General features: G+C 62.2%; 54 protein-coding genes (2 of these 54 cut by a window edge). 23 read left to right on the top strand and 31 right to left on the bottom strand.

All coding sequences use genetic code 11. The features are described 5' to 3' along the window. The 5 genes from LMTR3_RS28300 to LMTR3_RS28280 all read right to left on the bottom strand — a co-directional run. A protein-coding gene (locus LMTR3_RS28300; protein ID WP_065748217.1) for a HEPN domain-containing protein crosses the window boundary here: on the bottom strand, positions 1-988 show its 5' portion. Its footprint begins 539 nt before the window's first position; only the first 988 of its 1,527 coding nucleotides appear in the window; it begins with the start codon at positions 986-988; its stop codon lies beyond the left edge, outside the window. Between the two features lie 206 nt (positions 989-1,194). After that, positions 1,195-2,589 (bottom strand): tyrosine-type recombinase/integrase, encoded by a 1,395-nt coding sequence (locus LMTR3_RS28295; RefSeq protein ID WP_065748216.1) that lies wholly within the window; start codon positions 2,587-2,589, stop codon positions 1,195-1,197. 492 nt (positions 2,590-3,081) lie between these two features. After that, positions 3,082-3,408 carry a GcrA family cell cycle regulator gene (locus tag LMTR3_RS28290; protein ID WP_065748215.1) on the bottom strand — a complete coding sequence of 109 codons (327 nt, stop codon included), beginning with the start codon at positions 3,406-3,408 and terminating at the stop codon, positions 3,082-3,084. A 261-nt stretch (positions 3,409-3,669) separates the two neighbouring features. Continuing rightward, positions 3,670-4,653, bottom strand: coding sequence for a CorA family divalent cation transporter (locus tag LMTR3_RS28285; RefSeq protein ID WP_065748214.1), 984 nt, complete (start codon positions 4,651-4,653; stop codon positions 3,670-3,672). Positions 4,654-4,952: 299 nt separating this feature from the next. After that, positions 4,953-8,444, bottom strand: a complete 3,492-nt coding sequence (locus tag LMTR3_RS28280) for an indolepyruvate ferredoxin oxidoreductase family protein (protein ID WP_065748213.1) — start codon at positions 8,442-8,444, stop codon at positions 4,953-4,955. A 718-nt stretch (positions 8,445-9,162) separates the two neighbouring features. Between LMTR3_RS28280 and LMTR3_RS28275 the strand changes: the two genes are divergently transcribed. Then, positions 9,163-9,576: a hypothetical protein gene (locus LMTR3_RS28275; protein ID WP_065748212.1), complete on the top strand. Its 414-nt coding sequence runs from the start codon at positions 9,163-9,165 to the stop codon at positions 9,574-9,576. Between the two features lie 201 nt (positions 9,577-9,777). Here the strand turns inward: LMTR3_RS28275 and LMTR3_RS28270 are convergent, their stop codons facing one another. Continuing rightward, entirely contained in the window at positions 9,778-10,590 is an 813-nt protein-coding gene (locus tag LMTR3_RS28270) for an isocitrate lyase/PEP mutase family protein (RefSeq protein ID WP_065748211.1), read from the bottom strand. 66 nt (positions 10,591-10,656) lie between these two features. Then, complete coding sequence (locus LMTR3_RS28265) at positions 10,657-10,965, bottom strand: NIPSNAP family protein (RefSeq protein ID WP_065748210.1); 309 nt, start codon at positions 10,963-10,965, stop codon at positions 10,657-10,659. A gap of 217 nt (positions 10,966-11,182) precedes the next feature. Between LMTR3_RS28265 and LMTR3_RS28260 the strand changes: the two genes are divergently transcribed. The 3 genes from LMTR3_RS28260 (at position 11,183) to LMTR3_RS39495 (ending at position 13,432) form a co-directional block, all read left to right on the top strand. Then, positions 11,183-11,887, top strand: coding sequence for an ArsR/SmtB family transcription factor (locus LMTR3_RS28260; RefSeq protein ID WP_065748209.1), 705 nt, complete (start codon positions 11,183-11,185; stop codon positions 11,885-11,887). A 149-nt stretch (positions 11,888-12,036) separates the two neighbouring features. After that, positions 12,037-13,062 carry an alpha/beta fold hydrolase gene (locus tag LMTR3_RS28255; protein ID WP_065748208.1) on the top strand — a complete coding sequence of 342 codons (1,026 nt, stop codon included), beginning with the start codon at positions 12,037-12,039 and terminating at the stop codon, positions 13,060-13,062. Between the two features lie 112 nt (positions 13,063-13,174). Beyond that, positions 13,175-13,432 (top strand): GCG_CRPN prefix-to-repeats domain-containing protein, encoded by a 258-nt coding sequence (locus tag LMTR3_RS39495; RefSeq protein ID WP_084029851.1) that lies wholly within the window; start codon positions 13,175-13,177, stop codon positions 13,430-13,432. Between the two features lie 77 nt (positions 13,433-13,509). On the opposite strand, the gene LMTR3_RS28250 is transcribed toward LMTR3_RS39495, so the two are convergent. Together LMTR3_RS28250 and LMTR3_RS28245 are read right to left on the bottom strand one after the other, a co-directional pair. Continuing rightward, a complete protein-coding gene (locus tag LMTR3_RS28250) occupies positions 13,510-13,830 on the bottom strand; it encodes a twin-arginine translocation signal domain-containing protein (protein ID WP_065748207.1) in 321 nt (106 codons plus the stop codon). A 214-nt stretch (positions 13,831-14,044) separates the two neighbouring features. Then, entirely contained in the window at positions 14,045-14,359 is a 315-nt protein-coding gene (locus tag LMTR3_RS28245) for a hypothetical protein (RefSeq protein ID WP_065748206.1), read from the bottom strand. A 192-nt stretch (positions 14,360-14,551) separates the two neighbouring features. Here LMTR3_RS28245 and LMTR3_RS28240 point away from each other — a divergent pair, with 192 nt between their 5' ends. Continuing rightward, the gene (locus tag LMTR3_RS28240) at positions 14,552-15,799 is read left to right on the top strand and encodes a glycerophosphodiester phosphodiesterase family protein (RefSeq protein ID WP_065748272.1); all 1,248 of its coding nucleotides are present in this window, start codon (positions 14,552-14,554) and stop codon (positions 15,797-15,799) included. A gap of 320 nt (positions 15,800-16,119) precedes the next feature. Here LMTR3_RS28240 and LMTR3_RS28235 read toward each other — a convergent pair whose 3' ends face one another. The 5 genes from LMTR3_RS28235 to LMTR3_RS28215 form a co-directional block, all read right to left on the bottom strand. Beyond that, entirely contained in the window at positions 16,120-17,109 is a 990-nt protein-coding gene (locus tag LMTR3_RS28235; protein WP_065748205.1) for a Bug family tripartite tricarboxylate transporter substrate binding protein, read from the bottom strand. Positions 17,110-17,348: 239 nt separating this feature from the next. After that, positions 17,349-17,936 carry a GNAT family N-acetyltransferase gene (locus tag LMTR3_RS28230; RefSeq protein ID WP_065748204.1) on the bottom strand — a complete coding sequence of 196 codons (588 nt, stop codon included), beginning with the start codon at positions 17,934-17,936 and terminating at the stop codon, positions 17,349-17,351. Between the two features lie 38 nt (positions 17,937-17,974). After that, positions 17,975-18,694, bottom strand: a complete 720-nt coding sequence (locus LMTR3_RS28225) for a DUF899 family protein (protein ID WP_065748203.1) — start codon at positions 18,692-18,694, stop codon at positions 17,975-17,977. A 145-nt stretch (positions 18,695-18,839) separates the two neighbouring features. Continuing rightward, positions 18,840-20,366: a sensor histidine kinase gene (locus LMTR3_RS28220; protein ID WP_065748202.1), complete on the bottom strand. Its 1,527-nt coding sequence runs from the start codon at positions 20,364-20,366 to the stop codon at positions 18,840-18,842. After that, the gene (locus LMTR3_RS28215) at positions 20,363-21,082 is read right to left on the bottom strand and encodes a response regulator (protein WP_065748201.1); all 720 of its coding nucleotides are present in this window, start codon (positions 21,080-21,082) and stop codon (positions 20,363-20,365) included. Before LMTR3_RS28215 ends, LMTR3_RS28220 begins: the two co-directional genes overlap by 4 nt. Before the next feature lie 513 nt (positions 21,083-21,595). Between LMTR3_RS28215 and LMTR3_RS28210 the strand changes: the two genes are divergently transcribed. The 3 genes from LMTR3_RS28210 to LMTR3_RS28200 all read left to right on the top strand — a co-directional run bounded on the left by LMTR3_RS28210 (position 21,596) and on the right by LMTR3_RS28200 (position 26,318). Beyond that, on the top strand, positions 21,596-21,997 hold the full coding sequence (locus LMTR3_RS28210; RefSeq protein WP_141686842.1) for a hypothetical protein: 402 nt from the start codon (positions 21,596-21,598) through the stop codon (positions 21,995-21,997). Between the two features lie 406 nt (positions 21,998-22,403). After that, positions 22,404-23,561, top strand: coding sequence for a mannosyltransferase family protein (locus LMTR3_RS28205; protein ID WP_176722007.1), 1,158 nt, complete (start codon positions 22,404-22,406; stop codon positions 23,559-23,561). A gap of 297 nt (positions 23,562-23,858) precedes the next feature. Then, a complete protein-coding gene (locus tag LMTR3_RS28200; RefSeq protein ID WP_245320016.1) occupies positions 23,859-26,318 on the top strand; it encodes a spermidine synthase family protein in 2,460 nt (819 codons plus the stop codon). 58 nt (positions 26,319-26,376) lie between these two features. Here LMTR3_RS28200 and LMTR3_RS28195 read toward each other — a convergent pair whose 3' ends face one another. The 4 genes from LMTR3_RS28195 to ftsZ all read right to left on the bottom strand — a co-directional run bounded on the left by LMTR3_RS28195 (position 26,377) and on the right by ftsZ (position 31,229). Continuing rightward, positions 26,377-27,924 carry an FAD-binding oxidoreductase gene (locus tag LMTR3_RS28195; RefSeq protein ID WP_176722010.1) on the bottom strand — a complete coding sequence of 516 codons (1,548 nt, stop codon included), beginning with the start codon at positions 27,922-27,924 and terminating at the stop codon, positions 26,377-26,379. Positions 27,925-28,018: 94 nt separating this feature from the next. Further along, a complete protein-coding gene (locus LMTR3_RS28190) occupies positions 28,019-28,759 on the bottom strand; it encodes a protein-L-isoaspartate(D-aspartate) O-methyltransferase (protein ID WP_245320015.1) in 741 nt (246 codons plus the stop codon). 182 nt (positions 28,760-28,941) lie between these two features. Then, positions 28,942-29,760, bottom strand: a complete 819-nt coding sequence (locus LMTR3_RS28185; RefSeq protein WP_065748197.1) for a hypothetical protein — start codon at positions 29,758-29,760, stop codon at positions 28,942-28,944. 221 nt (positions 29,761-29,981) lie between these two features. Then, positions 29,982-31,229 carry a cell division protein FtsZ gene (gene ftsZ, locus LMTR3_RS28180; protein ID WP_065748196.1) on the bottom strand — a complete coding sequence of 416 codons (1,248 nt, stop codon included), beginning with the start codon at positions 31,227-31,229 and terminating at the stop codon, positions 29,982-29,984. Between the two features lie 117 nt (positions 31,230-31,346). Between ftsZ and LMTR3_RS38695 the strand changes: the two genes are divergently transcribed. From LMTR3_RS38695 to LMTR3_RS28160, 4 genes are all read left to right on the top strand, one after another. Further along, positions 31,347-31,838 carry a hypothetical protein gene (locus tag LMTR3_RS38695; protein ID WP_176722006.1) on the top strand — a complete coding sequence of 164 codons (492 nt, stop codon included), beginning with the start codon at positions 31,347-31,349 and terminating at the stop codon, positions 31,836-31,838. A 186-nt stretch (positions 31,839-32,024) separates the two neighbouring features. Continuing rightward, positions 32,025-32,234 (top strand): hypothetical protein, encoded by a 210-nt coding sequence (locus LMTR3_RS28170; protein ID WP_065748194.1) that lies wholly within the window; start codon positions 32,025-32,027, stop codon positions 32,232-32,234. A 204-nt stretch (positions 32,235-32,438) separates the two neighbouring features. Further along, positions 32,439-32,789 (top strand): cupin domain-containing protein, encoded by a 351-nt coding sequence (locus LMTR3_RS28165; RefSeq protein ID WP_065748270.1) that lies wholly within the window; start codon positions 32,439-32,441, stop codon positions 32,787-32,789. Positions 32,790-32,960: 171 nt separating this feature from the next. Continuing rightward, complete coding sequence (locus LMTR3_RS28160; protein WP_065748193.1) at positions 32,961-33,422, top strand: VOC family protein; 462 nt, start codon at positions 32,961-32,963, stop codon at positions 33,420-33,422. Between the two features lie 106 nt (positions 33,423-33,528). Here LMTR3_RS28160 and LMTR3_RS28155 read toward each other — a convergent pair whose 3' ends face one another. Next, positions 33,529-35,061, bottom strand: a complete 1,533-nt coding sequence (locus LMTR3_RS28155; protein WP_065748192.1) for an acyl-CoA carboxylase subunit beta — start codon at positions 35,059-35,061, stop codon at positions 33,529-33,531. Positions 35,062-35,199: 138 nt separating this feature from the next. Here LMTR3_RS28155 and LMTR3_RS28150 point away from each other — a divergent pair, with 138 nt between their 5' ends. Further along, positions 35,200-35,607 (top strand): DUF4260 domain-containing protein, encoded by a 408-nt coding sequence (locus LMTR3_RS28150; protein WP_065748191.1) that lies wholly within the window; start codon positions 35,200-35,202, stop codon positions 35,605-35,607. A 22-nt stretch (positions 35,608-35,629) separates the two neighbouring features. Here LMTR3_RS28150 and LMTR3_RS28145 read toward each other — a convergent pair whose 3' ends face one another. Then, positions 35,630-36,931, bottom strand: coding sequence for a serine hydrolase (locus tag LMTR3_RS28145; RefSeq protein WP_065748190.1), 1,302 nt, complete (start codon positions 36,929-36,931; stop codon positions 35,630-35,632). A gap of 279 nt (positions 36,932-37,210) precedes the next feature. On the opposite strand from LMTR3_RS28145, the gene LMTR3_RS28140 reads away from it, so the two are divergent. Continuing rightward, positions 37,211-37,699: a hypothetical protein gene (locus LMTR3_RS28140; RefSeq protein ID WP_065748269.1), complete on the top strand. Its 489-nt coding sequence runs from the start codon at positions 37,211-37,213 to the stop codon at positions 37,697-37,699. Positions 37,700-37,823: 124 nt separating this feature from the next. Here LMTR3_RS28140 and LMTR3_RS28135 read toward each other — a convergent pair whose 3' ends face one another. The 6 genes from LMTR3_RS28135 to LMTR3_RS28110 all read right to left on the bottom strand — a co-directional run bounded on the left by LMTR3_RS28135 (position 37,824) and on the right by LMTR3_RS28110 (position 44,253). Continuing rightward, positions 37,824-38,642: a class D beta-lactamase gene (locus LMTR3_RS28135; protein ID WP_065748189.1), complete on the bottom strand. Its 819-nt coding sequence runs from the start codon at positions 38,640-38,642 to the stop codon at positions 37,824-37,826. A gap of 133 nt (positions 38,643-38,775) precedes the next feature. Continuing rightward, positions 38,776-39,042, bottom strand: a complete 267-nt coding sequence (locus LMTR3_RS28130; protein ID WP_065748188.1) for an EscU/YscU/HrcU family type III secretion system export apparatus switch protein — start codon at positions 39,040-39,042, stop codon at positions 38,776-38,778. Continuing rightward, entirely contained in the window at positions 39,039-40,622 is a 1,584-nt protein-coding gene (fliK, locus tag LMTR3_RS28125; protein WP_065748187.1) for a flagellar hook-length control protein FliK, read from the bottom strand. Before fliK ends, LMTR3_RS28130 begins: the two co-directional genes overlap by 4 nt. A 72-nt stretch (positions 40,623-40,694) precedes the next feature. Beyond that, positions 40,695-41,468: an ATP12 family chaperone protein gene (locus LMTR3_RS28120; RefSeq protein ID WP_065748186.1), complete on the bottom strand. Its 774-nt coding sequence runs from the start codon at positions 41,466-41,468 to the stop codon at positions 40,695-40,697. Positions 41,469-41,731: 263 nt separating this feature from the next. Next, a complete protein-coding gene (locus tag LMTR3_RS28115) occupies positions 41,732-42,952 on the bottom strand; it encodes an amidohydrolase family protein (protein ID WP_141686840.1) in 1,221 nt (406 codons plus the stop codon). Between the two features lie 98 nt (positions 42,953-43,050). Further along, positions 43,051-44,253 carry an RluA family pseudouridine synthase gene (locus tag LMTR3_RS28110; protein ID WP_065748185.1) on the bottom strand — a complete coding sequence of 401 codons (1,203 nt, stop codon included), beginning with the start codon at positions 44,251-44,253 and terminating at the stop codon, positions 43,051-43,053. Positions 44,254-44,456: 203 nt separating this feature from the next. On the opposite strand from LMTR3_RS28110, the gene LMTR3_RS28105 reads away from it, so the two are divergent. The 5 genes from LMTR3_RS28105 (at position 44,457) to LMTR3_RS28085 (ending at position 47,286) form a co-directional block, all read left to right on the top strand. Then, the gene (locus tag LMTR3_RS28105; protein WP_245320014.1) at positions 44,457-45,326 is read left to right on the top strand and encodes an alpha/beta hydrolase; all 870 of its coding nucleotides are present in this window, start codon (positions 44,457-44,459) and stop codon (positions 45,324-45,326) included. 130 nt (positions 45,327-45,456) lie between these two features. Next, a complete protein-coding gene (locus LMTR3_RS28100; protein ID WP_065748183.1) occupies positions 45,457-45,918 on the top strand; it encodes a hypothetical protein in 462 nt (153 codons plus the stop codon). After that, positions 45,915-46,595, top strand: coding sequence for a winged helix-turn-helix transcriptional regulator (locus tag LMTR3_RS28095; RefSeq protein ID WP_065748182.1), 681 nt, complete (start codon positions 45,915-45,917; stop codon positions 46,593-46,595). The genes LMTR3_RS28100 and LMTR3_RS28095 overlap by 4 nt, the downstream gene beginning before the upstream one ends. A gap of 11 nt (positions 46,596-46,606) precedes the next feature. Continuing rightward, positions 46,607-47,002 carry a TfoX/Sxy family protein gene (locus LMTR3_RS28090; protein ID WP_065748181.1) on the top strand — a complete coding sequence of 132 codons (396 nt, stop codon included), beginning with the start codon at positions 46,607-46,609 and terminating at the stop codon, positions 47,000-47,002. Next, positions 46,999-47,286 (top strand): YciI family protein, encoded by a 288-nt coding sequence (locus LMTR3_RS28085; RefSeq protein ID WP_065748180.1) that lies wholly within the window; start codon positions 46,999-47,001, stop codon positions 47,284-47,286. Before LMTR3_RS28090 ends, LMTR3_RS28085 begins: the two co-directional genes overlap by 4 nt. A 105-nt stretch (positions 47,287-47,391) precedes the next feature. Here the strand turns inward: LMTR3_RS28085 and LMTR3_RS28080 are convergent, their stop codons facing one another. Next, positions 47,392-47,769, bottom strand: coding sequence for a tautomerase family protein (locus tag LMTR3_RS28080; protein ID WP_065748179.1), 378 nt, complete (start codon positions 47,767-47,769; stop codon positions 47,392-47,394). A gap of 180 nt (positions 47,770-47,949) precedes the next feature. Between LMTR3_RS28080 and LMTR3_RS28075 the strand changes: the two genes are divergently transcribed. Then, positions 47,950-48,549, top strand: a complete 600-nt coding sequence (locus LMTR3_RS28075) for a TetR/AcrR family transcriptional regulator (protein WP_065748178.1) — start codon at positions 47,950-47,952, stop codon at positions 48,547-48,549. A 36-nt stretch (positions 48,550-48,585) separates the two neighbouring features. Here the strand turns inward: LMTR3_RS28075 and LMTR3_RS28070 are convergent, their stop codons facing one another. The 4 genes from LMTR3_RS28070 to LMTR3_RS28055 form a co-directional block, all read right to left on the bottom strand. Then, positions 48,586-49,299 carry a tetratricopeptide repeat protein gene (locus LMTR3_RS28070; protein WP_065748177.1) on the bottom strand — a complete coding sequence of 238 codons (714 nt, stop codon included), beginning with the start codon at positions 49,297-49,299 and terminating at the stop codon, positions 48,586-48,588. Then, positions 49,296-50,633, bottom strand: coding sequence for a replication-associated recombination protein A (locus tag LMTR3_RS28065; RefSeq protein WP_065748176.1), 1,338 nt, complete (start codon positions 50,631-50,633; stop codon positions 49,296-49,298). The genes LMTR3_RS28070 and LMTR3_RS28065 overlap by 4 nt, the downstream gene beginning before the upstream one ends. After that, positions 50,630-52,027, bottom strand: coding sequence for a DegQ family serine endoprotease (locus tag LMTR3_RS28060; protein ID WP_065748175.1), 1,398 nt, complete (start codon positions 52,025-52,027; stop codon positions 50,630-50,632). The genes LMTR3_RS28065 and LMTR3_RS28060 overlap by 4 nt, the downstream gene beginning before the upstream one ends. Positions 52,028-52,109: 82 nt before the next feature. Beyond that, positions 52,110-52,487: a winged helix-turn-helix transcriptional regulator gene (locus LMTR3_RS28055; RefSeq protein WP_065748174.1), complete on the bottom strand. Its 378-nt coding sequence runs from the start codon at positions 52,485-52,487 to the stop codon at positions 52,110-52,112. Between the two features lie 128 nt (positions 52,488-52,615). On the opposite strand from LMTR3_RS28055, the gene LMTR3_RS28050 reads away from it, so the two are divergent. The 3 genes from LMTR3_RS28050 to LMTR3_RS28040 form a co-directional block, all read left to right on the top strand. Continuing rightward, a complete protein-coding gene (locus tag LMTR3_RS28050) occupies positions 52,616-53,629 on the top strand; it encodes a zinc-binding alcohol dehydrogenase family protein (RefSeq protein WP_065748173.1) in 1,014 nt (337 codons plus the stop codon). Between the two features lie 128 nt (positions 53,630-53,757). Continuing rightward, a complete protein-coding gene (locus LMTR3_RS28045) occupies positions 53,758-54,735 on the top strand; it encodes a Bug family tripartite tricarboxylate transporter substrate binding protein (protein WP_065748172.1) in 978 nt (325 codons plus the stop codon). A 7-nt stretch (positions 54,736-54,742) separates the two neighbouring features. Further along, positions 54,743-55,687, top strand: partial view of an amidase gene (locus tag LMTR3_RS28040; RefSeq protein WP_065748171.1) — the 5' portion only. 549 nt of this gene lie beyond the right edge of the window; the window shows 945 of its 1,494 coding nt (coding positions 1-945); its start codon is at positions 54,743-54,745; its stop codon lies beyond the right edge, outside the window.

The raw sequence follows: 55,687 nt of genomic DNA, 5'->3' as shown, positions 1-55,687 counted from the left end.
TGACCGTCGCCCCAGGGCTTGTCCAACCATAGTTATCGTACTCGTTCGGATAACGTCGCAGCGCTGTGCCATAAACCGGCGTTAGATCGCAGAAGTAACTGAGCGACCAACCTCTCGGAACCCAAAGTATTTGTGCGTAACCAGTGCTAATACCAGTCGCGACCCTAAGCGCGCCGAAGAAGCTGTCGATTGCGTCTAATACGTTTGACGACGACTGGTTCAGTGATCTGCGCACCTCATCAATGTTGTCAACTTCAATGTTCCAGCCATTTGACACGAACGCATGTGTAGCCGCGCCGACTACCATCCTCACCGCGCCCGAGCCCAGCGTGCTCATTCGCGCTCTTGCCAGCTGGAGTTTTTTTGGCATCCGTGCAATGTAGGTCGTCTCTGTAAGCCGGAAATGGTCTACCTCAAAGTGCGCCATGGTAATGGGAACGACGAGCCGGAGATTTTGGCTCCGAAAGATGGTTCCGAATATCAGAGGCCGAATGACAGCGTCGCGACGTTTAGCGTCAAGTGGGGCGTTGAGCCCATGCAAATGTAAGTAGCGCTCCACCGCGTCTCCAACCAAAGTGTCGATGGAGTGGTCCGAAACCATATCTTTGTAAACTGGCCGAGACAGGTCCAGCCTTTCACCGATATCGTGGCTTCGCAGAAAGGACGCGAGTTCAGCGCCTTTTGGGAAGCCCACTTCAGGTCGCGCATATCCTCCTAAAAGCCCGGCGAGAGTGCGAGGTCGCAACATACTTACGTAGTCTCTTGGAGAGGTGTCTTTATAAAATCCAGCCTCGTGGAAAGAAGGGAAACCACTGTCCAGCTTAGACATGACAGGATAGTCATGGTGCGGGCCGATGTACTGACCGGGTGTATTAGCCTGCCTTATAATGGCGGCATGCAACTCGTCGAAAGCAGCCGCGAATAATTCCAAATAGCGCAGCGCTTCCTCTCGCAGCTTCTCCGATGCCGCCGATGTAACTGAGGCCATTTGGTTTACCGCGGTTCATGTCGGACATGAGGACCGATATCTTAGCGTATCGGTGGAATGCACCCTACCACCCGGTGGAGTTTGTTTGGGTTGATGAAATTCCAGTATCCCCAGAACTTCGCCATTTCCGCTCCCGTTGTGAAATCGAAAGGCCTGTCAGGCGTGAACCTAAACAGACCTTTCGTCGTCTCAACTTCCTGCTCAGGTCAGGCGGCCACACGCATTGCCGCCTCAACGGGGTAGATTTCGGCAGGTTCGCTCACGATGCGCCTGATCTCATCGGCCAGCCGCTGCAGCGCCGCGCGCTTCTCCTCGATACGAGGGTCCTGATCGTAATGCCTGCCGGTTACCGTCGCGACCGCGCCGTGATCGTCGCTCTTGATGGTGTGGTCGAGGCAGAGCGAGATTGTCGCTCGGCTGATGCCGATGCTGCCCATCAGGCTCGCCGCCGTGCGCCGCAGATCATGCGGCGTGAAGGGCCTGATGCCGAGCTGCTCGCAAAGCCCAATGCTGCGCGTCTTGCCCTTGCTATCCTTATTGCCGCGTAGCGCGCAGGCCATGGCTTTTTTGTTCAGCGGCTCGGTGCCGAAGCGGCCCACGAACATCCACGGATAATTGCCCATTGCCTCGCGCGCGATCTCGACCGCCAAATCAGAGAGCGGCTGCCTGATCTCGCGTCCCGCCTTCACCCGCTCCTCGGGGACATCGACCTGCGGAGATCGGCTGTTGAGATCGTGCCCCTCCAGCTCATCGCGATGGATATGCAGCAGCTCGACCGAGCGGAGGCAGCTCACCAGTGCGAATTTGATCGCAAGGCAGATGCGCCGATCAACGGTGATGTCGGGACGATCCAGCCCATGCCAGAGGATCGCGATCTCCTCGCGGCTCAGCTTGCGCTTGCGCGGTTCCTCGATGGGCAGCAGCGGCAAGTTCACGCATGGCGATGTGCTGACATAGTCCCGGCCAGCTTCAGCCGCCCAGTTGAAGAGGCCCGAGACCGCCTTGCGCATATGGCGGGCGCTGGAGACCGATGCCTTCAGCGGCTTGCCGTGGGCGATCAGCTTGCCTGCGAGGATATCGGCCTGCAGCTGCGCGATGTCGTGTTTGGTAACATCCCCTGCGATCATCCTACCGAGGCGCGGGCGGACAAAGCGGTTCAGGTGGCGGGTCTGTTCCTCCCAGCTCTTCATACGCGGCGCTTTCTTGATCACGACGCCGTGCTCGGTGTGGCGGCGCGTCTCGACTTCCTCGCTGAGCCACGCGATGCGCTTGTCCATAATCTCGCCGACCGTGATGCCTGCCTGCTTGGCCTGCAGCCTGCGGACCTGCCGCGCGGTCTGAGCGATATCCTCACCGTTAGCGATCCTGAACTTCAGCTTCCACGCTTCCTTGCGCCAGAAGACTACATCGCACTCGCCCTTGCTGTAGACGCCCAGGCGATGCGTGGCGCGCCGCTTGCTGATTGGGCAGGTGTATTTCAGGAAGAAGGTCGGCGGCGCTGATGGGCTCAGGCTGACGTACAGGCCAGCGCAGGCGGCATCGTAAATCTTGCGGCGCTGCTTCACTTCGGCGCGGCAAATCTTCTCGGTGATGTTGGGCATGGGATGCTCTCAGGCGGTGCGTTTGCGGGTGCCGCGCTGGGGCCCTGCCCCAGTACAGCGGGTTCAGGGAGCGCCCATCAGCCGTGCTCCGAGAGCATAATTCGCGAAAAGCCTATACGGGAAGGGCTTTTTCGCGCTCAGATAGGTTCAGGAGCGCTCACTGAGTATCAAAATAAGGCCCACACGGTTTTGCCGTACGCGAAATGCGCCGCTCGTCCTGCGCTGATTAATTGCTCACAGCCCCAAGACAAAGCTTGAGGCCGCCCTGCAATGCCTCGCGCGCGTGAGTGCCCTCGCGTCCACCGCTCCCCGCACTCCACGTATCGTGACGACGCGTACGCCCCTCTTCGATGAGGCGGGATGGCGCGAAGATGGAGCTGATTTGGGGGTAATGAGAAGCGATATATTTTCGCCGCGCGATCTGGACGACCCAAATCACGTTGAATCGGCTGGTGAAATTCGTGTTTTGGCGTCGACGGCAATCAGCGAGCGTCAGCCGGTATTCCTGACCGCATCAACCAGCATCGCGTAAAGCTGGCGCTTGGTGAATTCCTTGGGCTGTGTTGCCGCCGGCTTGCGCGGGGACACCACCTTGTCGGCCGGGCGGGCACAGGCCAACTGCGCCACCTTTCGCTTCGGCACCGACACGATCCTGGGGTTCGCCGTTGGCGGCTTACGACCGCGCTTCTGGCCCAAGCGCTGCAACTTGGCGCTCACGGCATTGCGGCTAAGGCCTAGCCGGCTTGCGATCTGACCGGCGCTGTGGCCATCGGCCCAGAGCTTTTTGAGCAGTGCTACGTCGTTCGCATCCCAACCCATGCAGATGATTATACATCGATTGCGAGCGACAGGCTAGTCGTTGCTCATGTTGATCGAGCGAGCAGATGGTCTCGTCGTTAATGCCGCGTCGTTGAGAATTGTAGGGTGGGCAAAGCCACCGGGTCGCGCGAATGCGCGCCCGATGACAGGCTCCGCGTGCCCACCCTACCACGAGCGGAGCGTGATATGGTGGGCACGGCGCTTTGCGCCTTTGCCCACCCTACGCAGCTCTCGTGCCCCGGACAGCATCGAGGGATCGGCCTACAGGGCCTTGGTTCGCCTGAGCAGCCACCAGGTCAGTGCTCCCGCCGCGATCACCAGCAGAAGCGCGTACCAGGTGCCGCCGTCGCCGGTCTGGAATGGCATGTCCTTGGTGTTCATGCCGAAGAAGCCGGTCACCAGCGTCGAAGGCAGCATGCACGCGGTCAGGACCGACAGCGTGAACAGGCGGCGGTTGGTGATCGCCGTCATGCGGCCGGCGATCTCGTCCTGCAGCAGCCGCGCGCGCTCATAGATCGCGCTGAACTCGTAGTCGAGCGCGTCGAACTTCTGCGCAAGCTTGCGCATCGCCGACAGCAGGGTTTCGGATTCGACGTCCTCGCGCGCCTCCATGCGATGAAACAGCGCACGGATCTGCGACAACTGCCGCCGCGTGCGGATCGCCTGCAAGCGCACGCGGCCGAGCCGCAACCGCTCATCGTCGATCTCATCGTGCAGTACATGATTCTCGACGATGTCGAGCTCGTCGCCGAGGCTCGCGGAATACCGCCCGATCACATCGGCGAACTGGTCGACGATCGCATCGAACAGTGACACCGGGGTGGGAAACTTGCGGCCGCTATCGAGCGCACGCCGCGTCAGCTCGATCGCGCGCAGCGGCTTGCGCCGAGCCGTGATCATCAGCTTTGACGAGATCGCAAAGTGCACCCGCAGGAGATCGTCGCCCTCCTGCATGAACTCCTGATGCAGGTCGGGCAAAACGCCGGCGATCTCCTCGTCGAAGATATCGAGGCGGATATGCTCATCGGCATCGAGCAAGGTCTCGCGCGCGATATCGGACAGCGGCGCACTCCTGGCGAGCCAGTCGTGGCAGCGGCGGTTGGACAGATTGAAGTGCAGCCACAGCCAGCCGTGCGGATCGGCGAGTTCCGCATCGAGGCTGGCGACGTCGAGCTTCGTCGCGGAGCCGTCGCTCGCGAAGCGATAGGCGGAGATGATGCCGATGTCGGCGAGAGGCTGGTCCATCGGCTAACCCGTTGCTGGTGCGAAGCAGGCAATGCGTCAACGCAGTGGCAAGCTGGTGGCGACTACACCCCATCGAAGCTCTGGAGACAAGCTTTTGATTCAATTGGGCAAGCACCACGAATGTTGATGGATGGTGGGCACGGCGCGTCGCGCCTTTGCCCACCCTACGCGGCTCTCGTGCCCCGGACGCAGCGCAGCGCGAGAGCGGTGCGCTGCTGAGCCGGGGCCTATGCGGCGAGATGGGGTCCCGGCTCTGCGGCGCACCGCAAGAGCGCTGCGCCGCGTCCGGGACACGATACTTATTCCGCCGCCAACTGCCGCGGCGCGGGCGGCGGGTTGGCGAGGTCGGCGGCCAATTGCGCGTGGCGCGCTTTCGCGTCCTGCACCGCCTTTTCCTTCACCGGGCCGTAGCCGCGGATGCGGTCGGGCAGCGAGAGAATTTCGACGGCGGTGTCGTGGGTGACCGGCGACAGCAGTCCAAGCACCGTGGCGACATCCTTCTCATAGCCTGCGATCAGCTCACGCTCGAGCTTGCGGTCGGCGCTGTAGCCGAAGATGTCGAGCGGCGTGCCGCGCAGGAAGCGCAGTTTTGCCAGCGTCCGGAACACCGGCATCATCCACGCGCCGAAGGCGCGCTTCTTCGGGCGGCCGAGCGCATCGAGGCCGCCGCCGAGGATCGGCGGCGCCAGATTGAAATTGAACTTGAACTCGCCTTCGAACTGGTCGCGGAGCTGCTTCTCGAAGCGGCCGTCGGTGAACAGCCGTGCGACTTCGTACTCGTCCTTGTAGGCGAGCAACTTTGCGTAGTTGACCGCAACTGCGCGCGGCAGCGCTTCGCCATAGCCGCCATCGATCGCCGCATCGCGCACGCGTTTCACGAGAGCCCGATAGCGCTCGGCGAGCGCGGTATTTTGGTAATCGGCGAGGTGCGCGCTGCGATGGGCGATGATCTCGTCCAGCGTCATTGCATCCAGCGTCTTCGCCACCACCGGCTCGTCCTGGCCCCTCATCATGGTGTCGAGCCGCGCCGGATCGGCCGCGGCAAGACGGCCGAGCTGGAAGGCCTGCGTGTTCATCTTGATCGAAACGCCGTTGACCTCGATCGCCTGCAGAATCGCCTTTGCCGACAGCGGCAGCAAGCCCTTCTGATAGGCATAGCCCAGCATCATGATGTTGGTGGCAATGGAGTCGCCAAGCAGCGCTTCGGCCGGCTTGGTGAAATCGTAGAACCACGAATCCTTGCGCAGCTCGGTCTCCAGCACGTGGTTGACCTTGCGGCTCTGGAAATTGAAGTCGCGGTTGAGGATGAAGTCGGCCGTCGGGATCACGTGGGTATTGATGACGCCAACGGTGCGGCTGGCTTCGCAGAGCGTAATCGTGTCCTTGGCGGCGGCCACCACCTCGTCGGCGGCCATCACGAGATCGGCGGTGCCGGTGACGATGCGCGAACAGGTGACGTCGGCGGTGTGTTCGGAAAGCCGGACGTGGCTCAGCACCGCGCCGCCCTTTTGCGCCAGGCCGGACATGTCGAGGATCATGCTGGCCTTGCCCTCGATATGCGCGGCCATGCCCAGCAGCGCGCCGATGGTCAAGACGCCGGTGCCGCCGACGCCGCCGACCGCGATATTGTAGGGCCGCTCCAGCGACGGGAATGAGGCAGGCTCCGGCAAATCGCCGATCTCACCAAGGCTTGCGGGGGCGCGACGGCGCGGCTTGCCGCCGTCGATGGTAACGAAGGACGGGCAGAAGCCCTTCAGGCAGGAATAATCCTTGTTGCAGGTCGACTGGTTGATGGTGCGCTTGCGGCCCATCTCGGTTTCCAGCGGCTCGACCGAAATGCAGTTCGACTGCACCGAGCAATCGCCGCAGCCTTCGCACACGGCCGGATTGATCATGACGCGGCGCGCCGGGTCTTCCATCAGGCCGCGCTTGCGGCGGCGGCGCTTTTCGGCGGCGCAGGTCTGCACGAAGACGATCGCCGACGTGCCCTTCAGGGTGCGGCAGATCTTCATCACGTCCTGGAGCGCGTCGCGATGCGCGGTCTTGACGCCGGGCGCGATCTCGGACGCGGGATAGGCGTCGGGATTTTCCGAGACCAGATAGATGTTGCGGATGCCCTCGCTGTGAAGCTGGAAGGTGATCTGCTGCGGCGACAATTCGCCGTCGACATGCTGGCCGCCGGTCATCGCGGTCGCGTCGTTATAGAGGATCTTGTAGGTGATGTTGGCGCCCGAGGCGATCGCCTGGCGTATCGCGAGGCTGCCGGAGTGGAAGTAGGTGCCGTCGCCGAGATTGGCGAACACGTGCTCTTCCTTGGTGAAGGGTGCGACGCCGACCCACGGCACGCCCTCGCCTCCCATATGGGTGTAGGTCTCGGTGTTGCGGTCCATCCACAGCGCCATGAAGTGACAACCGATGCCGGCAAAGGCGCGGCTGCCTTCGGGCACCTTGGTCGAGGTGTTGTGCGGGCAGCCCGAGCAGAAATACGGCGTGCGGGTGACGGGTGCGACCGCCTGCATCTGGGTCGCCTGCCGGCCGTTGAACCAGTCGGCCTTGGCGCGCAGCATCGCGGCGATTTCGGGATTGAGATTAAGTCGAAGCAGGCGTTCGGTCAGCGAGCTTGCGAGCGAAGCGACGGAAAGTTCGGCGGCGAAGGTGAGAAAACGCTTGTCGTGGTCGTCCATCTTGCCGACGATGCGCGGGCGGACGTCGTCGCGCCAGTTGAACAGCTCCTGCTTGACCTGGTTCTCGACGATCTCGCGGCGCTCCTCGACGATGAAGATTTCCTCGAGGCCGATGGCGAAGTTGCGGACGCCTTCGGGCTCCAGCGGCCAGGGCATGCCGATCTTGTAAAGCCGCAAGCCGATCTTGGCGGCGACCTCCTCGGTGATCCCGAGCTCGCGCAGCGCCTGACGGATGTCCTCGTAGCTCTTGCCGGATGCCATGATGCCATAGCGGGCATTCGGCGAATCCATCGTGATGCGGTTGATCTTGTTGGCGCGCGCAAACGCGATCGCGGCATAGCCCTTGTAGTCCTGCAGGCGCAGGTCCTGCGCATAGCGATCGTCGGGCCAGCGCAGGTTGAGGCCACCCGGCGGCATCTCGAAATCGGTCGGGATCGCGAACGGCGTCATCTCGTCGGTGAGGTCGATCTCGGCGGTGGTTTCCACCGTCTCCGTGATCACCTTCATGCCGACCCAGCAGCCGGAGTAGCGCGACATCGCGATACCCAGAAGGCCCATCTCGATCATTTCATGGATGCTGGAGGGATAGAGGTACGGCATCAGCGCCGAGATGAAGGCGTGGTCGGACTGATGCGGGACGGTGGAGGATTTTGCGCCGTGATCGTCGCCGGCAAGACACAGCACGCCGCCATGTTTAGCCGAGCCGGCCGTGTTGCCGTGGCGGAAGACGTCGCCGCAGCGGTCGACGCCGGGGCCTTTGCCGTACCAGATGCCGACCACACCGTCGTACTTGGCGCCGGGCGAGAGATTGAGCTGCTGCGAGCCCCAGATCGCGGTGGCCGCGAGATCCTCGTTCACGCCGGGCTGGAACTTGACGTTGTACTGTTCGAGATGTTTTCGGGCTGCGAAGAGCTGCTGGTCGTAACCGCCCAAGGGGGAGCCGCGGTAACCGGAGATGAAGCCAGCGGTGTTGAGCCCTGCGGCGCGGTCGCGGCGGATTTGCGCCATCGGCAGGCGGACCAGCGCCTGGATGCCGGTCAGGAAGATGTGGCCAGACCCTTGCGTGTACTTCTGATCGAGACTGATCGGACCCTGGTTAATTCCCATTGCAGCCCTCTTTGGCGGTAAGCCTTGATCGTGACGACGCTTTTTTAACTAAGCATCTGAACTCGTTAGAACCAGTCTATGTCGGTTTTTCCGGGCCGCGCACCACAAATCTCGGCAAGAAAGCCGCGTCTGCAAACTTCGCAATTTCGTGCCGGGAAAATCGGCGCGGCATTTCGGTTTGTGTCGTCCGGAAGCCTCGGCGCGAAATGGCATGACGCCCCCGCTATGTGCACTTTCGCGCCACAACGCTCCGGAAGGTCAATCGGTGCAGGGACGACCATGCGGGCGATTCTCGCGGCACTGCTTTTGTGCACTGCGTTCACAGCCGGCGAAGGTCATGCCCAGCCCAAGGGCGAACCGGCGATGGCCGGGGCAATGCCGCGCCGCTGGTGACGGCGGCGGAAGTCGCGAACGCGCGGCTGGCGAGATAGCAGCCCCTCATGGTGAGGAGCGCGGAACGCGCGTCTCGAACCACCACAGACGGGCCTTCATCCTTCGAGACGCCGCTTACGCGGCTCCTCAGGATGAGGTCCGAAAGCTGTCCAGCGATAGATCAACAGCAGACGCAGCGTGAGAGCCCAGCGCAAGACCTCACTCAGGAACTTAATGGAATCACGGGTTCCAACATTACGGAGTTGCAACGTTGGTGCGGAACATCCGCACAGGCCAACCATTATCCTCACGCTTGACTTCGGGATGCTTACGGAGGAACCCATTCATGGCACACCAACCCGATCCGAACGATCCTTACCGCGCCGGCCTGAGCGATGAAGAAGTCCGCCGTCAGGCCCGCTTCAACAGTCTCGACAACGAGCTGCAGCCCGATCCCGCGCTGTCCGAAGGTCCGCCGAGTGGCGCCAAGGTCGCGATATTCGCCGTTGCCATCGCGCTGGTACTCGGCGCGCTGTTCTATGGCCTGAACAACACCACCGTGCAGCAGGCCGGTACCTCGTCGACCAACACCGCGCAGCAGACGCAGCCGGCCAACCCGTCGGCGCCTCCGGGCATGCGTGACGTGACGCCGCGCGCCAACACCGATCCTGGCACGACCACCGGCGCCGCGACCAATCGCCCGACGCCGCCGTCGCAGGAACCGACCGGGACCGAGGTCGATCGCTCCAAGCAGCAGTAGAGTGGACATACGCTAGCAAGCAGCGGGTTAAACGCCCGCTGCTTTTTCTTTTGCGCCGTCCGGTTCTACCGCGTCACAGCCGCTCAAACTCCTCATCCTGAGGAGCCCGCAAAGCGGGCGTCTCGAAGGATGTAGGCCACAGACGGGGCCTTATGGTTCGAGACGCGCTCCTCACCATGAGGGGCTTGTGACGCAGTGCGACTAACTGAACATCTTGTTGATCTCGCCGCCAGGATAGCCGTTGGCGAATTCGCCGAAGGTGCCCTTCTCCGCCATCTCCTTTGACGCCTTCATGAAGCCGGCCCAGGCCATCCGCGCCAGCGAAGCGCCGACGCTGATGCGGCGGACGCCGAGATCGGCGGCCGCCTGCAGCGACGGGCCGGCCGCGCCGACCAGGAGGTTGACCGGCTTTGGATGCACCGCTTTCACGACTGCCGAAATCTCTTCCGGCGTCGCGATGCCGGGCGCATAGAGGCAGTCGGCGCCGGCTTCGGCATAGGCGGTGAGCCGGTCGATCACGAGCTTCAAATCCTTCTGCCCGCGCAGAAACGCCTCGCAGCGGCCGGTGAGCAGCACACCGCTATTGTCGGCATCGATCGCCTGGCGCGCCGCCTTGATGCGATCGACCGCCAACGCGCGATCAAACAGCGGCTTTGCGTTGTCTCCGGTGAAATCCTCGATCGACAGGCCGGCCACGCCGGTCGTGACGGCGCGCGCGACATTGGCGCCGACCTTGTCCGGCTCGTGCGCAAAGCCGTCCTCGAAATCGGCGTTGACGGGGATATCGACCGCCGCGCAGATCGCGGCGAGATGGGCGCAGACGTCGTCGACGGTGACGTGGTTGTCGGCCTTCCCCAGCGTCCAGGCAAAGCCAGCGCTGGTGGACGCCAGCGCCTTGAAGCCGAGATGCTGCAACGCCTTCGCGCTGCCGACGTCAAACGGATTGGGGATGATGAAGCATCCGCTCTCGTGCAACTTCCTGAATGCGGCGCGTTTGTCAGCAGATGTCAGCATGGATCGCTCCCCTCGGTTTGTCGGCGCCTGCTACATAGTATCGCTGCATCTGCTCCGCCAGACACCTCACGCCACGACCTTGCGCAGAAACGTCCGCTCCTCCGCGAAGATGAACTTGTTCTCCTCGGCGAAATCAAAATTGGCCTTGCCTTCGCTGTCTGCCCGCAGCCGGGCCCGGTAGCTTTCATAAGACGCGAGGCTGTCGAACGAGATCAGCGCGAAGGCGATGTTGTTGGTGCCCTCGTGCGGCATCCAGTAGCCGATCAGGTCGCCGCCGCATTTCGGAATAATGGTGAGCCAATTTTTGGAATATTCTTCGAACAAGGCGCGCTTGAACGGATCGAGTTGATAACGGATGAAAACGGTGACGGTCATGTTGTTCTCCAGTGTTTCCCCGTCATTGCGAGCGCAGCGAAGCAATCCATAGCGCCGCAAGCGGAGGAATGGATTGCTTCCGCCTTCGCTAAAGCTACGGCGGACAAGTCATCGCGCGCGCTCCCTTGCGCAAACGCTTCGCGTTTGTCGCAGGCAATGACGTTCGAGGCGATACTACCCGCTTGCGTGTCATTGATGCTTCGGCTATCATCGAACTATGAAAGCAGGTCCCGATATCGCCATGGTCGCCTCCCTGGTCGGCGATCCCGCCCGCGCCAACATGCTGACCGCGCTGATGGATGGCCGCGCGCTGACCGCGAGCGAGCTGGCGCACCAGGCCGGCATCACGCCGCAGACCGCGAGTTCGCATCTTTCCAAGCTCGAGACCGGCGGCCTGATCGAGCCGGAGAAGCAGGGCCGTCATCGCTATTACCGCCTCACCGGCCCCGATGTTGCGGGCGTGCTCGAAGGGCTGGCGGGCCTTGCCGAGCGCGCCGGGCACACGCGCGTGCGCACCGGGCCGAAGGAGCCGGCGCTGCGCCGCGCCCGGATCTGTTACGATCATCTGGCCGGCGATCTCGGCGTGCAGATGCTCGACAGCATGCGAAAGCAAAAGCTGGTCCGACAAACCAAACAGGCGATCGAACTCACCGGCGAGGGCAAGCGCTTCATCGCCGAGGCGCTGCAGATCGACGCAGATATGCTTGCTCACCCGCGCCGGCCCGTCTGCAAGGCCTGTCTCGACTGGAGCGAACGGCGGCATCATCTCGCCGGCACGCTGGGAGCAGCGGTGATGAACCGCTTCACCGAACTGAACTGGGCGGCGCGCGATCCTGCGCCCGGCAGCCGCGTCGTGAACTTCACCCGCACCGGCGAAAAGCGGTTCGCGGCGCTGTTTGGGAGCAGCGAAGCTTGTTCGTGATGGCTTGCACGTCTTGGACGTACACACAAACCAAGTGATGCCTCTGAGGGTTAACTAACTCGTGCTCTCGCCAAAACGTGAAATGCAAAGTCTTTACAGCGCGCGAGGTCGGCACCAATACGCCCCTGTCTCGAGGACAGGAGTTTTGCATGCGACGGATATGCATCGGTGCTGTTGCAGTCGCCTTCTCCGCGATGCCGTTATTGGCTGCGGCCGCGGCGGAAACCGAACGACCGGCCACGCGCGAACCCTACGGCATAGCACTCGAAGGTTTTGCCTATCCCTACCCGGTCCATCTGCTGCCGCTGGTCAACGACGGCGAGCCGGTGCGGATGGCCTATATGGACGTAGCTCCCGCGCAGCCCAATGGACGCAGCGTGGTGCTGCTGCACGGCCGTAATTTTCCATCGAGCTACTGGGCGCCGGTCATCAAGACCTTGAGCGATGCGGGTTACCGCGTGGTCGTGCCGGACCAGATCGGCTTCGGAAAATCATCGAAGCCGCAAGGCGATTTGCATTTCGATACGCTGGCGCGCAACACGATCGCGTTGCTCGATCACTTGCAAATCGCCAGGGCCGACATCGTAGCCCATTCGCTCGGCAGCATGCTCGCCGTGCGGATCGCACGTGCCTACCCCGGCCGGATCGCGCATCTGGTGCTGACCGCTCCGATCGGCCTGGAGGATTACCGGCTCTATGTCCCGCCGACGCCGACCGAAAAGATTTTGGAGAACGAAGATAAACTCACAGCCGACGCCTATCGCAAACAGCTCGAAACCAACTACGCCCTCAAACTGCCGCCCGAACAGGTGACGCCCTTCATCGATGCGCGCTTCAACATCAAGGGCAGCGCCGAATATTTGCGCTGGCTGCGCGCGTTCGTCAGTTCCGCCCAGATGATCTATCGCGAGCCTGTCGTGCACGAGATCCCGCTGATCACGCAGCCGACGCTGTTCGTGATGGGTGCCGACGATCATAACGCGCCGGGAAAAGCCAATGCGCCGGAGGCGCTGCGCCCGAAGATGGGGCAGAACGCCGAGCTGGCCAAGGCGCTCGCCGCCAAGATGGCCCGCGGCCGGGCCGAGGTGATTCCGAACACCGGACACCTGGTCTTCTTGGAAGCGCAGGCGAAATATGATGAGTTGGTGCTCGGATTTTTGGCCGTAGCCCCATGACAAATCACGACGTGACAAATCACGACGCTGCAAATCACGACATTCATGTTCCATTCAGGTGTCGTGACTAGGTTGCGAACGCGCCGCCTTGCGGCCAAGAACGGGAGAAAACATGAAGTACCTTTTCGCAGCAGTTTTGGCCCTGGGCACCGTTGCCAGCTTTGGCGCCGCCGAAGCGGCCCAAGGATGCGGCCCCGGCTGGGCTCGTGGCCCCTATGGCCGTTGCCAGCCCATTCGCCGGGCCGTCGTTGTTCGGCCGGCGGCCCCGGTCGTCGTGGTGCGGCCTCCAGCTCGGACCGTCGTGGTGCGGCCCGGCCGCGTGTGCCCCTACGGCACCGTGTGGCGCTACGGACGCTGCCGCGCTTACTGAGAATTCCCAAGCATGACAAAAGCCCCGCTCGCGCGGGGCTTTTTTTATTGCATCTCTAAACAATCCGCGGCGAAGTTTTACCAGTAGTAACGACGACGGCGCCAGTAGCGGCGGCGCCAACGACGGCGGCGATGCCAGCCCCAGTGCCTGCGGCGCCAGCCCCAATGCCTTCGGCCCCAGCCGCGACGACGGCCGCGGCCCCAGCCCACTTCTTCAGGTGTGAGACGATCGACCTCATCGCGCGACGTGACGGCGGGCTGCGCATCCTTGTTGGCGGGCAATTTGTCATCATCGGCGAGCGGTGCCGGCATCAGCGGCGCGGCCTCCGCGCTCGCTGCGAGCGCGACACCGCCCGCGGCAAATCCAAAGGCGAGCTTCAGAAAGTGGCGGCGTTCCATCACATCCCTTCCTCCGTTTGCTGTGTGCGAGAAAGAGAGTTTCGAGGTGCCGAGATGAACGCGCGGTGAACTGCGTGTTCAGCTTTGTCGTAATCGAAGCCGACGTAAATTTATTCTCCGCGCGGCGTTGTACGCTGAGGAACTTTCGTCATTGCTGCGGCATTTCTCTGTCGAGCGCAGGTGTAACGATTGCCCTCGCTGAAGCTTCGCCCTCTCACGCCACAAGCTCTTCCGCCAGCACCAGCACCTCGCGCGTCCGCGTCACGTCGGGCCAATCGCGGTTGAAATCGGCGACCAGGCGCTTCATATCCGGTCCTTCGATGGCGCGATCGAGTGCGGTCTGGTCCGTGAACTGGTACATGGCCTCGTGCAGCGATGGATCGGTCGCGCTCCAGTAGCGCCACGCCTTCACCGCGCCGAACGATTTCATCGCATCCGGCAGATGCTCGCGCGAATACCAGGTGTCGAAGGCCGCTCGCTTGGCCGGATCGGTCACGGTGGCGCGGACGACGAAAAAGGCTGCGGGCATTTCATTCTCCCTGCGTTTATCTCTTATAGGGTGGGCAAAGGCGCGCAGCGCCGTGCCCACCATTTCTTTCACGGCTGTTGGAGAGATGGTGGGCACGCTGCGCTTTGCCCACCCTACATCCCTTCAACATGCAACTGTCACATGCTCCGTGATATCAAGGCTGCGCGCAATGCGTTATCCGAGGTGCCACCCATGCCCGTCCGCCATCGCTCCGCCCTCCTCTCAGCGCTCTGGCTGCTGACCGCGATCGTTCCCGCCGGGGCCGAGGACATCCTGCTGCCGCGCGAGCCGCAGATCGGGCCACGGCCGTTCTACCTCGTCGACAAGATGAAGAACGGGCCGCTGAAGCAACAACTCAGCCAGTGCACCGGACCGTTTCGCAAGACCGATTTTTCCATCGGCCACCGCGGTGCCGCGCTGGAATTTCCCGAGCATACCAGGGAGTCCTATATCGCCGCCGCCCGGATGGGCGCCGGCATCATCGAATGCGACGTGACGTTTACGAAAGACCGCCAGCTCGTGTGCCGCCATTCGCAGTGCGACCTGCACACCACCACCAACATTCTGACCGTGCCGGAGCTTGCCGCAAAATGTACGCAAGCTTTCAGCCCGGCTGATTCCGCGACCGGCAAGAAGGCCTCCGCAAAGTGCTGCACGTCAGACATCACGCTCGCCGAATTCCGGCGGCTGCGCGCGAAAATGGACGGCTTCAATCCCGACGCGAAGACGCCTGAGGAATATCAGAACGGCACGCCGCGCTGGCGCACCGACCTCTACGCCAATTCGGGCACGCTGATGACGCACGACGAGAGCATCGCGCTGATCAAAAGTCTCGCCGCCAAGTTCACGCCTGAGCTCAAGGCACCCGAGGTGCCGATGCCGTTCGACGGCGATTACACCCAGGAGAAATACGCCTCGCAGATGCTGGACGCCTACAAGAAGGCCGGCATTCCGCCGAGCGATGTCTTTGCGCAAAGCTTCAATCTCGCCGACGTGCTCCACTGGGTGAAGACCGAACCGGAATTCGCGAAACAGGCGGTCTATCTTGAAGAGCGCTACGAAAAGCAGGGTCTCGATCCCAATAAGCCGGAGACGTGGAAACCGTCGATGGCGGAATTGAAGTCACAAGGCGTCGCGATCCTCGGCCCGCCGATCTGGACCATGCTGACGCTGAACGACAGACAAGAAATCGTTCCGTCCGAATACGCCAAAGCCGCCAAGGCCGCCGGCCTCGACCTGATCGGCTGGTCGCTGGAACGCGACGGCCCGCTGCACAAGGGCGGCGGCTTCTATCACAAGTCGATCAGGAGCGCGATCGACCGCGACGGCGATACGCTGACGGTGCTGGACGTGCTCGCCAAGCAGGTCGGCATCCGCGGGATGTTCTCGGACTGGCCGGCGACGACGACGTTCTATGCGAGTTGTACGGGGATGAAGTGAGAGGGCGCAGGATCGGTAGAGCGGAGCGAAACCAGCGCGTCTAATTGGCCACTGCTTGCAATACTGTGAGGGACGCACCAGCGGCGGGGTTCCCTCCCCCCTTGCGGGAGAGGGTTAGGGAGAGGGGTGCCGCACGACGTGCTCTCTCGATGTGGGCGTCACAACGGGCGACCGAGATTGAATTGAGAAGGCGGTGCGCACATCGACTCATCTCGCCCGGGGCATACCCCTCTCCCCAACCCTCCCCCGCAAGGGGGGGAGGGAGCCTAACCGATGTGCTCACCTCACACAGGCCCGTAGGTTAGCTAACCCTACTTCCACTACGCCGGCTCCAGGCCGAGGGCCTGCGCGGTCTCGATCCAGGTCGGCAATTCGCGCTGATACAGAGCATTGCTTTCCTTGACGCCAAGCGCCGGCTCGAGCACGAACGTGGCGAGAACTTCCTTCACTTTTGGATCGCTATTGGCCGCCACGCAGAGTTCGGAGAGCCGATCGACGATCGGTTGCGGCGTCGCCTTCGGCAATGCCCAGCCGGTGAAGCCGCTCACGGTGAAGAACTTCGATGTCGCGCCTTGTTCGGGAAGGGTCTTGACGCTCGGGATTGCAGCTACCTTCTTCGAATGCACCGCGAACACCACGCCGTGGTTGCCTTGCAGGACGGGTTGAGCGGCCGTGTAGCTGCCCATCGCGACGTCAAGCGTGCCGTCCATCAGACCCGTCCACATCGGCGCTTCGCCCCGGTAGTGGATCGGTTCTATCTTGAGGCCATACTGCTTGTTGAGTTCGTTGATCGTCATGTGAGGGGCCGAGCCCGCGCTATAGGTGCCGAAGTTCACCTGGCCCTTCTTGCGTGCGAACGCGACGAAATCGTCCAGCGTTTTGACGCCGGACGCGAGACTCGCGACCAGCAGCAGCCCGGCGCCCGGAATGATGCTGACGAGCGTCAGGTCTCTGTCCATGTCGTAGCCGGGGTTCTTCATCATGACCCGGTTCATCACATAGGTGGTCGAAATCGAGCACAGGATGGTGTGGCCATCCGGCGCCGCACGCGCGACTTCCGCCGCACCGATCGAGCCGGAGGCGCCCGCCTTGTTTTCGATGACGACCGTCTGCCCGACCTGCTTGGAAATGTAGTCGCCGAAGGCGCGCGCGAGCAGATCCGTCTGCCCGCCCGCCGGGTAGCTGCAGACCATGCGGATATTCCGCGACGGCCACGCGGCTTGCCCGGAGGCGCCACGCACGAGGAAAGGCGCTGCGGCGGCAGCCGTACCGGCGGCGATGAAGTGACGGCGATTGAATTTCACTGGCATATCCCTCCCTGATTTTTCAACGAGGGTATCGCATCGTTCGGCCTCTGCCACGCGCGAAAGAGGGACAGATTGGCGCACTTAACAAAATTCGGGCGTTCGGGGCCGGCCGACCGAATGATGGTATCCGCAACCGCCATTTTCCGAGCCGCGAAATAAGGACGGCAGCAGCGCGCCAATGGGAATAGCGCGAGTGCGCTTATTCCTGAGATGCACGGTGATTGCCCGAGCGTGTCGAACGTTCAGGATGCCGGCCGCAGCATCGGCGTCACTACTGGCGAAGAGCCGCTTTGGATTCTGCCGGTGATCTTGAAGCCGTGGCGTTCATAGAGCGAAATGTTACGCGGGTTCGAGCTTTCGAGGTAGGCCGCGATGCCTTCCTCGTCGCATCGTCGAAGCGCATGTTTCATCAGCAACGAGCCGAGCCCCTGCCCGATCCATTTCGGATCGGCGGCGATAAGAGGCAGATACCAATGCGGCTCATGCGGATGATGTTCGGCCATTCCTTTCATGATGGCCCCGATATCCCCTGATATCTCCGGGCTCAGGGACTCCTCCATGATGGCGTCCATTTCTGCTTCGTCCGGCTCGACGCCTGGTGGCAGCCATAGGGCGGCAGCACGGGCCCCTTCGGTGATGTAGGCTGTGCCAAGCTCGAAAGCACGGCCGCCGAAAGCATTGACCATCCGAGGCATTGTTCTGAGGTATACGGACGGATCGGGCCAGGCAAAACGCGCCATCGGGTCGGCCGCAAAGCCGAGCACAATGGTGCTGATCGCGCTTGCCCGGTTGTCCGCGCCTGCGGACTTGACTTCTGGTGCCGCCGACATCGTGCCGCTCCCTCGGTCACTCACCGTCGATCCAAGGGTCAATCGTACTTTACCTTGGGGAAAAAGTCTCCACGCCCTTCGGGCGTCATATCGAGCAGACCCCACACGGGGTCGACCTGATCTCCGGCGCGATGATGTTGATTGGGTTCGGTTGGTGCGAAGCTCATCTCTGAACCCCAGAAGTGACGGATTGCGCCGCCACTCTTCTTGAACACGTTGAAGATCGTTTCGTCCCAGTTCTCGCCGTCCGGAACGCGATGCTGCGCACGCACGCCCTTGGGAAACTTCGACGTGTCGCCAAAATAATCCGCGTCGTAGCTATTGCCCGCCGTAGACACAAACGACAGATGATCCCAGCCGCGCTCATGAGCCCACGCGGCGAGACGTGCGATTGGGGATTTCGCGACGATGTAAAGTGCAGCTCGCTGACCGATGTGTCTTGCCGCACCGTCGAGCCCATCAAGCAGGTGCGTGCAGCCGGGACATGGCAGCTCCCGCTCGGGTCCATACATGAAGCTGTACAGAATGAGCGTGTCATGCGGACCGAACAGCTCGGACATCCTGACCTTCTCAGGCGCTGCATTCTTGCCGATCCGCTCGAATACATAGTCTTCCGGTACTTTGCCGCCGAGCGGCAAGGCGCGGCGCTTGGCTGCCACGGCTTCAATGTGGGCACGAAGCGCGATCTCGTCGTCTAGAAGCGCGTTTCTGGCAGCACGGTACTCGGCGGTTTCGTTCGGATAGCGGAGATGCTCCATGGCTTCCCTCCGGATTGAAGGTCTGGTGAACCCGGAAATAAACTCATCCGTGAGTAGCGAGTTCCCCATTGCACCCGCCTGCCGCACCACCAACGCGCTGCACAAATTTGACCTTCGAAGTCAGTTATCTTTGCGTCACCTCAGATCAATGAATGGCAGCCGTTGGCGTGGCCACCGGCGAAGGCCCTGCCTTTTCGAGAGCGCTGGTAACGTCCTTCGCTGCTGCGACCGGGCGGCTGATGGGAGGCGGCGGCCCGCCGTCCAGCGCTGGCAGGCTAATGGTCGCCTGTAGCCCCTTCTGCTTGTTGCTCAAGACGATATCGCCGCCGTGGTGGCGGACAATGGTCCGGGCAATGGAAAGGCCGAGACCCACGCCTCCTGTTTCGCGGTTCCGCGAATTCTCAATCCGGAAGAACGGCGTAAAAACCTGCTCTTTGGCACTGTCTGGAATACCGGGGCCGTCGTCCGAAACGGTGATTTCGACACTATCCGCTTGCCTTTCCACGCTGACGCGCGCTCGCTCGCCATACCGGATAGCATTTTCGACGAGGTTGCGGCACGCACGGCGCAGTGCATCTGGTCGGCAGCTATAGCTGATCTTCTGCCCTTCAGAAAAGGAGATGTCATAACCAAGTTCAGCGAGATCATCGCAGAGACTTTCCACGAGAGCCGAGAGGTCCACGGTCCGCGTGCTTTCTGCGGTTGCATCTTCGCGAGCGAATGCCAGAGTCGCCTCTGTCATCGTCTGGATCTCGCTAATTGTGGAGAGCATTTTCTCGCGGACGTCCTCGTCGGGCACAAATTCCGCACGCAAACGGAGCGAGGTCAGAGGTGTGCGCAGATCGTGGCCGATGGCGGCCAGCATTCTGGTGCGGTCGTCGACGAAACGGTGTAGGCGCTCTTGCATGCGATTGAATGCCTCGGCGGTGCGCCGGATATCGTCGGGGCCGGTTTCCGGCAGCGGTACGATCTCCTGACCACGGCCGAAGGCTTCGGCCGCTACCGCCAGGCGGCGCAATGGTTGCGCGATGCCTCGAGCGGCGAATACGGCAATGATCGACAACGACAACGCGGAGAGGCCGAGTGCCAAGGTGGATTTGGAGGTCCAGAATCCATCTTGCGCGGGCTTGGCAAATGCTGTGTTCAGCCATGCGCCGTTTGCCAACTGAACGGCCAAGCCCATGCCGGTGGCGTCATCGAGATAAAGAAATTTTGCTGGTCGGGACAGCGGCCAGGCTTCCGGCCTTAGGTCGATCCAATGTGAGGAGGTGGCGCTGCTGCTGCTGGCAGTGTTTCGGGCGAAATCCGGTCGCACCTCGGCGGGCACGCTGTGGCCGGGAAAGGTCACGCGCGGCAATGGCTGCGCCAAGCGCTCCCATGCTTCCTCTCGCCACGCGGACGCATCCTTCAGACCGTTGGTCGATATCCAATATCTCGCTGAACTGGTGTTGCTGGCATTAAGGATATCGCTCTGCAGCGCCGGAGGCATCGCCTCCAGGACCCGGGCGAGCGAGGCGCACCGGCTCAATATCTCGCCTTTCGCGGCCTTCCGAATCGCCTGCCCGTGCTCATCCCACGAAATGAAGAACACGATTGCTTGCGACAGCACTAAAGACAGCAGCGTGAAACAGATGAAACGGGCCGCAAGACTACGCTTCCACAAGCTCATCATGGCTGCTCGACCTGGGCAGCGAGGCTGTATCCACCGCCCCAGTGAGTCTTGATCAAGGCCGGTACTTTCGGATCGGCCTCGATCTTTTTCCGCAAGCGGCTGACCTGATTGTCGATGCTCCGGTCGAATGGATCGGCATCCCGGCCGACCGTCAGGTCGAGAAGCTGATTGCGGCTGAGTACCAGGCCGGGATGATCGAGAAATGCACACAACAGGCGGAATTCCGCCGTGCTGAGCGGCACAGCAACGCCGTCGTCGCCCGTCAACTCGCGCCGGTTGACGTCGAAGGTCCATCGATCAAAGCGTACGACCTTCGTCGCAAGCCGGCCCTTTTGCGGCGGCAGGCTTTGGACTCGTCGAAGCACTGCTTTGATACGGGCGAGAAGTTCACGGGGATTGAATGGTTTGCTCACGTAGTCATCGGCACCTACTTCCAGGCCGACGATTCGATCGGTCTCCTCAGCCATCGCAGTCAACAGGATAACGGGAAGGTCCGTGGTGCTGCGCAGATGGCGGCAGAGGGACAGTCCGTCCTCGCCCGGCATCATGACGTCAAGAACCACCAGGTCCAGAGCATTTCGTTCGAGCAAGCGGCGGAGTGCGACGGCGTTCTCCGCAAGGCTGATGCGGTAGCCATGCTGCATCAAGTATTTGCCGACCAGATCGCGAATATCGCGATGATCATCCACTACGGCGATGTGAGGTGCCGAGTCCATCTAGTTTGCTCCGTCCGGGATCATACTGAAGTCCCGCACCCAACCCATCGAAAAAGTGTAACAGAATGTATCGGCCGCGTATGATCGACCGAAATCAAATGCTTGTGGCTGGCTTCACTGACAGCGTCGCGGCATCGGATCGGGATCGCAGGATCCCGATGCCGATGCCTGCCGATCCGAGCGGGAACCGGCCTCATGTGCATGATTCCCCGATCTGGCCGAAACAATTTAGGCACAAGCTGTCGCAGAACGTTGTCCCGGTGAGCCATCTTTGTCGCAATTTGTCGCAAACTGGTATGCCTGCTCAGGCTTGATACAACTTAAGAGGCGGCATTGAGAGCAAGGTCATTCAAGAGCGGATGACAGGAATGACCATTACCTCGGCCGCAACTGTCGCGAACTATGCAAAGCAGCATTCCTGAGACAGATCGCGACAATTTCCGGCGGTCGTCGGCAAAGTTCTGCGACATCCCGCCCCCATCGTGCGCACGCTCGACGAAGCAGGAGCGTTACATGTACGATGCGATGCACGCCGTTTCCCGCGGGGCCGTTCCGGAAATCTCGAAAGGCTCATCGGCCGAGGGCGATGAAGACTACGCTACATCGAAGGGACTGTATCTTCGTAGAGCCGCAGTGCGGATAGGCTGGCTGCTCGTCTTCGTGTTGCGGAATACCTCGGCTTCGACCACCCCCCTTGATTTGATGTACTGTGGAGATCGTATGGCTGTTTCGCGCCTCGTGACGGAGGACGACTGTTTGACGTCCGAGCAAAATCCCAAGTTCGTGTGCAGAGTGCCGGACTTTCCTTCTTGCGGGCCATTTCTTCGTATCAGTCACGAAAGCTCATCCTCTGGGCCGATCAGCCTGACCGCCGTCGCATCCAAACAAGATGACGTCTTGCCCGAACCGGTTTGAAGTCGCGATGCGCCGCTTCGCCGGTACGGCGCCGCTGCTGGGCAGATCCCTGAGCGTGTCGGCCCAGCCGATGCAAGGTTGCAAGCGCCTCGGACAATGGACGGCAGACCGCGATTGTTCCTCGTGAACGGAAGGAGGTCCGCCGTTGTGAAGGTTTTGGGATGCCGGCCCATGACGGACGGTGCCGCGCACTCCGGGGCCGGCGTGCGAAAACCTTCACAGAAGCAGACATCATGGTTGCCACAGCCCGCGTCCTCCGAGAGTCGATGCAGATCTTCAGGCCGGCCGAGATCCATCTCAACGCAGGGCGTTCGGAGGTCTGCCGCGTCATGCCCGCCAAATGTCAAAGCGGTACCCTGGGACGATTGATCTTGGGCTCCTACCGAGCGACAGTATGGACATGGAGATGCGCTATCCGATCTGGAGAAATCCTTCCTGGCTTCCCTATTGTTTGGCCATTTTGATATTCTTTTGTTCGCGGGTGGTGGTCGCACTCGGACTGGTATTCTCGCAAAAATATCTGACCATCGGGAGGGCCGATGTCTGGTCTGCGGGACCGATCTGGTACCACCAATTGCTGCAATGGGATTCGGAATGGTATTTCAAGATCGTCACCGATGGCTATCAGTATAACGGCGATCCGACTGTTCAACAGAACATCGTTTTTTACCCGCTGTATCCGATGCTCGCACGGGGCCTGGCGACGATTAGCGGTCTCACGCCTGCGGATGCATTGCTGTTGGTATCGAACGTCGCGGGATTGCTCGCGATTGTCCTTCTTTTCAAGCTGGTTCGCGAGGAATTTGGTGATCAACTGGCCCTCGCCACAACCGCGCTGCTCAGCTTTTTTCCCGCTTCGGTCTTGCTATCGGCCGGGTATACCGAGCCCCTGGCACTGCTGCTAATCGTCTCGTTTTTTCTTGCTTTGAAACGAAAATACTACTTGTCGGCAGCGCTGCTTGCAGGCTTGGCGGTCTCCACCCGATCGACGGGCGTTGTCCTATTGCCTGTCCTTCTTTGGGAGATGTGGGCCAATCGCGATCAGACGAAGTTCCTTCCTGTCCTCGTGCCTTGCGTCCTGCTTGCGACGTCGGGCATCTGGCTATTCATGATCTACCTCTGGAGCGCTTTCGGAGCTCCGTTTGCTTTTGCAGATGGACAGATGGCATTCCATCAAGGAACGACGCTAGTGACTAGATTGATTGCGGCCCTAAAGCTTGAGCCGTTCACACGAATGATGCTCAATGATTGGAATCCATGGGGACAAGCTAGCTGGTTTACATTATTGTTCATTACCCTGATTGTTCTGGGCTGGTCTCGACTGCGCGCAAGCTGGACGCTGTTCGCCATGGCAGTCCTGTTGCTGCCATATCTAACACTCAGCGGTGGGCCAGCAGGCTTCGTCTCAATGAGTCGATTTAATCTCGTTTCATTTCCCCTGTTTGTGACGTTGGCTGGTTTAGGATTGCGAGCGAAGTGGCTTTTGGCAGGAGTGCTGGGACTCTTCGGCGCGTCCTTGTTCATGAACACCGCCTTGTTTGCTCGTAGAATTTGGATTGGTTGATCGCTAAAAATACTCGCGACCGGAGCCGCGATCCACCAATCTCGCATGGTTTGCTTGATGCGCTCGAACTCGTCTGACGGTATAGTGCTCAGGTGACAGATGGTGTTGTGTCTGACGGTGGAACCCAATCCTGCAGGCTCGGGTAGCCGCCTGCTACAATCAGAGCCTGAACATGAACTTAGTCTGTGCGGGCGTATCAACCAGTTGTTAGGAAGTTATCCGGCGATCGCGTGTAGCGCGAGTTGGTCAAAGCGCACCCAATAGAGCCCGTCAGGGTCCCACCAAGAGGGCAGCGTATTGCAATCCATATCCAAGATTCCCGGTCGCTATTATCTGGCAATCTTCGTGCTTGCGTTCGCGACGCTTTCCTACCAGATCCTGATAACGCGCTTCTTCAGCGTTATGCTCCATTATCATTTCGCATTCGCGGCCATTTCACTTGCCATGCTGGGGCTCACCCGCGGGGCGATGCAGGTCTACGGCAAGCCCGCCCGTTATGCCGCCGAGCGGGTCGGAATCGAATTCGCCCGCCACGCGTCATGGTTCGCACTCAGCAGCGTTGGCGCAATGATCGTCTTCCTGTGCGTGCCGCTCGTCGTATCTGCAGAAAATGTGCCTCTCGCTCTGGCGCTGGCGACCATCGCCTTCGTGGCTCCGTTCACGGAAGGCGGGGTTTGCATCACGCTGTTGCTCACGCGCTTGCCCTATCGCGGCGGGTGGCTCTATGCGGCCGATCTCCTGGGCGCCGCAGTTGGATGTCTCGGGGTGATCTTCATACTGCTGATGATTGACCCCGTAAGCGCCACGCTATGGATCGGAGCCTTTGCTGCCGGCGTTGGCTGGATCGTGGTGCGAACCAGCGATAACGTCCGTAGTGTGCGTTTGAGCGGGGCTGTCGCGCTAACGCTGGCCGCCGCGGCCACCGTGCACTCCGGCCTTGACCTGACCGGTCGAAGCCATCTCGGTGTGTTCTGGGCCAAGGGCGCTGAGCAGACCGGCACGCTGTTCGAACGCTGGAATACCTATTCGCGGGTAAGGGTGCGCGAATTGGCCGAGAAGGTCCCGATTGGCTGGGGTCTGGTCCGCACTCCTGATGCCCGGGTCGACCAGCACCACCTCGACATCGATGCCGATGCAGGCACGGTCATCACCAGATATGATGGTGACATCGGAAAGCTCGCCTACCTGAAGGATGATGTCATCAATGCAGCCTACCTCGTGCAGCCGGCGGCCGACGTCGCTGTCGTTGGCGTCGGCGGCGGACGTGACATCCTTTCCGGTCTGCTCTTCGGCGCCAGCCGGATTCGCGCAATTGAGATCAACCCGGCGATCTTCGAAGTGCTCACCGACAAATTCGCCGACTTCTCCGGCCATCTCGATCGCCAGCCCGGCGTATCCTTGGTCAATGCCGAAGCGCGAAGCTACATCAACCACTCGTCCGAGCGGTACGACCTGGTGCAGATTTCGCTCATCGACACCTGGGCGGCGACGGTGGCCGGTGGCCTGACGCTCACCGAAAATCGTCTCTATACCGTGGAGGCGTGGGATGATTTTTACCGGGCGCTCAAGCCTGGCGGGCTGTTGTCGGTATCACGCTGGTACGGTGCCGAGAAGCACCGTGGCGAGCTATACCGGCTGATTGCGATTGCCGCGAGCGCGCTGCAGCGCAAGGGAGTGTCGGCGGGGGAACTGCGGCATCACGTCGTCGCGGTCAACGTCGGCAACATCGTGACGGTGATTACCCGGCCTGACGCGTTCAGCGACGCAGAATGGCAAGGCGCGCGCGAGAGACTTCAGGCGCAGGGCTTCAAGATATTGTTGGGGCCGGACTTCACCTTCGATGCCGTCACCTCGACATTGCTGTCCGACAAGGCAGACCAGGCCTTCTTCGATTCGCAGCCGGAAAACATCGCTGCTTCGACGGACGACAATCCGTTCTTCTTCTATACGTCGCGCTTCAGCGATTTCGTGAGCATCCATAGTTGGGACGTCATGAGCAACAATGTCGCGATCGGCATCACCGGCTTGCTCATCGTCGTAGCGCTCTGCGCTTGCGGATATTACATCGTGCTGCCCTTCCTCCGTCTTGCGACGCGGATGCCAGTGGCGACACTGACGCCGCCCGTGGCCTATTTCAGCGCGATCGGGATGGGCTTCATGCTGATCGAGATATCGCAGATGCAGCGCCTGATGGTCTTTCTCGGGCATCCCGTTTACGGGCTGAGCGTCGTGCTATTCACAATTCTTCTCTTTAGCGGGATTGGCAGCGCCACGATCGGTGCCGATACCTCCTCCCGATCACGCGTCACCGTCTTCAGGATTGCCGCCCTTCTCACCACGCTCGTCGTGGCGGGGTTACTGACGCCGCTCGTCACCACCTGGGCGCGGTCGCTGTCAACCGACATGCGTATTCTGGTGTCTGTCCTGCTGCTGGCTCCTCCCGCATTCTGCATGGGGATGATGTTTCCGCTCGGCCTCGGCGTCTGGCGCCGTCATCATGAACTGCTGCCGTTCTTCTGGAGCACCAACGGAATTACGTCGATGTTCGCGTCTGTGCTGGGTGTGGCGTCGTCGATCCAGTTCGGCATCGCCAAGACCTATGCGCTGGGGGTGTGCTTTTATGCGCTCTGCGCCATCGCGATCATTGCAAGCCGCTGGGTGCAGTCGATCGACATGTCGGCCGAGAAGGCCCCCGTTGGCGCCGAGGCTTGTATCGCAGGAAAGGATGGCCTCACGATTCGGCGGCCACATCAGTAAAGGGAAGTCCGAATACCACGTCTTCAGCGAGGCAACCCAATTGCCGCGTCGATCAGGCTTACGGATCGATGAGCACTCCAGGGTTCAGCATGCCTTGCGGATCGAGCTCTCTTTTTGCTGCCCGAAGCGCGGCCGCGAAAAGCTCCGGGCGCTGATGATCGTACCAGGGACGATGATCACGGCCGACAGCGTGATGATGCGTGATCGTCCCGCCCGCTTCAATCAGCGCATCGCTGGCCGCATTCTTGATCGCCTGCCACTGTTCTAGAAGAGCACCGTGGCGGCCGAGTGCATGGAAAGAAAAGTATGGCGCGGGGCCATCAGGATAAACATGGGTGAAGCGGCATGTGACCTCGCCTTTTACGCCGGTCGCCTGGAGGATCGCATGCTCCGTCGCCGTCTTCACCTTGTCGTGGAAGCTTTCGAACCGATCCCAGGTGATGGCGGTCTCGAAAGTGTCGTTGATGATGCCGGCCGGGGTCAGAAACTCGCGCGCATAGGGCATACGAATGAACGCGTTGCGCCAGATTCCTGCCGCGCCTTCGAGATGCGCATCGCCGGCCTTTGCTGCCTCCGGTATCCCGCCATGGTCGGCGCAGCATTCGAGCGCGCGTGCCATCCAGGCATCCGGCGCATGGTCTCCGGATTCAAAGCCGAGCACCATGATCGCGACGCTGCCGTCGGCAGCCCCGGTGTTGAATGCCTCTTGCGCGTCAAGGATGCGGCAGTTCGATGGATAGAGACCGGCCTGTGCGATCGCGCGCAGCGCACGGGCTGCACCGAAGAACGAATGGAAACGAACCGATGCGCCGGCACGGAATTTCGGACGTGGCTGCAATCGCATCCAGGCGCGCGAAATCACGCCGAGCGTTCCTTCGGAGCCTATGAACAAGCGGTCGGGGCTCGGTCCGGCACCCGATCCGGGCAGGCGACGCGTTGCCATTATGCCGCGCGGCGTCACGACGCGCAGGCTTTCAACGAAATCGTCGATGTGGGTGTAGAGGCTGGCGAAATGACCGCCCGACCGCGTCGCGATCCAGCCGCCAAGGGTTGAATACTCGAAGCTCTGCGGAAAATGACGCAGCGTGACGCCATGCGGCTTAAGCTGGTTCTCCAGAGATGGACCAAAGGCACCGCCTTCGATCAGTGCGGCGCGCGATATCTGATCCACCTCGACGACCTTGCCGAGATTGCGCAAGTCCAGCGTGACGGCCGCCTTGTAGCGGATACCGTCAACGCGCGGCTCGACACCGCCGCACACGCTCGAGCCTCCCCCGAACGGCGTAAGCGACGCGCTGACACTACCGGCCCAGTCCATGACGGCGGCAATCTCTGCTTCGCTCCTTGGATAGGCGACCACGTCGGGCGCGCTATCGTAGTCGCCGAGCATGGCTCGCACGTAGTCCGGATAGGATTTGCCGTAGGCGTGCGCGGCGCGGTCGTATCGGTCGCTCGTGCAAAAAGCGGCAAGCGAGGCCGGTGGCGCCACGCGCGGCGCGCGCAATGTCAGGTCCTCTAGGCGCGGGACGATTTTTGTCTCGAACGCATCGCGCGCAAATTTTTCGCTGTAACGGCCGAGCACAAAGGCCTGCTCCTCAGCAGTCATGCCTTCGTCTTCGCGGCCCCAGCCGTAATGTTTTAACCTTGCACTGCTCAAGGCCTCCTCCCTGCTTTTTCTATCTGAGCCGCCGTACCGGCTCTTAATCTTTTGAACGCGTAAAGGGCACAAAGCGCACGGGGGCAACGGCCCGCGTCGTCGTCTTGTCGGGGGCGACTTTCTCGACGACCGTGAGTTGCTGACTGGTATAGGCGGACCCCACCGGCATGACGAGCCGGCCACCCACTTTAAGCTGCTCGATCAGCGGCGGCGGCACCTCGCCAAGTGCCGCGGTTACGACGATGCCATCAAAAGGACCGCATTCCGGCCAGCCGGCATAACCATCGCCCGGCCTGACGCTCACATTGTCATATGCGAGCTCTTTGAGTGTTTTCGCGGCTGCCTCGGCCAATGACGGGACGATCTCGATGGTGCAGACCTTGCGCGCCAGATGCGCAAGGATGGCGGCCTGATAGCCCGACCCCGTACCGACCTCGAGCACGACATGATCCGGCGCGACCCCGGCCAACTCTGTCATCAAGGCCACGATGAACGGCTGCGATATGGTCTGGCCGTGGCCGATCGAAGCCGGCCTGTCCGCGTATGCGATGGAGCACGACCGCTCAGGGATGAACAGATGGCGTTTCGTTCGCCCCATGGCCTCGAGAACTCTCTCGGAGAGGCCCTGTTGTCCCAAAACACCGGCTTGGGAACGGCGGGCGTAGGCTCTGATAGCTTCAACCATGGCCGCGCGTTCGCGGTCGCATTGTACTTCCTGTGCCGCCGCCTCCCGCGCGACGACAACCATGGACAGAGCGAGCAGCAGCAAGATCTTCATGATCATGCGGCCATCCAAAATCGAAGACACCGTCCGCTATCTAGGATCGAAGCCCCAGTGGAACAAGTTGTCCCGTGCTTGGGGCAGAGTGTCTCTGGGGCAGAGTGATCGTACTCTGCCCGAGTTCCAACTGTCGTTTGTCCCCTCTGCCGGCAGGAGGACAAGCCTTCGGCCAGCGCCGGCGAAAACTACTGCTGTCCGGACTGCAACTGCACCGGCGCCCGCGCTTGCACTCTGGTTGGTGTCGGCGGAGGCGCCGACACGGGCTTGCGCGAAGAGGTGGCAGTCGGCGGTGGCGGATTGGCTGATGTCGTCGCTGATGCTTTGGGCCGCGGCTGTTGCGCGGAGGCGTTCGCGATCACGCGCGCCATTTGCTCCTGATTTGCCTTGAGCTGCTGGGCGGTGCTGGCATTATCGCGGACCAATTCTTCCTGGCCAGCCTTGAGCTGTTCGATCTCCTGCTGCACGTTGGCGAGATCACGCGCCATCGTTTGGAGCAATTGTGTCACCTCGGAAGGGACCGGGGCGGCTGCTGCGTCTTGCGGTGCGGTCTGAGCCGGAGGTGGCAGTTGCGAAACCAAAGCATCCGCCGCGGCTACCTGAACGGTAGGCTCGCTCTGCTCTGCGGCGAGCTTCGGTGTTTCCGATGGCAACGACGAAGCCGGAGCAAGCTGCGGTACCCACGGGGCGATCATCAGCCTCGCCGCCTCGCCATAAGATTGCGAAGCGAAAGCAGCGATACAGATTCCCGCTGTCAACAGCAGGCCGACAAAGCCGCGCAGCGCCGGCCTGCCGCGCGATGGCTGACGAAGCGTGTTGACGGGCTTTCTCTCCAGCCTGGCAATCTGTTCATTGACAAGCGCGAGCTGTTCATCCGCGCGCGCAATCTTTTCATAAGCATGCGCGAGCCGTTCATCGGCGCGCGCGACGAGTTCGATGTCTTGCGTAGACAGTCCCGGATTAACATCACGTGGATCGGTTTGCCTGGTATTTACCGCGGTATCCATGAGCGCCTCCTGCCCGGTTTGCGATCACCTGAATGGACGGTCGTCGGATTTTAGACACTCCCTACCGCCGTTTTGACCAAAGCAAGGCTGGAGGATGGAAAGTATAGGACCGATTTTGGGCATTAGACCTTCAGGCACCGCCCGGGTGCCTCGCCTAGGGACTTGTTGAAGTAGCATCGCAGCGACCTACTACCTCCAGGCGAGTTGACTCTTGTGACTGGTCAGTTGGCCTTGCTGCCCAGGAAGGCCGGGATATCCAGAACCTTTTCCTCGATCGGAGGGCGGGCGGGAGAAGCCCGACCGTAGGGATCGAGGCGCTGCGGTGCCGCATGCCGCGCCGGTTCGGCGATCGGCGGCCGTGCTTCGAGGTGGCGAGGCGGCGGGATCAGCGAGGGCGGGCTGGCGAATTGCGGCGGCGATACGCCACGCTCGGCGATGCGACGCCGGTCGTTGCTCAGCCTGCCGGCAAGGTCCGTGAGCAGGCCTTCCGCGGCTTGCGTCTGGCCTGTCGCGTCGAGATTATCGATGCCGGTTGCCACGACCGAGACGCGGACGATGCCTTCGAGGCTGGCATCGAAAGTCGCGCCGACGATGATGTTGGCGTCCGGATCGGCCTCGTCGCGGATGCGGGTGGCGGCTTCATCGACCTCGAATAGTGTCAGGTCGCGGCCGCCGGTGATGGAAACGATGAGGCCACTGGCGCGCTTGATCGAGGGATTCTCGATCAAGGGGTTGGAAATCGCAGCTACCGCAGCGTTGAGCACGCGCTTGCCGCCGGAAGCTTCGCCCCTGCCCATCATCGCCTTGCCCTTCTCGCGCATGACCGAGAGCACGTCGGCGAAATCGAGATTGATCAGGCCTTCCTTGACGATGAGATCGCTGATGCAGGCCACGCCCGAATAAAGCACCTGGTCGGCCATCGCGAAGGCATCGGCAAAGGAGGTCTTCTCGTTGGCCACCCGGAACAGGTTCTGGTTCGGAATGATCAGGAGGGTGTCCACCGCCTTCAAGAGTTCCGCGATGCCGGCTTCGGCATAGCGCATGCGGCGCTGGCCCTCGAACTGGAACGGCTTGGTGACGACGCCGATAGTGAGAATGCCGAGTTCACGCGCGGTCCTGGCGATGACGGGCGCGGCTCCGGTGCCGGTGCCGCCGCCCATGCCGGCGGTGATGAACACCATGTGCGCGCCGGTCAGATGATCGCGGATCTCGTCGATCGCCTCTTCCGCCGCCGCGCGTCCGATATCGGGCTGGGCACCGGCGCCAAGGCCTCCGGTTACCTGCGTGCCCATCTGGATGACGCGCCTGGCCTTCGAACTGGTGAGCGCCTGGGCGTCGGTATTGGCGACGATGAATTCGACGCCTTCAAGCCCCGCGTCGATCATGTTGTTGACGGCATTGCCGCCGGCACCGCCCACCCCGAACACGATAATGCGCGCCCTCAGCTCGCGAATATCGGTGCCACTCATTTTTGCCCCACGGTTGCTCCGCCAAACCGCGGAATAGGAAGAGATTTGTTACCCACGACCAGCCTTGCGGTCTGCTTCCACCAAGCTCGCAGCCAGATGTCCCACCCGGCGCGCAGAATGTCCGTGATTCTCGCTCGAACTGCTAGTTCGGAGAGCAGTCCGAAGCGCTGCCACCTCCCCCTCAAGCCGCGCCGTCGCCTCCCTGGCGGCGGTGGTCTCGGCAGTCGCCTGCAGCAGCTCAGCGATCAGGCGATCGGCGCGCTGGCGTTCGTACTCGAAATCCGCGCGATGATCGGCTGCCCTGGTCTCCAACTGCGCGACCTCGGCCTGCAGCGTTACGATGAGCGCTCTCAACTGAGCGGCCTCGCCCGCCCGGTGACCGCCCGGTGGCTGTGGCGTATGCCTGACTTCAGCGAGATCAACGCTCACCAGAGCCTTCCCATCCTCGGAAAGCGAGCGCGGCAACCGGAGCCGCCTGGCAAGCGAACGGGCGGCCGCTGGCGAGATGTTCAGGCGGGCGCCCAGGGCTGCATAAGTCAGAATCTCAACGGACATCGGCTGTTCTCCTCGAACGAACCGCGCTGGAATCGTCTGATGATGACCGGGTAGTGACGTAAGGCTAAGGCTGTATGGTTAACAGCTAGTTAACGGGGCGACATTCGGCGACTTGTACCGTGCCCCGCCTCCTCTGCCATGGCAGATTTGTGAAACTCGCCCCGCGAGTGGACTGGAAAAGCTGGTGTGGGATCAACAGGTTGCGGTATAATCCGGCATCGCGGCTGAGGCGCGATAGAGATGGATGACGAACAGCTTGCCGACCTGCACAGATTCCTTGCCGAGTATCACCGAAGACTCTCCAAGGAAGCGGTGCTCGACGTCGTGCAACAATATCACACCGACCTTGCGCAACGGCTCGCCGACGAGGCCGCGTTGATCCCGAGACGAACGGCGATCGCACAACGGCTGCGCGAGGGCGAGCAGCGGATAAGGGACGACAAGGAGTGAACGACGGCAGTCTTGTAGGGTGGACAAAGCAAAGCGTGCCCACCATCTGTCCGCGCGCGTTGGCTGGAATGGTGGGCACGTTTCGCTTTGCCCACCCTACCCTCGCGGCGGACCTCCCCTGACCGTTTCGCGAACGGCAGAGCAAGGCTATCATTTGCGCGGCATCACCAGGCGATGGGGGCGGATGATCCGAAGGAGGCCGTCATGAACCAGCCGCAGCCCATCAAGGACGCCAGTCACCTTTACGACGTCGAGCGTCGCGCCGAGCACGCCGCGCGCCCCGGCTTTCGCATCATGGAGTTGCAGCTCTCTGCAACCCAGAAAGTGCCGTGGCACACCCACACCAATGTCTCCGATACTTTCTACGTTCTGGAAGGCCGGATGAGGCTGTTCCTGCAGGATCCGAAAGAGGAAGTGAATTTGAGGCCCGGCGAAGTCTATGTCGTCAGGCCCACGCGACCGCATCTGGTGACCAACGCCGGCACGAAGTCGCTCACCTTCCTGGTCCTGCAGGGGGGCGGCGAGTACGATTTTGTTCCCCTCGTGCCGGGTTAGCTTCGTCGGCCAGGGGAACCTGGCAGCGGACACACGTTGACGCGACCACCAGCGGGCGGATCGCAGCCGCCACACTTTGCTCAAAGACCGGATCGACAATCGCCAGCAAAACAATAAGCGGGCTGGGCCGTCCTGCATGGGTTTAAGTCCATCAAACCAGAGGAGACAGCCATGGCAACACAGGTAAAGCCGGTTCCCAAGGGATTTCACACCGTCACGCCTTATCTCGTCGTCGATGGGGCGGAGAAGGTCATTCGCTTCATGAAGGAGGCCTTCGGAGCCGAACCGGTCTTCGAGCCGATGATGAGGCCCGACGGCAAGATCATGCATGCGGAGTTCAAAATCGGAGATTCCATCGTGATGATTTCCGACTCCTCGGAGCGTGCACAGGCAACATCCACCATGCTGTATCTGTACGTACCCAACGTCGATGCGGTTTATCAGAAGGCGCTCAAGGCCGGCGCGACATCGTTGATGGAGCCCGCGGATCAATTTTATGGCGACCGCAGCGGCAGTGTGAAGGACGCGGCCGGCAATAGCTGGCACATCGGCACCCACATCGAGGACGTATCGCCGACTGAACTCAAGAAGCGCGCGACGGAGTTCATGAAGCAGCAGCACAAGGCGGCGTAGGCGAAACTTGTGAGCTTCGTAGGGTGGGTTAGCGCAGCGTGCCCACCATTGCCGTCGGATATTTGGATGGTGGGCACGCTTCGCTTTGCCCACCCTACAGCACCTGTTACAACGGCAGATTGTCGTGCTTCTTCGCCGGCATCTCGACCTTCTTGTCTTTCAACATCGCCAGCGCCCTTGCGATGCGCTTCCTCGTCGAATGCGGCATGATGACGTCGTCGATGTAGCCGCGTTCGGCGGCGATGAAGGGGGACAGGAAGCGGTCTTCGTATTCCTTGGTGCGCTTGGCGATCGCCTCCGGATCGTTCATGTCGCTGCGGAAAATGATTTCCACCGCGCCCTTGGCGCCCATCACGGCGATCTGGGCGGTCGGCCAGGCGTAGTTCATGTCGGCGCCGATTTCTTTTGACGCCATGACGTCGAAGGCGCCGCCATAGGCCTTGCGGGTGATGACGGTGACGAGCGGCACCGTGCATTGCGAGTACGCAAACAGCAGTTTTGCGCCGTGCTTGATCAGGCCGCCATATTCCTGAGCGGTGCCCGGCAGGAAGCCCGGCACGTCGACAAACGTCACGATCGGGATGTTGAAGGCGTCGCAGAAGCGGACGAAGCGCGCGGCTTTGCGCGAGGCGTCAGAATCGAGCACGCCCGCCAGAACCATCGGCTGGTTGGCGACGAAGCCGACGGTGCGGCCGGCAATGCGGCCGAAGCCGGTGACGATGTTCTTGGCGAACGCTTCCGAGATTTCGAAAAAGTCGCCCTCGTCGACGACCTTGAGGATCAACTCCTTCATGTCGTAGGGCTTGTTCGGATTATCCGGGATCAGCGTATCCAGCGACATGTCCACGCGGCCGATGTCGTCAAAACTCGGCCATTCCGGCACGCCGTCGGTGTTGTTGGACGGCAGGAAGTCGATCAGCCGGCGCATCTGCAACAGCGTCTCGACGTCGTTCTCGAACGCGCCGTCGGCGATCGAGGAGCGCGTGGCGTGCACCGAGGCGCCGCCGAGTTCTTCCGCGGTCACGACTTCGTTGGTGACGGTCTTCACCACATCGGGGCCGGTGACGAACATGTAGCTGGTGTTCTTCACCATGAAGATGAAGTCGGTCATCGCCGGCGAATAGACGTCGCCGCCGGCGCAGGGGCCCATGATGACGGAGATTTGCGGGATCACGCCTGACGCGATCACGTTGCGGCGGAACACATAGGAATAGCCCGCGAGCGCGGCGACGCCCTCCTGGATGCGCGCGCCGCCGGCGTCATAGAGGCCGATGATCGGCGCCCTCGCCTTCATCGCCATGTCCTGCAGCTTTGTGATCTTCAGCGCGTGGGTCTCGGACAGCGAGCCGCCGAACACGGTAAAATCCTTGGCGAAGACAAAAGTCTTGCGGCCGTTGACGGTGCCCCAGCCGGTGATGACGCCGTCGCCCGGCACTTTTGTTTTTTCCATGCCGAATTCGATCGAGCGGTGCTCGACGAACATGTCGAACTCCTCGAACGAGCCCTTGTCGAGCAGAAGCTCGATGCGCTCCCGCGCGGTCAATTTTCCGCGAGCGTGCTGCGCCTCGATGCGCTTCTCGCCGCCGCCGAGCTTGGCGCCGGCGCGCCGTTCTTCGAGGGTGTCCAGGATATCCTTCATGCTGCTTCCGCCCGCCTTTTGAGTAACGATTTGAAGGCCTTCTAACACGGCCTTTTCGGAAGCGGAAACACCCTCATCCCGCCTCTGGTACCGCGGCCCGGCGCCTCCTATATGCGCATCCTGACTATGGGGACCGGAATGACCGATACCGCAAGCGCCGACACTTCGGGCGCCGTCACAGGGGGTATACGAACGGTGCTGCGGCTCGAGGGATTAGCGCTCTTTATCGGTATGACGCTGCTTTACTATGTCTGGGACGGATCGTGGTGGGTCTATGCCCTGCTGTTCTTCGTGCCGGACCTCAGTTTTGCCGCCTATCTGGGAGGATCGCGAACCGGGGCCTTCGTCTATAACGCCGCGCACAGCTACCTCGCGCCGATGGCGATCATGACGACCGGATTTGCCACCGCCGCGCCGCTCACACTCTCGATCGCCATGATCTGGCTGGCCCATATCGGCCTCGACCGCGCGCTGGGCTACGGGCTGAAATACGCCACCGGTTTTGGCTTCACGCATCTTGGGCGGATCGGGAAGCCTTCGAATTGACGTTGGCTGCACTTGGATCACGCTAAGGCAGCCGCCTGCCCGGCAGGTCCTTGCCGTTCTGATGCAGGACCAATGACGGCGCCACGCCGCCCTCTGGCCGCGCGAAGCTGACCTGGGCGTCGACCACGCGATAGAAAAACTCGGCCTCGCTCTCGGCGTAAACTTCGACCTCGGGCTGTGCCGTCGCCTGGATGAACAGCCGCGCGCCATCGGCGCGCACCGTCAGCACGAAGGTCGGAGTCAGCTCGTAACGTCCGGCATAGGTTGCAAGCACGGCCGGATCTACCGGCACCTCACGGCGAATTTTCGGGAGCGGGTGTGCCGCGTTGATGAGATGCGCGCCAAGCGCGATATTTGGGTTATAATCAGCCGCATTGGAGAGCACGATGCAGTTTCGCCGGGTCTTGGTCGAGTAGCCGATGAAGGCTGCATAACCGCCGGTGCCGCCACTCTTCCAAATCAATTCATCGCCGAGCCGCGACGAAATGAACCAGCCCAGCGCCACCTCACGCTCTTCCATCATTGGACGCCGCTCGGAAAGCGTCATCTTCAGCGCCGAAGCGGCCGGCCCTTCAACGGGGTTCATGCACATCCGCAAGAATTTCACCAGATCATTCGCCGTCGAACGGAACGCGCCGGCGCCGGCGAGCACTGAAAAATCCCAGTTCGCGACGGGTACCAGCGCGGCGCTGTGGCCGCGCGCCAGACGTTGCCGCATCGAGCTCGAAAGCGTGATGCGCGTATCCTCCATGCCGAGCGGCGCGCAAATGCGCGAGATCACCAGCTCCTCGTAGCTCCTGCCGGCGCGCCGTTCGAGGATGTGGCCGAGCAGGCCGAAACCGAGATTGGCGTATTCGTAGTGCTTGCCCGGCTTGTGGCCGAGCTTGTGGTTCGAGAGAAAGTCGTAGAGCCGCTCGGCGGTGTAGTCGATATAGGGATTGCTCCAATCCTTCGGCGCGAAATTCGACGGCATTCGCGGCAGGCCCGACGTGTAGGTCGCAAGGTCCATCAGCGTGATCGGCGCGCCCTCGAAATCGGGCATCCTGACGCCGGCAGGCAGATATTTCGCCGCAGGATCATCCGGTGCGAGCTCGCCGCGCAGCACCATGTCCGCAAACACCAGCGCCGTGAACACCTTGGTGATCGAGCCGATCTCGAACACCGTGTCGCCATCGAGCGGGCCATTATCGGGGGAGCCGGATTGACCATACGCCGCGATGCTGTGCCGGTCCCCGTCGAGGAAAGCGGCAACGAGACCCATCGTCTCACGCCCGACATCCACCCTCTCCTTGAGGATGGCGGCAACATCCTGCCCCGGTGGCATCTGGGCCCTACCCCAATCCGGCCAAAGCGAAAACGCCAAGCCTCCTAACAGCACCGAGCGACGATGCGGCATGCACGATCCCCCTGGTAGCCATGGCAAGCTAGTACAACTTGCTTCCGCGCACCAGTCGATCGGGCGCGGCCGCCAATGCAAATCGTCCGGATATCGAAGAGGCATTGCTGCAATCTCGGGCAACGGAACCTCGCCGCACACTGTGTCGGTGGAGGAACCGTGAACCCTTTGGGGGCGTTGATTGCCAAACCGAAGGAGATCATCAATATGTCTGGATATAATTTTGCGCGAACGGCGTTAGTGGCCACATCGTTATGCCTGACCGGCAGTGCAGCGCTGGCCGCACCCGTCTCGCCCTTCGCCGCCATGGCAGGTACATGGTCAGGCGGCGGCGTGCTCAGCACCAGTGACGGACAACGCGAGCAATTGCGATGCCGCGCGTCGTACGACGTCGCCGGAAGGGGCGATCAGCTTCAGCTCAACCTGAGGTGCGCCAGCGCGAGCTACAATTTCGATCTCGCAAGCGAGGTCGAATACCGTGGCGGCGCGATTTCGGGCTCATGGAGCGAGGCGAGCCGCAACGCTTCCGGAACGCTTACCGGGCGTGCCGCCGGCGATCACGTCGAGGCTGACGCCCGAGGCGACAACTTTTCGGCCCAACTGTCGCTGACGACCCGTGGCGGCAAGCAGACGGTGTCGATCCAGCCGCAGGGCACGAACGTCACGTCAGTCTCGCTCGCGCTCAACCGGCGCTAACGCACTATCGGTTCTGATTGAATCAGACCGATAGCTCTGATTCTTGTTTGACGCGTTTTCTTCACGCGAACCGGTATCCACCCGGATCAAGTCCGGGGCAGGCTTTCGCTCGAAAACGCTATGGCTAGATCGCGACGATATCGGCGAGGCATTGCTGCACGACCGTCATGCGCGCGGCGATGTGGCTTTGCTCCTTGCAGTCCATGTTCATGGCGAACACCGTCTGCTGGCTGCCCTTCTCGGCCCAACCGACCATCCAGCCCAAGGACGGCTTGCCTTGCTCGGCCCCGAGCAGGCCGCTCTTGGCGCGGATGGTGGCGTCGCCGACTTTTGTTACGGGCAGGATGTCGCGGGTCAATTCCTGGCTGCGCTTTCCGACCGGCAGCACGCCGCGCCGCAGCCGGTCGACGAAATCGATCTGCTGCACCGGGTCGATGCGCAGATTGCCGGTCAGCCAGAACTGGTCGATGCCGCCGCCGATGTCGCGGTTGCCATAGTCGAACAGGTCGACATATTTCTGCATGCGCTCCTGCCCGATGCGGCGCGCGATCTCCTGATACACCGGTACCACTGATGCCGCGATCGCCGAACGCAGCGTGTGATCCTTGTTCCAGGGCTCGATGCTGCGCGTCACGCCGTCCCACTTGAAGACATCCTTGTCGGGGTCCTCGACCACGCCGATCTCCAGCGCGATGATCGAATTCGCAATCTTGAAGGTCGAGGCCGGCAGCCTGCCCTCGCCCGAGCGCACCTTGTCGCTGGCGATGATCAGGTAATCGTCCACCTTGTAGGCCACGAAGGTGCCGATCGTGCCGAGATCGAAAAACCGCTTGGCCAGATCGTCGCGAAACTCGCTCCGCTGATAGGAGACGTTGGCAAGGCCGCGCGCGGGCAGCAGAGTGGTTGCGGCAAACAGGCCGAGCGCATGACGACGATTGATCACGAGGATATCCGAACCTGGTTGAGGAATGCCGACGATGCGGATGGCATCGTGGAAAAACTATGACAGGCGGGCCTTTAGTTGCCCTGTGTTCCCGGCGCAAGCCGCCATCCGCTCGCGCGAAAAACTACCGCAATCACCGTATTCGCCCCGACAGCCGCAGCACGAAGATCAGCACTTCGGCGACGGCCTTGTAGAGTTCCGGCGGAATTTCGTCGCCGATTTCGACATGGGACAAAGCGCCCGCCAGCACCTCGTTCTCCTCGATCGGGATGTCGTGTTCTTTGGCGAGCTCGATGATCTTCGCGCCGATGACGCCCTTGCCCTTGGCCACGACCCGCGGCGCGCCGGTCTTGTCATAATGCAGCGCGACCGCAAGCTTGCTTCTGGTTTCGACGCTCATAGCGCACGATCCAGAAAATGACCGGCACGGGCGGCGGGCGCAGCCTGCGGCGGCGCGCCGTCGCGGATCACGATGTCGCCGGGCTGCAATTCGGCCCGGCTGAGCGCCTCGCTCAGTTGCGAGGTCCCGGCGCGCAATTGCTCTGCCGTCACCGGTCGTTCCGCCCAGATCCGCACCGAGGTCTTGTCGCCCGTCAGCGATATCAGCGCATGAACCGGACCGGCCGGCTCGACATCGAGCGAAAATCGCGCGCGCCACACCCGCTTGACCGCCTCGACGGCCTCGCTGCCGCCATCGCGGGAAATCTCGAACTGCGCCATCGCGGTGCCCTGCGGCGTCACGAAGGGAATTTCGAAATTCCAGCGTGGCGCCGTAACGTCGGCTTTTGGCCCCGCATCGATGCGATCAGGCAAAGAGGCGACCTGCAGCAGCGTCTGCCGCGCAATCGCGGCATCGGTATCATCGAGCAGATGATGCGCGGTCGCTTCGAGCGGCGCATGCGGCGCGATGGTGGGCGAAGCGATCGGCTGTGCGGCCGGCAGTCCGCCGCGGATGGGCGGCGGCGGGGTGTTGGTGTGGAAGGTGACGTCGCCGCCCCGAACGTCTTTCGGCGTGGCTGTGGCACTCCTGACGGGAACGCCGAGTTCCTGCAACGCTTCCTGCAGCAGGTTCAGCGTTGCGCCGGCATCAGGCGGGGCCGCCAGTGAGCCTCGGGCGGCCTGGAGCGGCAGCGCGAGATTTTCGGCTGCAAGCAATCGCGCCTGCGGCAGCAGGATTTCCGGCAGATCGACGTTGGGCGACAAGGACGGCGCAAGGCTCGCGGCGGCCTGTGGCGGCGCAGCTTGTTGCGCCCCTGCCGATGTCGCCGCCGGCATTGCCGTATTGACGCCGAGCGCCGACTGCAGCGTCTGACGCAGCACGATCAGCGCGGCCTTGAGATCGGGTACGCCGCTTGGTGGGACTGAGCCCGACGCCAGCGACGCTTCGAGGAATATTCCGGACTTCTGGAACGCCGTCTTGATGTCGGGGCCGTCGAGGTTCTGATCGAGACTGGTCTGCTGCGCCAGCACCTGCGCGATCGCCGCTTGCAATTTCGGCGGCAGATTGCTGGATGAAATCGCCGCGCCCAGATTGGCAAACAGCGGCGCCAGGCTGTCCTGTTCGGTAACCGCGGCTTGGGAGGCGGCGGAGACGGCCGCGCGCTCCAGCGGCGTCAGCACGTTCTTCACCGACACGATGGCCGGCCGATTGACGGCCGCATCGGCCAGCGCATCTGATGACAAGGTGACGGCGTCGGCGGATGCCCCGGCGGCATCACTGCCCTGCCCGACCACGGCCAGGCGGATGCCGTCCTTGGTCTGCGATACCTGAAGCTGCAGGTTCTGGCCTTGCTGCAACGGAATTTCCGAGGCCACGTCGATCGAGAGGCTGGCGATCGCAATCCGCACCAGATCGGCGGACAGCACCTTCAGCACCTGGGCGTTGACCACGCTACCCGGCTGCAGCACGAGTTCAGGCGCAATGCCGCCAACCTCTTGGGCGGCAAGCACCGGCAGAACGGGATTGATCGAATTCGCCATGTCTTGAGGTCTCGGCCAGGGTGCGAAGGCTACCCCGCCGCCGTAAACCTCTCCTTAACCGGCAGCAGGCGCTTAGGCCTTCAGGGCGTCCAGAATGGTCACCGCGGCCCGGAAATCGACCAGCCGGGCAGCCCGGCGAGCCGCCACCTCCTCGTCCACGCCCCATTTCTCGGCGTTCCAGTCCTCATCGACATGGGCGGCCGCCCAAACCTGATCGGAATGGAGGGCCCCATGCAGCAACGCCAACGCCAGTAGCGCGGAGCCCGTCAACGTCGTCACCACATGCAGCGCCGCCACGGCCCAAGGGTCGGCCGGAAACGCGCTACGGGCGGCCTTGATCGCCTGCTCCGGCTGGGTCACATGCACGATCCCCTCGGACAGGATGAAATGAGCCCCGAGCTCGTTCGCGGCCCATGACAGCACCGGGTCCCAATGCGCGGCTTCCCGCGCGACCAGCGCCTCGGGATGGCCGGCGCGGTAAAACAGCAAGTCGGAGCCGAGGAATTTTGCGACATCGTCGGCCACGGCATCGACGCGATCGGCGACCTCGGCGACAGAATTGGCGAAACGCGTCAGCGGCATGGTCAGGGGATCGATGGTCTCGCCTTGCGCATTCCATTCGGCGGCGATGTGCTCGGCGATGCCGCTGGCCGGCGCTACGACCTGGCGGCCCGAAGGCGTGCGGATCGGCTTGCCATCCAACGTCACCGCAAACCCGCCATCGGCCGGCGCGACGCCAGCCTCCTTGTAGATGCGCTTGCGCTGGGGTACGCGCGTGGCGCGGCGCACTGCTTCCGTCGGATCGAGCGGAGACTGTCCGGCAACTTCATCGAATAGTTCACGCATACGGCTTCCAGCAGGTCGGTGATAATCCAGTCCGGACAATACGATGCCGCTGGGTGCAAATAAAGGCGATGAGGAGGTTAGGCCACGGGCTGTCGCTTCGGTTCCATTCGCCAGAATCACCGGCTCATCACTCCGTCATTCCGGGGCGCGCGTAGCGCGAGCCCGGAATCCATCCCTCGGCACGCGCTGTGGCCCAATGGATTCCGGGCTCGCGACTTCGTCGCGCCCCGGAATGACGGTGAGAGAAACGCCTCGGTGCAAGCTCACTGCTTCTGATAGATCACCTTTCCCGCCCGGATCGTGTAGGCGACCCTGGCGAGGTTGGTGACGTCGGCGAGCGGATCGCCGTCAAGCACCACGAGATCGGCGTCGAATTCCTTCTCGACCCGCCCCTTCTTCGCTGCCTTGAAATATTGCGCTGGATTGGTCGTCAGCGACGCCAGAATCTGGCGTTCGGACATGGCGCGGCGCATCAGCTCATATTCGAGCGTGGTGTCATAGAGCTGCGTATAGCCGACATCGGTGCCGAACAGGACCCTTCCCCCATTCTCCGAAAAGCTCTTGAGTTGGCCGATCACGTTGTCGACCAGTCGTGCGATTAGTTCGGGCGGGGCCGGTATCTTCGCGTAAAGCGACAATGTTGGCGATAGCGCGACATTCTGCTCCTTGAAGCGCGCGAGCTGCGCGGGCGTGTATCCCCGCTGCTGCGGGGTCGTGTGTGCCATCACGTTCACACCCGCCGCGATCACAGTTTCCAAACCGGACGAGTTCTGCGGATGGGCAAAGACCGGCCTTCCCAGCTCGTGCGCCACATCGACCGCGGCCCTGGCAATAGCCACGTCCATGTTCACTACCGGCTTGTCTTCGCCCTTATAGACGCCAGTGAACAGCTTTAATCCGTCCAGCCCCAATTGCATGTAGATCCGCGCCCACTGCGCCGCCTGCTCAGGCGTCGCAGCCATGGGAAGCTGCAGTTCGGCAGGCAGATAGGCGGGATGACCGTCCTTGGGGAAGACGTTGCCGGCAAGATAGATCGTGGGACCGAGAATTTCACCTGCATTGACGCGGCGGCGCAGTGGCAGCGAGTCGTCGGGGTGAGAGCCGACATCCCACACGGTGGTGAAGCCCCATCGCGTCAGCATCTCCTGCATGTGCTCCTGCAGCGGCGCGGCTTGAGCGGAACCGGCGTTTTTCCATGCGGCTTGCGTGAAATGGACGTGACTGTTCCAGAAGCCGGCGACGATGGTCTTGCCGGTGCAATCAATGACGCGCGCATCTGACGGAATCTGGACCTCACCGGCGCGTCCGACGACTGTGATGAGGCCTGCTGATGTCACGATGACAGAGTCGGAAATCGGCGTTGCCTCCGGTGTGGCGTAGACGCTGCCTCCCTTCAGAACCAGCGTCTGGGCTTGCGCAACGACGTCCGGCGGAACAGCGAGAACACACGAGAGAAGCGCGGCGCCGAGCCAATGGGGGGGCATGAGCGAAGCCTTTCCGAACAACTGGTCCCGCAAGCTATAGGAACTGTACCACGCTGCTTTGATCGATATTGCTGTGCGTGAGGCTTGACAACGGATGTCTACTCCTCCGGCGCGTTCTCGATCGGATCGAACCGATCGTGCTCCAGCCCGAGCAGATTCCAGGATTGCAGCATGTGCGGCGGCAGCGGCGCGCTGACGTCGATCACGCCGCGGCGCGGGTGCGGGATCACGAGCCGCCGCGCCAGCAGATGCAGGCGGTTCTGCAGGCCGCCCGGCAGATCCCAGTTCTCCTTGTTGAAATATTTGGGATCGCCGACGATGGCGTGATCGATATGCGCCATGTGGGCGCGCAACTGGTGGGTTCGCCCGGTGACCGGCTTCAGCGACACCCAGGCGAGCTTCTGCGCCGAGGTCTCGACCACGGCGTAATACGTCACCGCGTGGCTGGCGCCCTCGTCGCCATGCTTTGCGACCCGCATGATGCTGTCCTCCTCGCTCTCCTCCTTGGCGAGATAGGTCGAGATGCGGCCCTGCTTCGGCTTCGGCACGCCCGCCACCAGCGCCCAGTAAATCTTGCGCGCGGAGCGGTGGCGGAACGACCCGGTCAGTGCGGTGGCAGCGAAGCGCGTCTTGGCGACCAGAAGACAGCCCGACGTTTCCCTGTCGAGCCGATGCACCAGCCGCGGCTTCTGCCCCTTGGCGTCGCGCATCACCTCCAGCATCTGGTCGACATTGCGCGTGATGCCGGAGCCGCCTTGCACCGCCAGCCCCGCCGGCTTGTTCAACACCATGACGTCGGCGTCTTCGTAAAGCGTCATGTCCTTCAGGGCCTGCAGCGTCTTGGTCGCGGCTTCCGAGAGCGGACCGGCACCCTTCGGCGTATCGAGCCGCAGCGGCGGAATGCGAACGCTCTGGCCTTCTTCGAGCCGGTCCTTGCTGTCAGCGCGCTTGCCGTTGACGCGCAACTCACCTTTGCGGACGATGCGCTGGATGTGGGAGAACGACAGGCCGGGAAAGCGCGCCTCGAGGAAGCGGTCGACGCGCATGTTGTTCTCGTCGGCGGTGACGACGACGGTCTGGACCTTGGTCGGCAGCGGCACTTCGGCCTTGGTCTTTTCGGGTTCGGCCGCCACGAAAGCCGGCTTCTCCCGGCGCGGCTCGGCAAAGCGCACAGGCTTGCCACCCGGACGATTGCCCTGCGGCCGGTCGCCAGGCTTCTTGCTACGGAAGGGTGTGGCTCCCTTGGGACGGGAGCCTGGTGTGCGCGACTTGGCTAGCGGTTTTCGGTCGCGGCGGCTCATCTGATTTCGGCTCCAAGGGGCAGATCGTTGCCTAGCGCAAATGCAGCGAATCGTCACGGTGAATTCGGTGCCAATCCCGCGCCGGATCGGCCAAACTAGGCCAGTTTCGACGATGCGTGGGAGCCCGGATGGCCCTGTCAAGATTGGCTTTGGTCGTTGTCGCCGCAATGTTCGCCAACACGGCCCAAGCGCAGCAAAGCCCGATGCCAGAGCATATCGCACGGACGCTGCTGGAACTCGGCCGCGTCATCGATCCGCCCAGAACCTTCGCGCTTTACGCGCCGCTGCAGGAAAAAGAGCCGTATCAAGGCGTCAAGGTCGAGCGGGACGTCAAATACGGTCCGGCCGACCGCAATCTGCTGGATATTTTCATGCCGGAAACGGCTGCATCCCCGCGACCGGTGCTGATCTATGTACATGCCGGCGCGTATGTGGGCGGCAACAAGCGCACGACGCCGACCAGCCCATTCTATGACAACATCATGCTGTGGGCGGTAAAGAACGGCTTTATCGGGGTGAACGTCGCCTATCGCCTCGCACCGCAGGCGCCCTGGCCGGCGGGCGCCGAGGATCTGGCCACCGCGGTGCAGTGGGTTGCTGACAAGGTCGGCGAGCGCGGCGGCAATGGCGCGCGTATCTTTCTGATGGGGCACTCCGCGGGCGCGGTTCATGTCGCGACCTATGTTTCACATCCCGAACTTCACAAGATCAAGGGTGGCGGCCTTGCCGGCGCGATCATGATCTCGGGCATTTACGACCTGACCGCGATGCCGCTCGCCGATACCCAGCGCGCCTATTTTGGTAACGATGCCGCGCGCTACGCCGAACGATCCTCATCGAGGGGTCTGGCGACGACCGACATTCCGCTGATGATGGTTGCCGCCGAACTGGATCCGGAAGGATTCGTGGCGCAGCTCGATCTCGGAAGGCGAGCCTCATGCAAACGGACCAGCGGATGCGCACGCGCTATCCTGCTGCCGCAGCACAGTCACATGTCGGAGGTGTATTCGATCAACACTGCCGATACCCGGCTGACCGATCAGATCCTGGACTTCGTGAAGACAGGAAAATAGCGACGGAAATTCATGCGGATTACGGCCTCGCGCCCGGAACGCCGTTACAGCGAAAGCTGCCGCCCACGAATATTTGACTCCAGATTTTATAGCATGTACTATAAAAAATGGAGTAAATCGGAGTTGACCGATGCCAGCAGCATCTTACGTTGCCCGTCCAACCGGCGCTCGCGGCTTTTGGCTTGGCTTTGCCGCCTACCTGCTTCCCTCGTTTCCGATCGCCTATGTCTGGCATCTTGTCCTGTTCGAGCAGAAATACCACGCGCTCCAGATCTATCGCGATGAGCCGGTGATCGCGTTCGGACTGGGTTCGATGATCATCCAGGGCGCGATGTTCTCGTGGTTGTTCCCACGCGTATTTCCACAACGTAGCGGCTCGTTCCTGAAGGACGGGCTCCTGTACGGACTTGGCGCTGGCCTGCTGTCATGGTCGTTCACCACGCTCGCGGTCGCAGCCAAGAATGTGATGGTTTCCGTGCCGGACTACGTGCTGCTCGAAACCGCGTTCACGATCCTGCAATTCGCAGTCGTGGGGCCGTTGATCGCCCTCGCCTACCGGCATGATGCGGAGGAAACAACCTCGACGGCATGAGCAATCTTCACTATCCGCAATTCTGCGCACTCGCCCGCGCGGCGGAGATCATCGGCGAGCGCTGGACTCTCCTGATCATCCGCGAGCTTCTTCTTGGGCCGAAGCGATTTGGCGATCTCCTGGATCATCTTGACGGCATGAGCCCCACCTTGCTGACAACGCGCCTCACCACCCTGATCGAGTGCAACGTCGTGCGGCGCATCGCCTTGCCGCCGCCGGCCAATGCGCAGGTGTACGAATTGACCGAGATCGGCCGGGAAGTTCAGCCCGCGATCCGGGAGTTGATCCGCTGGGGCGGCCGCTTCCTGTTCCCGCCGGTACCGGGCGACACGTTCGAGCCGGATTGGGTGCTGCTTGGCCTCGACGCCATTGCAAAGCGTTCAGCCGTGCCGGAAATCAGGATCGGCCTTACGGTCACCCATGGCAAGAAATCGGCAGGCTTCACGGTCGCGGGCGGCGGCTTCGGGACGGCGATTGAGAGAGGCATCACCGATTGCAAGGGGACGCTGGAAGCCCCGTTCGACGCGGTGCTCCAGATTGTCGGGACGAGCGTGTCCCTGCAGGACGCGATCGATGCGAAGCGCGCTAGCGTAAGCGGCTCGATTGCCCTCGTCCGCAAGCTTCCCCTTCTGTTCGACCTTGCGGAACGCCGGCGCATAACGCCCGCAGCAAACTGACGGAGGGGCCGGTGGCCTGGACGAAATCACCGCAGTCGCTGATCGACCTGTTCGACAAGTCGGTTCCGTCAGGCGCAAATATCTCGCGCCGCAAGATGTTCGGCTACCCGGCGGCCTTCGCCAACGGAAATCTGTTCATTGGGCTGCACCAGAACGATTTCGTGATGCGGCTCTCGGAGAAAGATCGCGCCCGTTTCACCACCGAATTTGGCGAACGGACCTTCGAGCCGATGAAAGGTCGGCCGATGCGCGAATATGTGCGATTGCCCGAGGAGCTGCTGGCCGACGCGGACAAGCGCGCATTCTGGATCAATCTTTCGCTGCAGTATGCCGAGGCAATCGCGCCGAACGCGACGTCTGCAAAGAAAAAGCAACCGCCCCGATCGATGAAAAGGAGCCGAGCATGAAGAAGTTCGTTCTGCTGCATTACGGGTTTGAAAAGCCCACTCCGGAAATCATGGCCGCCTGGGGCAAATGGTTCGAGGCAACGAAGCCGCACACGGTCGACATGGGCGGCTTCGGCAATGGTCGCGAAATCTCGAAAAGCGGAACGAAGGACCTTCCACTCGGACCCGACTCCATCACCGGCTTCACAATCGTCAACGCGGCGAGCCTCGACGACGCCGAGAAGATGGCGCAAGGCAACCCTTTCATTTCGAGCATTCGAGTCTACGAAGTTCGGTCGGGTTGATACGGAAGTGCAGCGAGCGTAGCCCGGATGAGCGCAGTGATATCCGGGATCGCAATGACGCGAGAACCGCCGACGCCCTGCGCAGGCGGACGTTGCACTTTCGCCTCAAGCGAACTGCGCGAGGCCGTGGCCGACGGACCAGTTCTCTTTCGCGGCGTCGAGAACGTTGACGAACACATCTTCCGGATGGATGCCGGGGCTATCGCCGAGCAGTTGCGCGATGCGCCGGAACAGCGCCTTCTTCTGTTCCGCGGTGCGCGTATCGAACACGGTGATCTGGATGTACACGAGATCGTCGCTGCGGCTGATGCCAAAGGCATTGCCGTAGCGGAAGTTCGCCGCGTCATGCTCGCTGATAGTCATGAACTGGTCGTCTTCGGGAACGTTGAGCGCCTCATGCATCGCGCGATAAAGACTGTTGAAGATCGCCTGCCGGTAGGCTTCCGGCTTACCAGCGCGCAGCGAGATGTGAATGAGAGGCATCGCGAATCCTTTCGCATTCTTTCCTTGCCCGCACGGCGGCTCCCCGCATGGGTGGTTCACCTCACCGGTGAAATGAACTATGAAGGTTTTTGACATGATATCAAAAACACATTCTTGACGCCTCGTCAAATATTATCTGGCTGCGTCAGGACTGAAACTTTTGACACTGAGGAGCGAAACGTGAGACCGCGCGAGTTTGATCATGACGAGGTCTTGCGCATCGCGTTCGAACAATTCTGGCGCAAGGGGGTGCGGGGAACGTCGCTCTCGGACATCGCGCGCGACGCGGGCGTCCAGCGTGGCAGTCTCTACAACGCCTTCGGCAGCAAGGAAGCGCTGTTTCTCTGCGCCTATGAGCGTTATGCGAGTAAATATTTGCGCGCCCTGCAAAAGGCGCTCAGCTCAGGTACGCTGCGCGAGCGCCTCACGGCGTTTTTCGACGTAACGATAAAGAACTTCCGTTCCGGCTCCCCGCCCCGTGGATGTCCGACGACGCGAGGGTTGATGGAGCTGGGATCGATCGAAGATGAAGGGCTGGATGAGGACGCGCGCCAGGCGTTTGCGGATCTGGTGACCCGCGCCACCGCTCTCATTGAGGAAGCCTTTTCCGAGGGCAAGAAGCGGGGCGAGTTCAGCGGAGCGCCCGAGGTCGCGGCATTGCACATCGCTACCGTGACGCGCGGATTGGCGGTGCTCGAACGCGCGTTCCGAGATGAGGCCCAGCTTCGGAAGATTGCCACGCACACCATCGATCTACTGCTCGGCAAGCAAAGCTGCTAGAAGCCGATCGGCTCGCCGGTCATGGCTGCGCGGCGGCTATTTGCACTGCGCAGCGTTTCTCACCGCGGTCAGGTCGGCTCCGGAGTTGTTGGACGGACGCTTCCTGGCGGCTTCATCCGCTGCTGCGCAGGCCGCCGCGTCACCGTTCTGGAAGCGCGCCACGGCGAGATTGGTCCAGGCGTCGCCGAAATCCGGCGCATCCTTGACCGCCTGCTCCAGCACGGGCTGGGCATCGCGCGGGCGTTTTGCGATCAGCAACATGCGGCCATAGTCGGCCCTGAGCGCCTTCACCGGATTGGGCTGTTTCAGCGCGATTCTGAAAAGCTCGTCCGCGGCATCGAGATCATTGAAGCGAAATTGCGCGACCACCGCGAGGCCGTGATAGACGGCGCTCTGCTCCGGTGAAATGAGAAACGCCTGGTTAAACCGCAGCGCGGCCTCGCGTATCTTGCCGGTATTTACAGCCCTCCAACCACGGAGCGTTATTTCGTCAAAGGCTTTTTCGCGAGAGCCTGTTGCCCCGATGATGGCGCTTACAAATTTCTCGTCGGCGGCCTTCTCCTCCGAATTCTTGACTGCAAATCCGAAGAACGGTTGCTCGTTGGTCGGCGCTGTATAGCTTCGCTTCGTCACCTGCACGCCCGGCGCCACCTCGACGCTATCAGCCGCGGCGGCAAGTGGCGACGCCAGCATCACCACACATGTGGCGGCCCGAATAGCCTGCCTCAGGTAATTCTCGAAACTGTTCATTCGCGCTGGCCTCGTTCCTTACGCAGCTTCGCCCAGTAATCCAGCCGCTTGCGAATCTCGCGCTCGAAGCCGCGATCGGGCGGATCGTAGAAGTTCTGACGCCCCAGCGCTTCCGGAAAGTAGTCCTGTCCGGAGAAGGCGTCCGGCGCGTCGTGGTCGTATTCGTAGCCGGAGCCATAGCCTTCCGACTTCATCAATTTTGTCGGCGAATTGAGAATATGTTTTGGCGGCAGCAGCGACCCCCCCTCCTTCGCCGTGCGCATCGCCGCGCCAAAGGCCTTGTAGGCGGCGTTCGATTTCGGCGCGGTAGCGAGGTAGATCACGGCCTGCGCGATCGCGAGCTCGCCCTCGGGAGACCCAAGAAAATCGAAGGCATCCTTGGCGGCGTTGCAGATCACCAGCGCCTGCGGATCGGCCAGGCCGATATCCTCCACCGCCATGCGCACGACGCGCCGCGCCAAAAACAGCGGGTCCTCGCCGGCGTCCAGCATGCGCGCGAGGTAATACAGCGCGGCGTCGGGATCGGAGCCGCGCACCGACTTATGCAGCGCCGAAATCAGGTTGTAGTGGCCGTCGGCGGACTTGTCGTAGATCGGCGCGCGGCGCTGCAGGATCTCCTGCAACTGGGCGGCGTTGAAGATTTCGTCCCTGCGCGCGGCGCGCCAGACCTCTTCGGCCAAGGTCAGCGCCGCGCGGCCGTCGCCGTCGGCCATTCGCACCAGCACGGCGCGCGCCTCGGCATCGAGCGGCAATTTTCGGCCCTCGACCTTCTCGGCATGGGCAAAGAGTTTTTCGATCGCGGCGGCATCGAGCGAATGAAACACCAGCACCCGCGCGCGCGACAGAAGCGCGGCGTTGAGCTCGAATGACGGGTTTTCCGTGGTGGCGCCGACCAGCACCACGGTGCCGTCTTCCATGACAGGAAGAAAGGAATCCTGCTGGGCGCGGTTGAAGCGGTGCACCTCGTCGACGAACAACAGCGTGCCCTTGCCCGTCTCGCGCCGGGCCCGCGCGGCGTCGAACACCTTCTTCAAATCGGCGACGCCGGAAAATACCGCCGAAATCTGCTCGAAATGCAGTTCGGTGGCATCCGCCAACAGCCGCGCCACTGTGGTCTTGCCGGTGCCGGGCGGCCCCCAGAACACCAGCGAGCCCAGCGTGCGCGTCTCCAGCATCCGCGTCAGCGCGCCATCGGGACCGAGAATGTGATCCTGGCCGACGACATCGGCCAGCGAGCGCGGACGCAGCCGGTCGGGAAGCGGACGCGGCGCATCCTCTTCCATCCCTGCCGCGGCAAAGAGATTGGTCGCCTCGCGGGGTTTCTTCGGGCTCATCCGCCGAGCGTCACGTTGATCTGCTGGCCGCCGCGCACCACGACGATGCGCCAGAGCCTGGACGAGGTTTTCGAAGCCTTGTCGAGGTCGCTGGTCTTGCTGATCTTCTGATTGTTGACGGCGAGAATGATGTCGCCTTTCTGGAATCCGACGCTTGCCGCAGTACCCCCGTCGGCAAGATCGATCACCACGACGCCCTCGGCCTGGGAATCCAGATGCAGCTCGTCGGCAACCGCCGGCGAAATATTGGCGACCTTGGCGCCCTGGAACGGCGAGCGCGCGGTGAGCACGATTTCATCGCGGTTGGTGTCGGGGGCGGTCTCCAGCGGCACCGTGACCTTGACGGTCTTTCCACCACGCTGCACGTCGATCTGTGCGGAGCCGCCGAGTTGCCTTGTGGCGAAGCGGTAGTCGAACGCGTTGGGTTCGTCGATCGGCTGCCCTTCGATGGCGACGATCAGGTCGGACGGCTTCAGCCCGGCGCGCGCGGCCGGGCTGTTTGGTGCGACATTGGCGACCAGAGCGCCGTTCGGCAGTTTCAGCCCCAGCGTCTCGGCGATTTCGGGCGTCACCGCCTGCAGTTTCGCACCCAGCCACGGCCGCTTGACGGCCTTGCCGCCGCTCTTGGCGGAGGCCACGACCACGCGCACCATGTTTGTGGGAATCGCAAAGCCGATGCCCTGCGAGCCGCCGGAGCGCGAGAAGATCGCGGTGTTGATGCCGACCAGCTTGCCGGTCATATCGACCAGCGCGCCGCCGGAATTCCCGGGATTGATCGCCGCATCGGTCTGGATGAAGAACTGGTAATCGGTGACGCCGACCTTGGTGCGAGCCAGCGCCGAGACGATGCCATGGGTCACGGTCTGGCCAACGCCGAAAGGATTGCCGATCGCGAGCACGACGTCGCCGACCAGCAATTCATCGGAATTGGCAAAGTCCAGCGTCGCAAATTTCTCTCGTCCGTCCTTCACGCGCAGCACGGCCAGATCCGTGCGGCTGTCCTTCAGCACGATCTCGGCCTCGAACTCGCGCTTGTCGGCGAGCGAAATCTTGACCTGATCGGCGCCCTCGATGACGTGGTTGTTGGTGACCACGAGCCCCGAGGCATCGACCATCACGCCCGATCCCAGCGAGCGCTGCATCTGCTCGGGCTGCATGCCCGGGACGCCGAAGAAGCGGCGGAAGATCGGATCGTCCAGCAGCGGGTTGCGATTCTGCACCGTCTTAGCGGCATAGACGTTCACCACTGCCGGCTGCGCGCGCTGCACGATCGGCGCGTAGGACAGCCGCAGTTCGGCGCCCGAGGTCGGCACGCGCCGATCCTGCGCCAGCGCCGGCGTTGCAACGACTGCGGAAACCAGCAGCAAGGCGAAAGAGCGGATCGTCAACGTCATGCAAGAATCCCAAAATTGATGGCCCCAGATATAGATGCGAGGCAGCAACGAGAGAAGATAAGGCGGTACTCAATACTGCCGGTCAGGCCGCGCGATCGGGCACTTTCGCGGTGTCGGAGGCCGGCGCACAGGATAGCCTTTCCTGATGGCCCTCGCCCCATGCCCTGAGCGTCTCGATCACCGGCCGCAAGCTCTCGCCGATCTCCGACAGCGTGTATTCGACCCGCGGCGGCACCTCGGCGTAGACCTTGCGGATCACGAGCTTGTCGTCCTCGAGCGCGCGAAGCTGCTTGGTCAGCATGCGCTGGGTAATCCCCGGCATCCGCCGCCGCAACTCCCCGAAGCGCTGGGTGCCGGCCTGCAGGTGAAACAGGATCACGCCTTTCCACTTGCCGTCGATCAGATCGAGCGTCGCTTCAACCGCGCAGCCCGGCCGACGGGCAAAATTCCGCCGTTTCATGAGTTTTTCCTGGAGTTTCCCCAATAGTATCCAAACAGGGACTAGTTCCCCAAATTTACAGTACTTGCCAAGCGGATGCTAGAGCGACAGTTAGGCAATCGATCTGTCAAACACGGAGGAGGCACGACATGAAGGCCGTCGGATACAAAAAATCGCTCCCCATCGAAGACGCGAATGCGCTGATTGATTTTGAGGCCGCCAAGCCGGAACCGACGGGCCGCGACATCCGCGTCGCCGTCAAGGCGATCTCTGCCAACCCGGTCGATTACAAGGTCCGCAAGCGCGCCGCCCCGCCCGAGGGCGAAACGAAAATCCTGGGCTACGACGCTGCCGGCATCGTCGATGCCGTCGGCCCGGATGTGACGCTGTTCAAACCGGGTGACGAAGTGTTTTACGCCGGCTCGATCCTGCGCCAGGGCACGAATGCGGAATTTCACCTGGTCGACGAGCGGATCGTCGGCAAGAAGCCGAAATCTTTGTCGTTCGCGCAGGCCGCGGCGCTGCCGCTGACCTCGATCACCGCCTGGGAATTGCTGTTCGACCGGCTCGGCGCCCTGCCGGGCAAGAGCCTCGATCCACGCACGTTGCTGATCACCGGCGGCGCCGGGGGCGTCGGCTCGATCCTGATCCAGCTCGCGCGCCGCCTCACCGGGCTTACGGTTGTCGCCACCGCCACGCGTCCGGAGTCGCAGAAATGGTGCCTCGACCTCGGAGCGCATGCCGTGATCGATCATTCCAAGCCGATGAAGGAGCAGATCGAAAAGTTGAAGGTGCCGCCGGTCGCGCTGGTCGCGAGCCTCACCTTCACCGACCAGCACTACAAGGCGATCGCCGATTTCATCGCACCACAGGGCAAGTTCGGCCTGATCGACGATCCCCCGGAATTCACCGTCTCCGCCTTCAAGGGCAAGGCGGTCTCGATCCACTGGGAATCGATGTTCACGCGCTCGTCATTCCAGACGCCTGACATGATCGCCCAGCACCACCTCCTGAACGACGTCTCCGACCTCCTCGACAAGGGCGTGCTGCGCACCACGCTTGACCAGACCTTTGGAACGATAAACGCCGCCAATCTGAAACGGGCCCATGCGCTTTTGGAAAGCGGCAAGTCGCGCGGCAAGATCGTGCTGGAGGGCTGGTAACGGCCCAACAACGGGGTTGATCTGGGGGTCGATTCAAGGGAGCCTGTTCCATCGATCCGGGATGGCTGTCGCCGAAAAGCCCCGGCGCGAATTGCCGGGGAACACGGAAGACAGGAGACCTGTTCGACATGATACGAATGTTTCTGGCGGCCGCGCTGGCGTCGTCCTGCGTGGTGGGTTGCGCGTCGATCGCAACGGCACAAGGCAGTTACCCCGAAAAATCGCTGCAGTTGATTGTGCCCTATCCGGCGGGCGGAGCTGGCGACGTCGTCGGGCGCATCATTGCCGGCGAGCTCGAGACGCGTCTGGGCAAGCCCGTGATCGTGCTCAATCGCCCCGGCGGCGGCACGACGATCGCCGCCAAAGAGGTCGCTAACGCGGCACCCGACGGTTACACCCTACTCACCAGTTCGAATTCGACCTTCACCCTGCAGCACGCCGTGAAGGAGAACGTGCCCTACGATAGCGGCAGGGATTTCGAGCCGATCGCCCAGACCGGTACCCTGACCATGGTGCTGGTCACGCATCGCGACAGCCCGATCAAGGACGTTGCGGCGCTTGTCGCGGCGGCGAAGGCCAGTCCCGACAAGCTGTCGCTGGCGTCCTTCGGCGTAGCCACCATTTCGCATTTCGCCGGCGAACTGTTCAAGTCGAGCGCCGGCATCAAGATGCTGCACCTGCCCTATAAGGGCAGCGCGCCGGCGATGAACGACCTGATAGGCAAGCACATCGAGTACCACGTGGACACCGTGATCGCGATCAGGCCGCAGCTCGAAGCCGGCACGGTTCGCCCGCTGGCGGTGTTCTCCGCCAAGCGCTCGCAGTTCCTTCCCGACGTTCCGACTCTCGCCGAACTCGGTTATCCCAATATCGACCTCGTCTCCTGGGGTACCGTGGTCGCGCCCAAGGGAATCCCGCCGGCCATACGCGACCGGCTGGCCTCGGCGCTGGAAGAGGCAATCGCAAGCCCTTCGGTGATCGAGCGCTTTAAGAAGGTCGGGTACGAAGCCGGCTTCAAGCGCTATCCGGACTGGCCGGGTTTCATCGCCAAGGAAACGGCCGAGATGAAGGAACTGGCCCGCAAGGGCGGCATCAAGGAAGAGTAATCCCGACATGACCGAGCCGTGCGATCTGCCCGCGGTAACGGCCCGGGCGCTGATCGGCGAGCGCAAGCTTTCGCCGGTCGAACTCATGGACAGTTGCATCCGCCGGATCGAGGAAATCGATCCGGCCGTCAATGCGATCATCGCGCGCTCGTTCGATACGGCGCGCGTGGCGGCGCGGGAAAGCGAGGCTGCCGTAATGCGCGGCGATGCGCTCGGGCCGCTGCACGGGCTTCCGCTCGGGGTCAAGGATCTGATCGATGCCAAGGGGCTGCCGACGAGTTTTGGCAGCGTGCTGTTCGCGGACAATGTCGCGGCCGAGGATGAGGCGATCGTCGCAATGCTCAAGCGCGCCGGCGCCATCGTCGTCGGCAAGACCAACGTCCCCGAATGGGGCGCGGGCGGCAACACCCGCAATGCGCTTCATGGCGCCACCGGCAATCCCTTCGATCCCGAGCGCTCCGCCGCCGGCTCGTCCGGCGGATCGGCGGTAGCGCTTGCAACCGGCATGGTGCCGCTGGCGACCGGTTCGGACACCGGCGGCTCGGTCAGGAACCCCGCCGCCTTTTGCGGTGTCGTCGGATTCCGCCCCTCCCCTGGGCTGATCGCCAGCAACAGCCGCAACATGGCCTGGCTGCAGATCTCGCAACTCGGGCCGATGGCGAGAAACGTATCGGACGCGTGCCTGATGCTTTCCTGCATGCTGGATCGCGACGCGCGCGATCCGTTGTCGGCCATCCTTCACGCCGGCGGAACGCCCGTGCGCGAGACCTATCGCGATCCGCCACGGACCGATCTCGCCGGCTTGCGCATCGCGGCGACCTGCGATTTCGGGTTTGCTCCGACGGAACGCGTCATCGCCGAGACGTTCAAAACGAAGCTCGCGACATTCGGATCGGCATTCCGCCGCGTCGCATGGACCCATCCGGATTGCAGCCATGCCGACGAGGTGTTC

The sequence above is a fragment of the Bradyrhizobium sp. LMTR 3 genome (genome assembly GCF_001693485.1).
Lineage (GTDB): Bacteria > Pseudomonadota > Alphaproteobacteria > Rhizobiales > Xanthobacteraceae > Bradyrhizobium.
This window is presented reverse-complemented; position numbering and strand designations above follow the sequence as displayed.

What these genes read in the sequence shown, in the direction of transcription:
- LMTR3_RS28235 (WP_065748205.1), bottom strand. Translation starts at nt 17,109, where the DNA reads ATGCCAGTGAAATTCAATCGCCGTCACTTCATCGCCGCCGGTACGGCT.
- ftsZ (WP_065748196.1), bottom strand. Translation starts at nt 31,229, where the DNA reads ATGAGTGGCACCGATATTCGCGAGCTGAGGGCGCGCATTATCGTGTTC.
- LMTR3_RS28280 (WP_065748213.1), bottom strand. Translation starts at nt 8,444, where the DNA reads ATGGGAATTAACCAGGGTCCGATCAGTCTCGATCAGAAGTACACGCAA.
- LMTR3_RS38695 (WP_176722006.1), top strand. Translation starts at nt 31,347, where the DNA reads ATGTCCGTGATTCTCGCTCGAACTGCTAGTTCGGAGAGCAGTCCGAAG.
- LMTR3_RS28100 (WP_065748183.1), top strand. Translation starts at nt 45,457, where the DNA reads ATGCCAGCAGCATCTTACGTTGCCCGTCCAACCGGCGCTCGCGGCTTT.
- LMTR3_RS28170 (WP_065748194.1), top strand. Translation starts at nt 32,025, where the DNA reads ATGGATGACGAACAGCTTGCCGACCTGCACAGATTCCTTGCCGAGTAT.
- LMTR3_RS28065 (WP_065748176.1), bottom strand. Translation starts at nt 50,633, where the DNA reads ATGAGCCCGAAGAAACCCCGCGAGGCGACCAATCTCTTTGCCGCGGCA.
- LMTR3_RS28145 (WP_065748190.1), bottom strand. Translation starts at nt 36,931, where the DNA reads ATGCCACCGGGGCAGGATGTTGCCGCCATCCTCAAGGAGAGGGTGGAT.
- LMTR3_RS28130 (WP_065748188.1), bottom strand. Translation starts at nt 39,042, where the DNA reads ATGAGCGTCGAAACCAGAAGCAAGCTTGCGGTCGCGCTGCATTATGAC.
- LMTR3_RS28055 (WP_065748174.1), bottom strand. Translation starts at nt 52,487, where the DNA reads ATGAAACGGCGGAATTTTGCCCGTCGGCCGGGCTGCGCGGTTGAAGCG.
- LMTR3_RS28225 (WP_065748203.1), bottom strand. Translation starts at nt 18,694, where the DNA reads ATGGAGCATCTCCGCTATCCGAACGAAACCGCCGAGTACCGTGCTGCC.
- LMTR3_RS28205 (WP_176722007.1), top strand. Translation starts at nt 22,404, where the DNA reads ATGCGCTATCCGATCTGGAGAAATCCTTCCTGGCTTCCCTATTGTTTG.
- LMTR3_RS28285 (WP_065748214.1), bottom strand. Translation starts at nt 4,653, where the DNA reads ATGGACCAGCCTCTCGCCGACATCGGCATCATCTCCGCCTATCGCTTC.
- LMTR3_RS28110 (WP_065748185.1), bottom strand. Translation starts at nt 44,253, where the DNA reads ATGAGCCGCCGCGACCGAAAACCGCTAGCCAAGTCGCGCACACCAGGC.
- LMTR3_RS28050 (WP_065748173.1), top strand. Translation starts at nt 52,616, where the DNA reads ATGAAGGCCGTCGGATACAAAAAATCGCTCCCCATCGAAGACGCGAAT.
- LMTR3_RS28275 (WP_065748212.1), top strand. Translation starts at nt 9,163, where the DNA reads ATGGCACACCAACCCGATCCGAACGATCCTTACCGCGCCGGCCTGAGC.
- LMTR3_RS28190 (WP_245320015.1), bottom strand. Translation starts at nt 28,759, where the DNA reads ATGATCATGAAGATCTTGCTGCTGCTCGCTCTGTCCATGGTTGTCGTC.
- LMTR3_RS28085 (WP_065748180.1), top strand. Translation starts at nt 46,999, where the DNA reads ATGAAGAAGTTCGTTCTGCTGCATTACGGGTTTGAAAAGCCCACTCCG.
- LMTR3_RS28220 (WP_065748202.1), bottom strand. Translation starts at nt 20,366, where the DNA reads ATGATGAGCTTGTGGAAGCGTAGTCTTGCGGCCCGTTTCATCTGTTTC.
- fliK (WP_065748187.1), bottom strand. Translation starts at nt 40,622, where the DNA reads ATGGCGAATTCGATCAATCCCGTTCTGCCGGTGCTTGCCGCCCAAGAG.
- LMTR3_RS28295 (WP_065748216.1), bottom strand. Translation starts at nt 2,589, where the DNA reads ATGCCCAACATCACCGAGAAGATTTGCCGCGCCGAAGTGAAGCAGCGC.
- LMTR3_RS28250 (WP_065748207.1), bottom strand. Translation starts at nt 13,830, where the DNA reads ATGGAACGCCGCCACTTTCTGAAGCTCGCCTTTGGATTTGCCGCGGGC.
- LMTR3_RS28120 (WP_065748186.1), bottom strand. Translation starts at nt 41,468, where the DNA reads ATGCGTGAACTATTCGATGAAGTTGCCGGACAGTCTCCGCTCGATCCG.
- LMTR3_RS28060 (WP_065748175.1), bottom strand. Translation starts at nt 52,027, where the DNA reads ATGACGTTGACGATCCGCTCTTTCGCCTTGCTGCTGGTTTCCGCAGTC.
- LMTR3_RS28105 (WP_245320014.1), top strand. Translation starts at nt 44,457, where the DNA reads ATGCCAGAGCATATCGCACGGACGCTGCTGGAACTCGGCCGCGTCATC.
- LMTR3_RS28140 (WP_065748269.1), top strand. Translation starts at nt 37,211, where the DNA reads ATGTCTGGATATAATTTTGCGCGAACGGCGTTAGTGGCCACATCGTTA.
- LMTR3_RS28245 (WP_065748206.1), bottom strand. Translation starts at nt 14,359, where the DNA reads ATGCCCGCAGCCTTTTTCGTCGTCCGCGCCACCGTGACCGATCCGGCC.
- LMTR3_RS28080 (WP_065748179.1), bottom strand. Translation starts at nt 47,769, where the DNA reads ATGCCTCTCATTCACATCTCGCTGCGCGCTGGTAAGCCGGAAGCCTAC.
- LMTR3_RS28210 (WP_141686842.1), top strand. Translation starts at nt 21,596, where the DNA reads ATGTACGATGCGATGCACGCCGTTTCCCGCGGGGCCGTTCCGGAAATC.
- LMTR3_RS28270 (WP_065748211.1), bottom strand. Translation starts at nt 10,590, where the DNA reads ATGCTGACATCTGCTGACAAACGCGCCGCATTCAGGAAGTTGCACGAG.
- LMTR3_RS28160 (WP_065748193.1), top strand. Translation starts at nt 32,961, where the DNA reads ATGGCAACACAGGTAAAGCCGGTTCCCAAGGGATTTCACACCGTCACG.
- LMTR3_RS28265 (WP_065748210.1), bottom strand. Translation starts at nt 10,965, where the DNA reads ATGACCGTCACCGTTTTCATCCGTTATCAACTCGATCCGTTCAAGCGC.
- LMTR3_RS28045 (WP_065748172.1), top strand. Translation starts at nt 53,758, where the DNA reads ATGATACGAATGTTTCTGGCGGCCGCGCTGGCGTCGTCCTGCGTGGTG.
- LMTR3_RS28230 (WP_065748204.1), bottom strand. Translation starts at nt 17,936, where the DNA reads ATGTCGGCGGCACCAGAAGTCAAGTCCGCAGGCGCGGACAACCGGGCA.
- LMTR3_RS28070 (WP_065748177.1), bottom strand. Translation starts at nt 49,299, where the DNA reads ATGAACAGTTTCGAGAATTACCTGAGGCAGGCTATTCGGGCCGCCACA.
- LMTR3_RS28290 (WP_065748215.1), bottom strand. Translation starts at nt 3,408, where the DNA reads ATGGGTTGGGATGCGAACGACGTAGCACTGCTCAAAAAGCTCTGGGCC.
- LMTR3_RS28255 (WP_065748208.1), top strand. Translation starts at nt 12,037, where the DNA reads ATGCGACGGATATGCATCGGTGCTGTTGCAGTCGCCTTCTCCGCGATG.
- LMTR3_RS28150 (WP_065748191.1), top strand. Translation starts at nt 35,200, where the DNA reads ATGACCGATACCGCAAGCGCCGACACTTCGGGCGCCGTCACAGGGGGT.
- LMTR3_RS28115 (WP_141686840.1), bottom strand. Translation starts at nt 42,952, where the DNA reads ATGCCCCCCCATTGGCTCGGCGCCGCGCTTCTCTCGTGTGTTCTCGCT.
- LMTR3_RS28260 (WP_065748209.1), top strand. Translation starts at nt 11,183, where the DNA reads ATGAAAGCAGGTCCCGATATCGCCATGGTCGCCTCCCTGGTCGGCGAT.
- LMTR3_RS28155 (WP_065748192.1), bottom strand. Translation starts at nt 35,061, where the DNA reads ATGAAGGATATCCTGGACACCCTCGAAGAACGGCGCGCCGGCGCCAAG.
- LMTR3_RS28195 (WP_176722010.1), bottom strand. Translation starts at nt 27,924, where the DNA reads ATGACTGCTGAGGAGCAGGCCTTTGTGCTCGGCCGTTACAGCGAAAAA.
- LMTR3_RS28240 (WP_065748272.1), top strand. Translation starts at nt 14,552, where the DNA reads ATGCCCGTCCGCCATCGCTCCGCCCTCCTCTCAGCGCTCTGGCTGCTG.
- LMTR3_RS28165 (WP_065748270.1), top strand. Translation starts at nt 32,439, where the DNA reads ATGAACCAGCCGCAGCCCATCAAGGACGCCAGTCACCTTTACGACGTC.
- LMTR3_RS28095 (WP_065748182.1), top strand. Translation starts at nt 45,915, where the DNA reads ATGAGCAATCTTCACTATCCGCAATTCTGCGCACTCGCCCGCGCGGCG.
- LMTR3_RS39495 (WP_084029851.1), top strand. Translation starts at nt 13,175, where the DNA reads ATGAAGTACCTTTTCGCAGCAGTTTTGGCCCTGGGCACCGTTGCCAGC.
- LMTR3_RS28185 (WP_065748197.1), bottom strand. Translation starts at nt 29,760, where the DNA reads ATGGATACCGCGGTAAATACCAGGCAAACCGATCCACGTGATGTTAAT.
- LMTR3_RS28215 (WP_065748201.1), bottom strand. Translation starts at nt 21,082, where the DNA reads ATGGACTCGGCACCTCACATCGCCGTAGTGGATGATCATCGCGATATT.